We start from the raw sequence: 55,775 nt of genomic DNA on the forward strand, positions 1-55,775 counted from the left end.
CAAGATCAAAGTGATAAAGCGCATGGCATATGGATTTAGGGACTCAGAATACTTTTTTCTGAAAATCAAGGCGGCCTTCCCCGGAAAGCCGCGATGAACCTTTTTTTATGGGCACAAATGCTTAACAAAGCGGTGGTGGCGGCCTAACATGGCGGGATGTTTTTCTAGACGGGACAACAGGATATGTCTGGGTTGAAAAAGGATCTCGGGCTCTGGCAGGGGATGGGGCTGCTCGCCACCTCCCTGCTCGGTACCGGGATCTTCGTGGTACCAGCCACCGCCGCCTCGCTGGCGGGAGGGGCGTCGCTGTGGGCCTGGTTGCTGCTGATTGCTCTGGTGCTGCCCATCGCCTTTACCTTCGCCCGCCTTGGGCGGCGATATCCCCACGCGGGTGGCGCCCCCCATCTGATTGGCCTCGCCTTTGGCAACGGCGCCGAGCGCTTCTCTGCTTTCCTGTTTCTGGCGGTGCTGCCGGTGGGCCTGCCTGCCGCCCTCACCATCGCCGCCGGTTTCTGGCACGCCCTGTTCGACATGGGGGAGTGGACCCTCTGGGGCATCCAGCTGCTCACCCTGCTCGGGGTCTTTCTGCTGGGGCTGCGGGGGGCGCGCTCCTCCGGCAATCTGCAACTGCTCATTGCCCTGGCTATCCTGGGGCTCACCCTGCTCATCTGGTTCAAGGGGGATCTCAGCTGGCGCGATGCCGCCCAGCCTCTGCCAACGGCGAGCGAGTGGCCCGCCATGGGATCGGCGCTGGCGGTGATGTTCTGGTGCTTCGTGGGGCTCGAGGCCTTCGCTCACATGGGGGAGGAGTTCAAGCGGCCAGAGCGGGACTACCCCCTTGCCCTGTTGGGGGGCGTGCTGCTGGCGGGGCTCATCTACTGGGTGCACTCGCTGGTGGTGCTCAAATATGACCTCTACGGGGACGAGGCGACCAATGCCATCGCCATTCCGGCCCTGCTCTCCCTGCTGTTCGGCCCCACCGCCAAGTGGCTGGTGGCGGTGCTGGGCTATCTCTCCTGCTTCGCCAGCATCAACATCTACCTGCAAGGTTTTGCGCGCCTTATCTGGAGCATGGCGCGGGAGGGTAAACTGCCGGTCTCCCTCTCTCGCCTCTCGGCCCGGGGCGCTCCCCTGCATGCCCTTGCCTGGGTGCTCGCCATCTGTTTCGTCTCCATCACCCTGATCCTCTGGCTGCGTCTGCCCCTTGATGCGCTGATCCGCTACGCCAACGGCAACTTCGTGCTGGTCTATCTGCTCTGCATGGCGGCGGGCTGGCGCTTGCTGTCGGGGACCGGCAAGGGGTTGGCGGGCCTCAGCGTGCTGCTCTGCACCCTGGTGCTGCTGGCCCTCGCCACCCAGGTGCTCTATGCCCTTGTGCTGAGCCTGGGGTATGGCGGCTTCTCCCTGTGGCGGCGCAGACGCCGCCGCTCGGCGTCCGATGAGGGTGTCTGTGCCATCAAGTAACTCCCGAAAAAAAGCCCCGCAGCGCGGGGCTTGTTGTTGCGGGTCACAGGCTGGCGGGCAGGTCGCTGCGCAAGATGGCGTAGTGGCGCAGGGAGATGAAGCCATCCCCCTTGCGCTCGCACTCCCGCGCCGTGCCCTCGTAGTGAAAACCGGCCCGCTCCAGCAGGCAGGCGGAGGGGCGGTTGGGCTCCTCCACCACTGCCAGCAGCCGGTGCAGGTCGGTGGTGCGGTAAGTGAGCGGGAGCCAGAGTTGCAGCGCCGCGCTCATCACCCCCTTGCCCCAGTGTTCGGGATAGAGCCAGTAGCCCAGCTCGGCACACCGGTGAGTCGGGTCGGCATCGTTGTAGCCGATGGCCCCCTGCGGCTCGCCCGAGAGTCGGTCGCGAATGAGATGCCAGGCGCCACGGCCGGTGCGGGTCAGCTCGGCATACCAATTCATCTGTGCCCGGCATGCCGCCAGGCTGTCGTAGCTGACGCCGTAGTAGGCGACGATCCGGGGATCGGAGAGGCCGCGGAAGATATGGGGCAGATCGGTGTCGGTGACGGGATCCAGCCTGATGTGGGGTGGTGCTGATGTCATGATGACTCCTTGCGGCCAGCCGTGGCTGGCCGCGTGTGTTGCGTAACAAGAGATGGATGATCCGGGCTGGCGTCAGGCAAACCCGAGCCGCTCGGCCAGGCGCGCCAGCTCGTCACGCCATTGCTGCTGCAGGCGCGGGGTCTGGTGCCTGGGCTTGCGGGCCAAATCGGCGGCGAGCAGGGCATCGAGCTCATACCAGCGCGCCAGCAGCGCCTCTTCGTCATCCCCCGTGGCGGCCGCAGTCTGCGGGTCACCTGATTGAGCCGGGCTGCCCGCCTGCAGCAAGGGGGCATCGCCCAGCAGCTCGGCATAGGCCCGTTCGGCACAGTGGGCCTCCTGGATGCGCCCGTCCTTTATCAGCCAGAAGCGGTTGCAACTGCGCTCGATCAGCTCCCGGTCGTGGGAGACCAGCAGCACACCCCCCGGGAAGGCGGCAATGGCGTCGGCCAGCTCCTCCTTGCCCGCCAGATCCAGGTGATTGGTGGGTTCGTCGAGCCAGATCATGTGGTGGCTGCCGAGGGACAGGGCGAGGAACAGCAACCGTGCCCGCTCGCCCCCGCTCAGGGTGTGCACCTGCTGGCCGTGGCGGACATAGGGGAAGCCCGCCCGGATCAGCGCCTGTCGCCGCGTCACCTCAGGCAGAGGGGCCAGGGGGTACAGCGCGTCGCTCAGGGTGGCGTCGTCAGCCAGCTGCTGCAGGGACTGATCGTAATAGGCGATGCTCGCGCCGGGGTGGCAGTACCAGCCCGCCTGCAGGCTCTGCGCGGCCAGTTCGCGCCAGCACTGGCGCAGCAGGGAGGACTTGCCGGTGCCGTTGGCACCGAGCAGGGCGACCCTGTCTCCCGCCCGCAGCCAGAGCCCCTCGGCACGCAGCAGCGGCGGCAGTGCCGGTGCCGGCGATACGTCGAGGGCCTCCAGCCGCAGCAGGGTGTCGGCGGGCAGGCTCACTCCGCGCAGCTCGAGCCGCCAGGGGGCCAGCGCCGCCACCTGGCTCTGCTCCTCCTGCAGGCGGGCGATGCGTTTTTCCATGGACTTGGCCTGGCGCACCAGCTTCTCGTTGTCATGCTCCCGCCCCCAGATGGCGAGGCGCTTGCTGCTGGCGCTCAGGCGGTCTATCTCCTTTTGCTCGTCCGCCCGGCGCAGGCGGGCCTGCTCATCCTCGGCAGCCAGCGCCGCCCTGGCCTGGCTGCAGGGCAGGGCGAAGCGGTGCAACTGGCCGTCTCGCAGGATCAGGGTCTGATCCGTGACGCTGTCCAGCAGGCGACCGTCGTGGGAGACCAGCACGAAGGCGCCGCGCCAGCCCAGCAGAAACTGCTCGAGCCAGAGCAAGGCGGGCAAGTCCAGGTGGTTGCTGGGCTCATCGAGCAGCAGCAGGTTGGGTTGGCGCAGCAGGGCGCGGCCTATCTGCAGCCGGCTGTGCTGGCCACCGCTCAGTGCACTGACCGGCAACGTGGCCTGGGCCTCCAGCTGCAGTTCGGCCAGCAGCTTGTCCACCTGCCATTCGGCGGCGGGATCGTTGCCCAGGGCATCCAGCAGCACGGCGCGGGTGCTGAGGGTGGAAAGCTCGGCTGGCAGTTGCTGGGCCACGAACTCGCAGCGGCAGGCGGCGGCCTGCACGATCCGGCCGGCCTGGGGCGTGCGCTCGCCCGCCAGCAGCGCGAGCAATGTGCTCTTGCCGCAGCCGTTGGCGCCAATCAGGCCGAGTCGGTCGCCTGCGCGAATGCCGAGTTCGAGGTGATCAAATAAGGGAAGGTGCCCCGCACTCATCTGCAGGGAATGGGTACTCATCAGGGTTGTCATGCTCTTGCTCTCTTAAATCGCGGGATGGGAAATCCCTGTCATCAGGAGCGCTGGCGACAACGGCAGAGTCGAGAAAGGTCTCGGTATGGAAGGGAGTCGGCTTTGCTCGAACCCGCTATCGCAGCGCGATGGTATGCAGGCAAGAGCACTTGAATGTGCCGAACAGGCGAGCCGAGAACATCGGACACGCTTGGATAACCATTTTTTACCTCCTTGTGTTTCGTTATGGCAGGGTGCGGCGATTATAGGCACAGAAAAAAACAGTCGTCCATCCGCCCTGTGGGGGGCCGTGGGCACCGCATCGGGAGGCGCGGGGTAAAAAACGCCCCGTGATTCGGGGCGTGAGGGTTGTCAGTCGCGGGGGGTCTTGAGGGCCTCAATCACATCGTCACTGGGGGCCAGTCCCTCCACGTGGTTGAAGCTCTCCAGCCCCTCCTGGGGATTGATGGTGAGGGCGTCGGCGCTCAGGTAGCTGCCGCTGCCGGCGCTCTCCACCACGACGATGACTTCAGGCTGCTTGTCGCCGTTGAGATCCAGCAACTTGATCTCCTTGATGCTGCCATCGCGCGGCAGCACCTTGCCGTCGATGAACTGATCCAGCGGAAACTGCGGGTTGGCACCGGAGTAGAGGCGCACGTCGTAGCTGCCGGTGGAGGCGGGCTCGCCGCGCCCTTCGCTGACGGTCACCACCTGGCCGGAGGGGAGTGTCAGCTGTTTGAAGAAGCCGTCCGCCGCCTGGCTGGCGAGGGGCAGGGTGAGCAGGCCGAGAGTAAGGAATAAGGCTTTCATGAAGAGGACCCTTGTTGCTGCTTGTGTGTCTGTGACGGGCAGGGGACGCTTCCCTGCCACGTCGGAAGCGGGCAGGGGGCCGCTGGTCGGCCGCCCCCTGCCCGGGTTGTCATCACCATATCTTGACCCGTTTGGCCGGGTCCAGATAGAGCTTGTCGCCGGGCTGGATCTTGAACGCCTCGTAGAAGGCGGGGATGTTCGGTACCACGCCGTTGACCCGGTATTCCGGCGGCGAGTGGGGATCCGAGGCGAGCAGCATCTGCATCAGCTCGGGGCGATACATGCCCTTCCACACTTGGGCCCAGCCGAGGAAGAAGCGCTGCTCGCCGGTAAAACCGTCCAGCACCGGGGCCTCCTTGCCATCCAGGGAGAGCAGGTAGGCCTTGTGGGCGATGGTGAGGCCGCCGAGATCGCCGATGTTCTCCCCCAGGGTGAACTGGCCGTTGACGTACTGCCCCTTGATGGGCTCGAAGCGGTTGTACTGGGCCACCAGCCGGCTGGTGCGAAAGCGAAACTCCTTGAGATCCGCCGGCGTCCACCAGTCGCGCATCACGCCGTCACCGTCGGATTTGGCCCCCTGATCATCAAAACCGTGGCCCATCTCGTGGCCGATCACCCCGCCGATGGCGCCGTAGTTGACCGCATCGTCCGCCGTCATGTCGAAGAAGGGGGGCTGCAAAATGGCGGCCGGGAAGACGATCTCGTTGTTGCTCGGGTTGTAGTAGGCGTTCACCGTCTGGGGCGACATGTGCCACTCGTCCCGATCGACCGGCTTGCCGAGGCGCGCCAGGCTGTCGGCGTATTCGAAGGCGCGGGCCCGCTGCAGGTTGCCCACCAGATCGTCGGGGCGAATGGTGATGGCGCTGTAGTCCTTCCACTTGTCCGGGTAGCCGATCTTGGGTCTGAACTTGGCGAGCTTCTCGAGAGCCTGGGTCTTGGTGGCCGGGGACATCCAGTCCAGCTCTTGGATGCTCTGGCCGTAGGCGGTGCGCAGGTTCTCCACCAGCTGCTCCATACGGGCCTTGGCCGCTGGCGGGAAGTAGCGCTCGACATAGAGCTTGCCCACCGCCTCCCCCAGGTTGTTGTCCAGCACCCCGAGGGCCCGCTCCCAGGGGGCGCGCTGCTTGGGCGTGCCGCTAAGAGCGGTGCCGAAGAAGGCAAAATTCTGGGCATCGGTCTGGCTGTCGAGGTAGGGGGCGTAATCGGTGATGAGCTGCCACTTGAGGTAGGCCTGCCAGTCAGCGACCGGGGTCTGCTGCATCACCTCGTTCAGGGCCGAGAGGTAGGTGGGCTGGCCGATGACCAGGCTCTGTTGCCCCGCAAGGCCGGCCTGGGCCAGGTAGGCGTCCCAGTCAATGGCGGGGGCGAGGCGCCCCAGCTCGCTCACCGGTCCCTTGTTGTAGTTCTTCTCTCTGTCCCGCAGGGCCACGTTGTCCCACTGGATCTGGGCGAGCCTGGTCTCGAGGGCCAGGATGCGTTTCGCCTTGGCCTGGGCATCCGTCTCACCGAAGCGGGCCAGCATGGCGGCGATGTGCTGCTCGTACTTGTGCAGCAGTGCCTGGCTGTTGGGGTCGCGCTTGAGGTAGTAGTCCCGATCCGGCAGGCCGAGGCCGGCCTGGTAGAGGTAGACGGCATAGCTGTCAGGAGCCTTGGCGTCGGCGTCTATCCAGAAACCGAAGGGGGAGCCGCCACCGGTGCGGGCGCTCTGGGCGAAGGTGCGGGCGAGATCCTGCGGCGTGCTGATCTGCTCTATCTCGCTCAGCATCGGCAGCAGGGGCGTGGTGCCCTTGGCGTTGCGGGCGGCCTGATCCAGATAGCTCTGGTAGAGGTCGTGGATCTGCTGGGCAGGGGTGCCGGCGGCGGCCTTGCCATCCAGCCCCTCCACCAGCACCCGCACGTCCGCCAGGGATTTGTCCCGCAGCAGGTAGAAGGCACCGTCGGCGGGCCTGTCATCGGGGATCTTGGCCGTGGCGAGCCAGTGGCCGTTCACGTAGCGGAAGAAGTCGTCACCAGGCTTGACGCTGGTGTCCATGTTGGCCAGCGCAAGGCCGGAGTGTTTGTCCGGTTGGTTCGGTGCCTGACTGCAACCGGCCAGCAGGGCCAGCCCGACGAGGGTGGCCAGGATGTGTTTCTTGTTGTTCATTATGGTTTTATTCCAATTCGGGTTATATGGCTTCCTTGCCCACGCAGGGAGCGATTCACTCTAGCAGCCGGGTTAGCGCTTGATAAGCCCGACTCTGCTAAGATCGGCCTGGTCGTATTGGGGAAGCCTATGATTTCTCGTATTTATTCTCGTTTTTGTCAGACCCTGCCCGCGCCGGAAGGTTCCTGCGGTCTGCTGGTGGCTTTCAGCGGCGGGCTCGACTCCACCGTCTTGCTGGTGCTGGCGGCCCGTTTTGCCCGCGCCCACGGCCTCGCCCTGAACGCCCTGCACGTTCATCACGGCCTGAGCCCACATGCCGACGACTGGGTGACTCACTGCGAAGGGGTGTGCCAGCAACTGGCGGTGCCCCTCATCGTGGAGCGGGTGCAGCTCTGTCGGGGCAACGGGGAGAGCCTGGAGGCCCAGGCGCGGGCGGCGCGTTATGAGCGACTCGCCGCCCACCTGGGGGAAGGGGAGTGGCTGCTCACCGCTCACCATCAGGATGATCAGCTGGAGACCCTGCTGCTGGCGCTCAAGCGGGGTGCCGGTCTGCGCGGACTGGCGGGCATGGTGGCGAGCCAGCCTTTTGCCGCAGGCCATCTGTTGCGCCCCTTGCTCGACATGAGCCGGGCCGAGCTGGCGGAAGCCGCGCAGTCACTTCCTTATGGCTGGGTTGAGGATGAGAGCAACGAGGACCCGAGCTATGACCGCAACTTCCTGCGCCAGCAGATCATCCCCCTGCTCAAGGACCGCTGGCCCGCCATGGCCCGGACGACGGCGCGCACCATGGCCCTGTGCGCCGAGCAGGAGGCGCTCATCAGCGAGCTGGCCGAGGCGGACTGGCAGGCGGTGGGTGAGGGAGAAGGGCTGCGCATTGACGGACTCCTCTCCCTCTCCCCCGTGCGGCGCAACAACCTGCTGCGCCACTGGATCCGCCGCCAGGGGGGAGAGATGCCCTCCCGCGAGCTGCTGGGCCTGCTGTGGCAGGAGGTGGCGCTGGCGCGCGATGACGCCAACCCCAGGCTGAGCCTGCAAGGGTTGGCGTGCCGCCGCTATCAGGGGCGCCTGTACCTGGTGGCGCCGGATCTCGCCCCCCGCGAGGAGGTGCTGCCCATCCGGATGGAAGAGACGCTCACCCTGCCGGACGGGCTCGGGCAGTTCAGGCTCTGGAGAACGGATGGCGAAGGGTTGCGGACACCGAGGGGGGACGAGCCGCTCTCGGTGCGTTTTCAGGTCGCCCCCGGCGTCATGCTGAAACCGGTGGGGCGGGTGGGCAGCCGGCGGCTCAAGAAGCTGCTGCAAGAGTACGGGGTGCCCTCCTGGCAGCGGGGGCGCATTCCCATCCTCTACTACGGTGAACAGGTGGCACTGGTGGCCGGGCTCTTTGTCTGCGACGGATTTCTGGCGCCAGAAGAGGGGGTGGCGTGGGAGTGGCGGCCCCCCGTCACCCCGGATGCAGATTGACATCGCAGAGTGACAGGGGGCCGGGAGGGGAAGGGTGATGCCCTATTCGGGCAGGCCGGAGCCCCCGGCTTTCTTGCGGGCGTAAAGATGAGTATCGGCCGTCTCGTAGAGGCGCTGCACATCCATGCCCGACTGCCAGCTGGCGGCTCCCAGGCTGCACCCCACCGAGAAGGCGCTGAGCTCCTTGTGGCTGTGGAGCACATGTTGCAACCGCAGCCAGACCGGGCGCCAGGCCTCGGGGTCCGCGGGTTGCAGCAGCAGGGCAAACTCGTCCCCGCCGAGGCGAAACGCCTGATCCGTCCCGCGAATGCACCCCTGCAGCAACTGGGCGAAGCGGCTTAGCACCAGGTCGCCCACCGGGTGGCCCCAGGTGTCATTGACCTGCTTGAATCTGTCGAGATCCAGCAGCACCAGCACCAGGCCGTGGGGTTCCCGGCTGTGTTGCTCCACCGCCCGGCCGATGGCCTCGTCGAAGTAGGCGCGATTGCCAAGCCCGGTCAGGTGGTCGAGCCGCACCTGCTGTTCCAGCCGATCCAGCCGCAGATAGAGGGGCAGGGGGAGACTGAACAGCTGATGATATTGCTCAAGCAACCGCCTCTGGCCGTCGCTCAGAGGGTGCTCCAGCTCGTAGTGCAACTGGCCGAGCAACTGCTCGTGTCGTCCCCGTAGCTCGAAGCGATAGGCATGCAGGGTCAGCCTGGCCTGGGGCGGGTGCGAGATGAGGGGATGGGGCTGGCCACAGTCGAACTGGAGCGAGTGGATCCGGACAATGTTTGCCACCCGCTCGGCAAAGATTGCCAGCAGGGCGTCAAGATCCCGTTGCCCCAGCAACTGCTCTATCTGCTGATAGCGGTCCTGCCCGGTCAAGGGCGCAAGCCGCTCCATCTGCTGTACCCACTGCTCTATGCCATGTCCGAAGCCGTTCAATGACGATGTGTTTTCCACGTTACAGCCCTTACACCTCTCCATTCATTGCACAGGCTCCTGCAAGCCCTGTGCCTAAAATATGTCCGATGAAAAACAAGGGGGCTGGCTAGGCTTAACGGGATGAAACGGGAGGGGAAATTCCTGCCGCTGAGCGAGTGGCGTGCCATATGGGGAGCGGGCGCTGTGCTTGCTGTGTCAGGGAAGAGGGCGCCGGGCAGATGAAGGAGAGGGATGGGTGTACGCCGATGTGTTGATCCTGCTGATCTTCGCCGTTGTGCTGGTGGCCATTTTCCGGCGCCTCGGCCAGCCGGTGATCCTTGCCTATCTGTTTGCCGGCATGCTGCTCGGCCCCCACGGCGTGGCCATCGTCACGGGTCAGGCCATGATGCAGACCATAGGGGAGCTTGGCATCGTGTTCCTGATGTTCTCCCTCGGGCTCGAGTTCTCCCTGCCGCGTCTGCTCGCCATGCGCAAGCTGGTGCTGGGGGTCGGCAGCCTGCAGGTGCTGCTCACCTCACTGCTGTTTTTCGGGCTCGGCTGGTGGTGGGGGCTGAGCCTGGCCCAGGCGCTGGTGGTGTCAGGCACCCTGGCGCTCTCCTCCACCGCCGTGGTGATCAAGCAGCTCGGCGAGCTCAAGCAGCTCCATACCCGGCGAGCCCAGCTCGGGGTGAGCGTGCTGCTGTTCCAGGATCTGGCCGTGGTGCCCCTGCTGGTGATGATCCCCATCCTGGCCCAGCCCGAGGTGCAGGGTAGCGCCCTGCTGGCGGAGGTCGCCTGGGCCTCCCTCAAGGGGTTGTTTGCGCTCTCCGTGCTGCTGGCGGTGGGGAAGTGGCTGCTGCCCATGCTGTTTTTCGAGGTGGCGCGCGCACGTTCAGACGAACTCTTCGTACTGAGTGCCCTGCTGGTGGCATTGCTGGCGGCCTCCCTGACCCAGTGGATGGGGCTCTCCATGGCGCTCGGTGCCTTCCTGGCGGGCATGATGCTGGGGGAGTCCCACTATCGTCATCAGCTCGAAGTGGACATCAAGCCGTTTCGCGACGTGTTGATGGGGCTCTTCTTCATTACCATCGGCATGACCATGGACTGGGCGCTGGTGGCGGACGCCTGGTGGCAGGTGCTGGCCTGTGTGACGGGGCTCATCCTGTGCAAGTCGCTGCTCATATTGCTGGCGGGCCGTCTGATGGGGGAGCGCAAGCGCGACGCCATGGCCGCTGGCATCATGTTGAGCCAGGTCGGGGAGTTCGGTTTTGTGCTGCTGGCGCTGGCGAGTCATCACGGCTTGCTGGATCACCAGCTGGTCTCTCTGCTCATCGGCATCGGTGTCATCTCCATCGCCCTCACCCCCTGGCTGGTGTTGCGGGCGCTGGGGCTTGCCCACTCCCTCACCGACAGTGCCCTGCTCTCTCGCGCCGAGGTGGCCCAGTCGGGCCTGAGCAAACACCAGCACGTCATCATCGCCGGGTTCGGACGCACCGGCCAAACCTGTGCCCGCTTTCTCAAGCTCGAAGAGATCCCCTTCCTGGCCCTGGATCTCGATCCCGAGCGTGTGAGCGAGGCGAAGCTCGCGGGGGAGCAGGTGGCGTTCGGCGATGCCAGCCGGCGCGACATCCTGCTGGCGGCCGGTCTGTTGCGGGCGCGGCTGGTGATCATCACCTTCGACGATCAAAAGCGGGTCGATGCCATGCTGACGCTGATCCGGGAGCTGGCGGGGGAGATCAAGGTGCTGGTGCGTACCCGGGATGACAGTTTCCTTGAACACTACAAGCAGGCCGGCGCCTTCGAGGTGATCCCCGAATCCCAGGAGGGAGCCCTGATGCTGGTCTCCCACCTGCTGCTCAACTGCGACATTCCCATCGGCCGGGTGATCCGGCGCATGGAGCACGAGCGCAGCAGCCAGTATCGCTTTCTGCACGGTTTCTACTGGGGCGGCAAGAGTGCGGGCAATTTGGAGACGGATCAACAGCTCGAGCGGCTGCATCCCGTGCTGCTGCACGACCAGGCCTGGGCGGTGGGACACAGGGTACGGGATCTCGCCCTGGGAGAGGTGCGCATCAAGGCGATTCATCGCGGGGAGCGCAGCCTGGATCCCAGGCGCGAGCTGGTGCTGGCGGCGGGAGATACCCTGGTGCTTTTCGGCACGGCCGTGGCCATGGAACAGGCCGAGCAGCGCCTGCTGGAGGGACGCTAGGATCTCCTTGCCATGGGATAAGGCCCCTCAGGCCTCTTCGCGAAACTGCTGTTGCCTCCCGCTGCCCGGCAGGTCGAGGAAGGCCTCGATGCGCTGGCGGTGATCCAGCGCGTCCTGGTATCCCAGCTTGATGAGCCGCTGGCAATAGCCGGGGTCAAACATCAGGAAGCTGGCCAGGCTGCTGCTCTCTTCGCCGTTGACCCCGAGCACTCGCAGCAGACGGCGCAGCTGGGTCGGCAACCGTGGGAGGTATTCGAGGGCGATGAGGTCGAGATCCTGGCTGGGGCGGATCACGCAGGTCTCCACCTGGCGCAGTTTCAGTCGACTGCGCTCCCGTGCCGGAATAAGGGAAAGGGTCTGGTTGATGCGCCCGAGCCGCTCCAGATCCGAATTGAGGGTGTCGGAGAAGACGGTGTTGAGCAGATGGCTCGCGATGTTGGAGCTGGTCAGGTGCCCCTGGCGGGGAGTCGGGTTCTCCCTGTGAGGGGAGTCCAGGGTCACCAGCAGGATCCGCTCCGCCCCCAGGTGGATGGCGGGGCTGAGCGGGCTCAGCTGATGGATGGAGCCATCCCCGTAGACGCGATCGCCGATGGGGGTGGCGGGAAAGACAAAGGGCAGCGCCGACGAGGCCAGCAGATGATCCGAGGTGAGCAGGGTACGCAGGCCACGTCGTCTGGCGCGCTCCCAGGGCTGATGTTCGGCCCGCCCCTGGAAGAAGGTGGTGGAGAGGCCGTCATCGTAGTCGGAGGCCGTGATGGCGATGGCCTCCAGGCTGCCGTAGAGGATGTTGTCATCGATGCGGTGATAGTCGATGAGCTGATCCAGCAGACGGCGCAGGGGGGCGTTGTCAAACAGGTGAAAGGCTCGGTTGCTCTGGGGGGTGATGAGGCCGGCCGAGCCCTGATAGAGGGTGCGCCACAGCAGTTGGCAAGGGTGGAAGTCGAAGATGTGGTGGGTCTCGAATCGTCGCCAGACCCACTCCAGCTTGCGCACCCCCAGATGGAAACAGGAGGCGTAGCACGCCAGCGCCGTGATGTTGAGAGCCCCCGCCGAGGTGCCGCACAAAATGGGGAAGGGGATGCCGATGTTGCGGGGGTAGAGTTCGGCCACCGCCTTGAGTGCGCCGACCTGATAGGCGGCGCGGGCACCACCACCAGTCAGCAGAAGAGCAGTATTGGGTCTGGCCATGAGGGTGTGCCTTATCGTGATCGCCAGGGCGGGTTGCCACCGCGCAATTCAACTATAAGACGTTGTATACCGGATAAAAATGGGCCGCACGCTCAATTTTTGCGGCCCGTTTCATTTTCAGTTTGCCAAGGGCGTCTGGCTCAGTTGATCGAAGGCGGCGAAGGCTGGAGGGCTTGCCAGAATACGGCCATGGCCGAGCCCCCGGGTGCTCACCAGCCGGGTGCGGCCATCCTGGGCCGCGCGCAGGGAGTCCCGGTGGGGGGCGAAGCGGTCTTCCTCATCGTGAACGATGAGGGCGGCGCCGCTGCGCCGGGCGAGCCGGCCAAGGGGGTCAACCGTGCTGAGCGGGTGCTGGTATTCGTGTTCTATCTCCTTGACCACCGCATCGAACAGCCGGATGGAGTAGCCGGAGCGCGCCACCATGCCGTAGAGCTGGGGCACGTAGTCGAGTACCGGGGAGATGAGCAGCAGCGGCAGCGCATCGATTGCCGGGTGACGGCTGCTGAGGGTGACAGCACCCCCCATGCTGTGGGTGATGACGCCCTGGACGGGGCCGACCCGCTCGAGGATCTCGTCGAAAGCGCGCACGAAGCGGGGCAGGTGACCCCTGTTCCCTTCGCTCCGGCCGTGGGCGGGGTGATCGTAGGCGAGCGCCGTATAGCCCTGGGCGGCGATGTGGCTCATCAGCGGATAGAACTGGCTGGCACTGCCTGACCAGCCGTGCATCAGCAGCCAGACCGGCCCCTGCCCGAGCCGGTAGCTCATCAGGGTCCCTTCACTGGTGTGGATGGCCTGCTCGACCAGGCCAGTCGGGGCTGCGACGCCCCGGGTCGCCCGCTGCGGGGTGAGCAGCAGCTTGCTGGCGGTGCGCTTGGCGTGGGTGGGCGCCAACACGTGATGCAGGCGGGTGCCGAGGCCCAGCAGCAACTTGCTCGGGCTGAAGCGGCGTGTGTTGAAGTAGATCTTGCTGCTCATGGTCATCCTGTGTCTTTTGTGTGCGAACGGTCGTGCTTTTTTGCGAGTTTTTAAAAGGAAGAGCCCGTCGGGTCAGCGCCAGCTGGTCAGCAATTGTTCCACCTCGGGCCAGAAGTGGCGGGCCGGATCCTCGCTGAGCGCCAGGGCATGGAACACCTGATCCCCGAGATAGAGGCCATAGAGGCGATAGACGGCGCGCCAGGGATCGAGATCGCTGCGCCACTCCCCTCTGGCCTGCCCCTGCACTACCTGGCGTGCCAAGTAGTCGAGCCAGAAACGGACCAGCTCGCGTGCCGCCTGCTGGACCTCACCCTCCTGGGCGGAGGTCCAGGCATCGAGGAACATGCAGCGGCCGGCAAAACTCTGGTTCCAGGCCAGCCAGGCCTGCAACAGGGCGAGCAGTTTCTCCTGCTGGGTGGCGTACCCCTGTTGGCGCACCGGCTGGATCACCCGCTCCCGAAATACCTCGGCGGAATGGGTGAGCACGGCGATCTGCAGGTTGTCACGGGACTGGAAGTGGGCGAACAGACCGCTTTTTGACATCTCGCAGGCCGTTGCGAGGGAGCCTATGGTGAGGCTCTCCAGCCCCTGCTGGCTCGCCTGCTCGAATGCAGTCTGCAAAATGGTGTCGCGGGTCAGACGTCCCTTGCTCATCCGGCTCTCCTCTCTCTGGGCTGGCAGCATAAAGTACGACCGTGCTAATTGTCGAGCCGCAAATGGTGCAGGGAGGCCGTTTCCGGCTGCCGCGGGGGGCAAGAGAGTCTTCTGGGAGGCGGGTGTGGCTGGCTTGTTACGAGCCAGCCGGGGACGAGCTCAGTCGTCCTTGATGCCCATTTGCTGCAGGGCGATGACCGCCTGGGTGCGGTTCTTGACCCCGAGTTTGCGGAAGGCGGAGTGATATGGGCTCTGATGGTGGCAAGGGGCTCAACTGTCCTTGATATCCATCTGCTGGAGGGCGATGACCGCCTGGGTGGGGTTTTTGACCCCAAGTTTGCGGAAGGCGGAGTGATATGGGCTCTGATGATGGCAAGGGGCTCAACTGTCCTTGATATCCATCTGCTGGAGGGCGATGACTGCCTGGGTGCGGTTCTTGACCCCTAGTTTGCGGAAAATCGCGGTGATATGGGCCTTGATGGTCGCCTCGGAGACGTTGAGCTCCCATGCGATCTGTTTGTTGAGGCTGCCATCCCGCAACATGATGAGCACCTTGTATTGCTGGGGGGTGAGGCTGGCCAGCTTGGTGGCGAAATCGGGCCCTTCGCTGGGCTCGGGATGGAGGGAGATCCCCTCGGGCACCCAGTTGTCCCCCCCGATCACCGTATTGAGGGCGCTGACCAGCTCTTTCATGGGGACGGACTTGGGAATGAAGCCGAGCGCGCCCAGGCGCAGCACCTGCTGGATGATGGCGGGATCCTCGGAGGCCGAGACCACGACGATGGGGAGATCCGGGTGATGTCCGCGCAGATAGGCCAACCCCTCGAAGCCGTTGGCCCCCGGCATCTTGAGATCCAGCAGCAGCAGGTCGACGTCGGGATGTTCATCGAGCAGGTGGCTCAGGCTGTCGATGGAGTCAGCCTCCAGCAATCTGGCGTCGTCGATGGCCATGTGCACCGCTTGATAGAGGGCGCCCCGAAACAGGGGGTGGTCATCTGCGATGACGATGGTAAATTGGCTGTCCATAGCTCACATTGTTGCTAACTGATTGTTTTGAAAAATCAAACTAGCACTGCTACCCAAGTGGGTCAAACCCGCCAGTACGCAAATGTGAGGTGGTCATCGGATGTCGTGCCACGGGGCCGGCGGGATGGCCAGTAAACAACCCATGCAGGAGGCAATCGATGGGATCCCTGGTTTTGACGGTGGGCACGGGCTCCACCTGGGCAATGAGAACGGCGCTGGTGCTGGCCATGAGCGGGCTCAAGTGGCAGGAGCAGGTCTTCGATCTGGAAGATGCCAAGGAGCTGCAACGGCTCAAGCGCACGGCCCCCGCCGGCCTGGTGCCCTGGCTCGACGACGGTGAGCTGCGTATTCACGACTCTCTGGCCATCGCCGAATATCTCCACGAGTGCTGCCCGGAGCGTCACCTTTATCCGGTGGACAAGGCCGAACGGGCCCTGGCCCGCAGCCTGTGCGCCGAGCTGCACGCCGGTTTTCGCCAGATCCGCACCCTGCTGCCCTTCTTCCTGGGGGCGCCCACCCAGAGTGAACCGCCGGTGGAGGTCATTGACGAGCTGGCCCGGTTGCAGACCCTCTGGTCCCAGGCGCGGGGGCCCTTCTATTTCGACGAGGCGAGCATTCTGGATGCCTTCTATGCGGTGATGGCCTATCGACTGGCAAGCTATGGCATTTCGCTGCCCGGTCAGGCTGGCGCCTATCAGCAGGCCTTGCTGGCCTGGCCCCTGTGGCAGGAAACCCTGCTCAGGGCGAGGTTGCAGTGGCCAAAGGCGGCCCGCCAGTCTGATTGATGCGGGCGTCGGCAAGACAAAAAAGGGGAGCCATCGGCTCCCCTTTTTATTCAGGCCAGGTCGCTATTTCTGCCGACCTGCGAAGACCACGACCACTTTGTCTTCTCCTTTCTCCCGCACGAAGCCGTAGGGGGCATCGGAAATCTTCTTGTGGCTGCCCGCCGCGATGGCAGGGTGGGCGGCACGGAACTGGCCGAGCCGTTGCCAGTGCTTGACCAGCTCCGCCTTCTCGCCACTCGCCAGCTCCTGCCAGTTCATGTCCGAGCGCACGCTCTGATCGAACACGCCGCCATCCTTGGCAAGCCCCCGGCCGGACTCGTCGCCATAGTAGATCTGGATGCCCCCCGGCAGCAGCATGAAGCTGTTGGCCACCCGCCGTTGCAGCGCCACGTCCTGGTAGTCGCCGAAGAAGAGCTTGGTGTCGTGGGAGCTGATGTAGCTCAGCACGTTGAACTCGGGATCCTGGTTGATGCGGCTGGCATAGCTCGCATAGGTGGGCTCTGCCCCCGCCATGCACTGGGCCTGGGGCAGGGCGAATTCACGCTGGTAGTCGAAGTTGATCAGGGAATCGAAGCCGTGCTGGTACCAGAAGTCCTTGGCGACCCCGTGATCCCACACCTCGCCCACCATGTAGAAGGGAAGGTCATCGAGGGCCTTGCCCGGGTTGGCGGCCTTCCACTCCTTGAGCGCGTCGGTGCCCGCCTGCTTGAGCCTGGCCCAGACCGCGGGCTCCAGGTGCTTGACGGTGTCGGCACGGAAGCCGTCGATGCCGAAGCGGCGCACCCAGTCGGTGTGCCAGGCAATGAGGTAATCGCTCACGGTGGCGTTGGGCAGGGCCTTGGCCCTGGTGTCTTTTTTGGCAGCGAGCAGCGGTGGCAGCCCCACCGATCTGGTGGATTCGGTCAGGAAGTCCGGCAGTCCCGCCACCGAGCCGGTGACGTCGTCGGTGCCGGGTTGCGGGTAGCCGGGCAGGCCGGCCCGCACCCAGTCAGGGCCCCACCACTTGTCCCAGTGGGATGACTGGTAGTCGATGAACTGGTTGTAGCCATGCCAGTTGAGGCCGCCGCTCGGGCGCCATTCGTTCCAGCGACTCGGCAGTTTGCCGGTGTTCTGGGTGAGATCGGTGAGCCCCAGATCCTGCAAGTCGGCGAGGGTGGCGTAGCCTGCGTGGTTCATCACCACGTCGAGGATGATCCGCATGCCGCGCTTGTGGGCCTCGTCCACCAGGGTTTTCAGGCTCTCTTCGTCGCCGTAGTTGGGATCTATCTTGGTGAAGTCGAGCGCCCAGTAGCCGTGGTAGGCGTAGAAGGGGAAGTTCCCCTGTTCGCCACCGCCGATGAAGCCGTGGACCTGTTCCACCATGGGGGTGATCCAGATGGCGTTGATGCCGAGTTGCTTGATGTAGTCGAGCTTCTCGGTCAGCCCCTTGAAGTCACCGCCATGCCAGGTGGCCACTTCGTCCTGACCATCCTTCTGACGACCGAAGCTGTGATCATTGGCGGGATCGCCGTTGTGGAAGCGGTCGGTCAGCAGAAAATAGACGCTCGCCTGATCCCAGCTAAAGGGAGCAGGCTTGGCGGCCTTGACCGGCTCGAGCAGCAGCAGGCCGCCGCTCTCCTTGCTCGGTGTCAGGGTGATCTTGCCGCCCTTGACCACGGCTTCCTGTCCCGAGTAGGCATCCCGCAACCGGGTGCCGTCGGGCCAGACTCCCTTGAGTGATGTCGTGACCGGGCCGCCATCCCAGCTGATGCAGGGCTCTTCCGGAGGCTGGCGTTTGAACTCGCTCTTTTTGGTTGCCCGCAACACCTTGAGGCTGGGGGTATCGGGGTTGAAGGTGAACTCGTAGTCCCCCGCCAGCATCACCCTCAGATGGAAGTCTGTCCCCTTGTTGCACTTGTCCATGGGCTGGGCGGTGCCGAAGGGAAGGGGCTTGGCCTCGGTTGGCCCGAAGCTGGTGCCGCAGCTGTTGCCCGCATCGCTGATGCGGATCTGGTGGCTCCCCTTGTCCAGTCTGTGGGTCAGGGTGACGGTGCCCTTGTCCAGCGTCAGCGCCTCGGCCACCGGTTTGCCATCCACATGGAGATAGACCTCGGGGGCGGCCATCGCCTGACCGATGAACAGCGGTGTGGCGAGCACGGCCAGCCACAGGGGTGATGGGCGAAGAGCGGGGCGCGAAGAGAGACGCATAAGCCATTCCTTGAGCAGAGTGTGAGGAGCAGGGTCCGTTGAGGCACTCATTCTAGGGCGCGCTGGGGCAGGCTTGGACCGGTAAAATACCGATTTGTGACGTCAGTTCAAATGGTTACGTTTTCAAGAATGGAAAAGTGTGAACCGGGTGTCGCGGCCATGAAAAAGCCGGTCAGTTGACCGGCTTGTAGGCATTCGGGGTGGCGTCACACGGTGAAGAACTTGAAGTTGACGAAGGCCACCGCGATGAAGGAGGCAACCATGCCGCTGATGCAGAGCACCGCAGGGCGGATGGCAGGCCAGCGATGGGCCAGCAGCACGATGGCCAGCAGAGTCGGATAGAGGCCGAACATGTAGCGGGGCATGGCGTTGAGACCGGTCATCAGGGGGATGGTGCAGCAGATGAACATCAGGGTCGCTTCGGCCCAGCGTTTCTGGCTGAACAGGTAGCCATTCAGGCACCAGCCGAAGATCACCATGATGGAGAGATAGGCCTTGCGCCCCCCCAGCTCGAAGCCGCTCAGCCACCAGTCCAGGGGGCTGTCCATATAGCGGCCCCAGGCCACCTGTATGTGCTTGAAGGCCAGGGCATCCCCGGTGAGGTGATAGAGATAGACCATGTAGGAGAAGAGGCCGAGGGGAATGAGCCAGAGGGTGAACACCACCTTGAAGGCGCGCTCGGTGAAGCGGAAGAACTCGCGCCAGCCGTAGGCCTGCAGGGCCAGGATCAGCACCGGGAACACCATCATCACCCCCAGGTTGCGGGTGGCGGAGATGAAGATGCCGAGGAAGGCGACCATGAGCCACTGTTCGCGGTAGGCGAACAGGAACATTCCCAGCATCAAGGCCATGAACATGGGCTCGGTATAGCCGGAGACGAAATAGGCGGAGAAGGGGGAGAAGGCCAGCAGCCAGACCCCGAAGCGGGCGGTGTCGTCCCCCAGCTTGAGCTGGCGCAGCACCAGCAGCATCAGGGGCAGGCTGATGAAGAAGGCGATGTTGGCTACCAGCATCAGGCCGATGAGGCTCTCCATGTCAAACAGGCTGGAGAGACCGCCGGCCAGCATGGGATAGAGTGGCATGAAGGCCCAGTTCGCCGCATTGCCCTTGCTCAACCAGCGTGGATAGAGGTCGTAACCATTCTCGATGATGCGCTGGAACCAGACGCAGTCGAACTGGCAGTAGGCCTGCAGCGGCCCGATGTCGGTGGCGCCATAGAGCTGGACGCCGAAATAGCCCATGCCATAGAGCGCCACCCGGCTCAGCACAAAGGCGGCGACAATCATCAGCCAGTCGCGGCCGCTGATGCGCAGTGACGGGCGATAGGGGAGTGCAGCCCCGGTTGACGGGGCGGTATTGGTCATATCATTCATCAGGCAAAAACCCAGATACGGGAGAGAACGTAGGTGAGCACGGTGACGGTCAGGGTGGCGATCACCACCGGCAACAGGCCGGAGAGACCGGCAAACAGCAAACCGCTCAGGATGAGGTTACGCACCGCCAGAGAGAAGAGGGCAACCAGCAGGAACTTGCTGGCGGCACCTTGTTTCTGAAAGGTGATGTAGCGATGGCCGAAGAACGAGAACCAGAACGCCACGGCAAAGGCCAGGGTCGTGACCAGGTGCTCGGAGATGGCCGGCCAGGTATGAAACAGGGCGATGGAGGTACCCAGATCGACGAGGGTGGCCCCCCCGCCGACAAAACCGAAGCGAACCAGCCGCCAGAATTCCTCGCGGGAGATCATTGAGACGCCTGCTCCTGCTGATCATCAGCGGCTTTCGCGGCGGCCTTCTTGCCAGCGCTCTTCTTGCTGGTGGTGGGCACTTCCTGCTTCTGCTCTTCATCCTGCTTGGCGTACTGGCCGTAGACCCCTTCGATGAGGTAGACGGGGCGCTGTTTCACCTCGACGAACATGCGGCCGATGTACTCGCCGATGATGCCCAGCGACAGCAGCTGGATGCCGCCGAGGAACAGCATAACCGACATCAGGGAGGCGTAACCGGGCACGTCGATGCCGAAGAAGAGCACCTGGGTGATGATCTTGAGGATATAGAGGAAGGCGATGAAGGAGACACCGACCCCGATGTAGCTCCACACCCGCAGCGGCCAGCTGGAGAAGCTCATCAGGCCGTCAAGGGCGAAGTTCCACAGCTTCCAGTAGTTGAACTTGGTTTCGCCGGCATGGCGGGCCGGGCGCTCGTAGGGGACGCCGACGGCGCGAAAACCGGCCCAGGCGAACAGCCCCTTCATGAAGCGGTTGCGCTCCGGCAACTGCTTGATGGCCTCGACCACCTTGCGATCGATGAGGCGGAAGTCACCGGCGTTCTCCGGCAGCTTGGTGCTGGTGGAGAGGGCGTTGAAGAAGCGGTAGAAGCCACCGGCGGTCAGGCGTTTCATCGGGGTATCGGCGCTGCGATCCACCCGGATGCCGTAGACGGTGTCATAGTCGCCGGTCTGCCACAGCTTGACGAACTCCAGAATGAGAGAGGGGGGATCCTGCAGGTCCACGTCCATGGGGACGATGGCGTCGCCCTTGGCCTGGTGCAGGCCGGCGGTCATGGCCGCTTCCTTGCCGAAGTTGCGGGCCAGGTTGACCAGGGTCACACGGGGATCCCGGGCGATGGCCTGCTCGACCACCTCACGGGTGCGGTCACGGCTGCCATCGTTGACGAACACGATTTCAAGCTGGTCTTTGAGCGGGGCCAGTTCGGTATCTATCGCGCTGATGAAGGCGTCTATGCTCTCTTCCTCGTTGTAAACGGGAACGACCAGAGAGAGTCGAAAATCGGCACGGGACATGGGAACTTCCTTATTGAAAGAATTATTTTACGGAACAGATGCTTGGGGCATTCCGCTTCACTGAGCCACGGTCAGTCGCACGGACTGGACGTTGAGCGGTGTCGGGGCGGAGAGCGCCAGGAAGTTGGGACGCTTGGGATCGGCGGTCAGGGAGTCGCCCGGCAGGCTGAGGCGGATCTCGTTGATGCCCGCCTTGGCCAGCTTGACCGTGGTGGTGAAATCATGACCCAGCGCCACCTTGAGCAGGGCACCAGCCTGGGGGCTGTTGATCCTGGCCTGGATGGTGAGCTGCTCCGGCTGGGCTTGCTGCTTGGGCAGCACGAAATAGAGACCGCCCTGACCGCTCAGCTCGGTGCCTTGCTCGCTGGGCTTCTTGGCCCAGCCTTCGCTTGAGAGGAAGCGGCTCGGCTTGGTCAGGTTGAGTTCGTTGCCGGGCTGGTAGGTCATGCTGGAGTTGTGCTCCCAGAAACGGGTCTTGCCTTCCAGGTAATAGAGCTTGTAAGCCAGGCTCACGTTGGGGTGAGCGGCCAGATAGAGGGTATAAAGGTAGAAACCGCTCAGTGCCAGGATGGCAGCCAGAAAACCGAACTTTTTGTAGGTCATATTACTCACTCGACGCCCGACAGATTGATAGGCAGATTTCGCGCATATGCTAATCCAATTGCAAAAAAAGCATAGTGGATCACAAAAATATATTTGCTCACATATTAACCCTCAATCACCCTGCTTACAAAGGGGCTTTGGGGTCGTTTGCTTCCTCTTCTTGATTGTGGCTTTTTCGGCGCCAACCTGTCTGCCGCCACCTGGGGCGCATCAGGCAAACGGCTGATATTGTGCTTTGTTGTGGCAGGATCTGTCGCCATTTCACCCGGGCAGAATTAAGATGGCCTGTCCCGTCGTCAAGGATGACCCATGAGACTCTTCTCTCTGTGTGTGCTCTGCTGTCTGCCCCTCCAACCGTTGTGGGCGCAATCGTTCTGCTCCTCCCCCCTTCGCGTCGGTTTCGATGACTGGCCCCCATACCACTATTACCAGCAAGAGGGCGCACGTCGGGAACTGCGTGGATTTGCGGTCGACTACCTCAATGCCGTGTCGAATCGGCTGGGGTGTCGTCTGGTCTATGTGGAGCGTCCCTGGAAGCGGGGGTTGCACGATCTTGAGCGGGGTCGGCTGGACATCGTGATGGAGGCGTATTTTGCCGATGAGAGGGCGCGTTATGCCTGGTTCTCCATCCCCTACAACCCGGGCCGGACATCGCTCTGGGTACGCAAATCCGGTACCGGTGAGGAGTCGGATCTGGCGAGCTGGCTGGCCCACGGGCATCGCCTCGGTGTGACCAGGGACTACTATTACGGCCCGGAAATCACCAAGGTTCTGCAGCGATACCGCAACCAGGTGAGCGAGGTCAACGATGTGCAAAACTATCGCAAGCTGCTGCTTGGGCGGATAGACGGTTTTCTCGGGGATAGTCTGGCCACGCCCTGGGGTCTGAAGAGAGAGGGGCTGTCGGATGCGGTCGTCCCCCACACCATGGCGATCCATGAGACGCCCACCTTTTTCATGTTGAGCAAGAAGACCCTGTCCGGGGAATTCGTGGAGCGGTTCAACGAGGCGATAGTGGCCGTCGGTGACAGCGGGGAGCAGGAACTCATCTGGCGTCGTTACACCTCCGTCCGCTAGCAAAGTCGCCAGCATTCACGCATCATGGGGACCTGACCGTCGCGCCTGACAGGCCGAAATGAACCGATTTGAGGCAAGCGTGGTAAGAAGCATGGGTAAGAAGTATTGGTTGGCATTGGCGAATCTCATCTGGCTGGGCTGCTGGCCGGCCAGTATGGTTCATGCCAGCACGGAACAGACGGTAGTGGCCAGTCCCAGCATTCAGCATGACTGGTATCAGAACGAGGTGGCCGAGCAGGCTCGTCATGAGCTTGAACAGCAGTTGCAGGAAGCGGTGCTGGCCCAGTTGCATCCGGATTTCTACCGCCTCTGGCAGCAGTTGCAAAAGACCCCGGCGGATCGACGCGGTGCCCTCTACGATGAGGCCTTTGGCAAGCTGGCCCGGTTCCAGCAGGCCTGGCGAGGGATGGATCTGGTCGCGCGCGAACAGATGCAGACCCTCAAGCTGGATCTGAACCGCCCCCTGGCCCATGCCCCCCAGGGAGACAATCTGCTGGAGCAGGTCAGGCAACTCAGGCCACAGGTGGCGGAATACGACGCCGTGCGCGAAGAAGTGCGCAAGCTGCTGGCCATGCCCATGGCCAAGCACTGGCCCACCCTCTCCATGTCGACCCTGCGGGCCGGGGAGAGCTCGACCGAGCTCGGCCAGATCCGCTCCATCCTGAACGAACTGGGGGACAGTGCCCCAACTCACCAGGACAGCCTCTACGATCCCGAGACCGAACAGGCCATCAAGCAGTTCCAGCGCCGCCACGGCCTGACGGCCGACGGCATCATCGGCCGTCAGACCCGCAGCTGGCTCAATACCGGCCCCGAGGTGCGCGCCAGCCTGCTGGTACGCAACCTGTGGCGCCGTGATCTGGTGGATCACCTTGCCGGTCGCTATGTGTTGGTCAACATTCCGGACTACCGCCTGAGCGTGGTGGAGTCTGGCAGCGAGGTCTTCACCAGTCGGGTCATCGTCGGCAAGGAGCAGCGGGCCACCCCCATCCTCGCCAGCGAGATCCGCTCCATCGTGCTGAACCCGGCCTGGCACGTGCCGCGCTCCATCCTGAGCAAGGACATTCTGCCCAAGCTCGGGCGCGATCCTGCCTACCTGGATCGCGAACAGTTCGAGGTGATCGACGGCGAGGGCAATCCGGTGCAGTTCAGCGAAGATGGCTGGCACCATGCGCTGGCCTCCGGTTTCCCTTACCGGTTGCGGCAAAAGCCGGGGGATCACAATGCCCTGGGTCGCTACAAGTTCTATCTGCCCAACAACGATGCCATCTATCTCCATTCCACCCCGCGCAAGGCGCTGTTCGAGCAGGGGGCCCGTGCCTTCAGCTCGGGTTGCATCCGGGTGGAACACGCCGACGATCTGGCAGAGCTGCTGCTGGCGGACTCCCGCTATCAGCCGGACAAGGTGGCCAGTATCCTGAAAGAGACCCAGACCAAGTGGCTGCCCCTGAGCAACCCTATCCCGGTGTTTACCGTCTACTGGAGCAGCTGGATTGATGAAGAGGGACGTCAGCAACTGCGCAACGATATCTACGGATTCGACAGAGTCAGCTATCAAAGCCGCTTGCTGTGATCCTCGCCACAGAGTGAAAAGCCCGGCCCGTGCCGGGCTTTTTCATGGGTGAATGGGGTTTGACAGCGCTTTTTCTGGCAGGTAGTTTCGGCCCTTGTATCAAATTCATTCACCTGTGTGACTTCACCATGAGATGGACGGACAACGGATGCTGGGACAAGAGATAAGCCGACGCCGTCTGCTGCTGGGGGCGGGTTGCCTGATGGGGACCAGCCTGCTGTCGTTCCCTGCGCTGGCGAGCCGCAGCACTTCGGGACGGGAACTGAGTTTCTTCAACCTCAATACCGGCGAGCGGGTACGCGCCAGTTATTGGGAAGATGGCCACTATCTGAGCGACGGGCTGGCGGAGCTCAACCATATTTTCCGTGACTACCGTCGCAACGAAGTGTTCAACATCGACAGAAAGCTGTTCGATCAGCTCTTTCTGCTGCAACACAAGCTGGGACGCCACGGCGAAATCCAGCTCATCTCGGGTTATCGCTCTCCGGCCACCAATCAGCAGAAGCGGCGCAAGAGTCGCGGCGTCGCCAAGCACAGCTACCACACCCTGGGGCAGGCGGTTGACGTGCGCATCCCCGGCGTGCAGCTGGCGCACCTGCGCAAGGCCGCCCTGAACCTCAAGGTGGGCGGTGTGGGTTATTACCCTTCCGACAACTTCGTGCACCTGGACACAGGCCCCGTTCGCAGCTGGTGAGTCGGGATCGTCTCAAAGTTGAGTGCCGATTGTGTCTTTTTGCCGCTGGCATTGAGGGGGACCAAGCTGCTAGGCTCTGGACTCCAGCCAGAGGAGAGAAAGATGAAGCAGATTGTGATCGGGGGGCTCATCGCCCTGTTGTTGACTGGTTGCGGCAAGCTCAACCGCGAGAGCTACGACAAGCTGAAAGTCGGGATGAGCTATGCCGAAGCGAGTGCCATCCTCGGCAAGGCCGAGCGTTGCGACGATGCTCTCGGCACCACGAGCTGTGTCTGGGGAGGGGAAGGCAAGAACATCAAGGTGCGTTTCATCGCCGACAAGGCGACCTTCTTCAGCTCGGAAGGGATCAACTGACCCTTTCCTCTCTTGCCGATGCCCAACAAAAAAGCGCCGTATGGCGCTTTTTTGTTGCTCGTTATCCGTGCGATATGGCCAGGAACTGGCGCGATCAATGGGTGGCGTACTGATAGTTGAAGGTGGGCAGTCCCCACTTGAAGCGTACCGCCAGGAGCCGCAGCACGAAGCCGATGCCGATGGCACCGAAAGCGGCCCAGTCGTTGGGCAGCCCATGGTGCAGCGCAAAGCAGTAGAGCGCGGCGGTGATCAGCGAGACGGCGGCATAGAGCTCGCGCTTGAACACCAGCGGGATGCGCTGGCACAGCAAGTCCCGCAGCACCCCCCCGAACACGCCGGTCACCACGGCCATGATGCAGGCGATGCCGGCCCCGTGGCCCATCTCGAGCGCCCGGGCAGCCCCGAAGATGGAGAAGACCACGAGCCCCAGGGCATCGAGCGCCAGGAACAGCTTGCCAAGGTAGCGCATCAGCGGGGCCGAGATGACCCCGGCCATGGCGGCGCCCGCCACCAGCAGCACGTATTCGGGGTGCTCGACCCAGAGCAGGGGATAGTGGCCCAGCAGCACATCCCGAATGGTACCGCCACCGATGGCCGTCGCCGAGGCGATGATCACGACGCCAAACAGATCCATCCGTCGCCGACCCGCAGCCAGCGCGCCAGTCATCCCTTCGGCCACCAGGCCGAGCAAGAAGAGTGCATGTAACATGAGATATCCCAGGGTGCGAGAAAGGTCCGCATCCTAACAACCCTGCGCTGGGGCGACAAGCTATCTTGGTTATGCATTAGATTAAGTAATGAAAAGGGGGCTTTCGCCCCCTCTTTTGATCATGATGACGCGGTTCAGCGTCCAAGCTGCTCGCTGCGGTATTGGTCCACCCACATGGCGGTGGCGCCACAGATGGCCACCGGCATCACGAAGAGATTCACCACCGGGATGGCGGAGAAGAGGGTCACCAGGGCGCCGAAGCTCAGGCACTTTCCACGACGCTGCTTGAGGGCGTCGCGCATGGTGATGAAGCCGATCTTGTGGTTGTCGAACGGATAATCGACATACTGGATCGCCATCATCCAGGCGCTGAGCAGGAACCAGAGCACGGGTGCCAGGGTCTGGCCCACTACCGGTATCAGGAAGAGGATCAGGCAGCCGATGGCCTTGGGCAGATAGTATTTCAGCTTGGTCCATTCGCGGCCGAAAGTACGGGGCACATCTTTCACCACATCCAGCATGCCGGTGTCATTCATGGCTTCACCGGTGAGGATCTGTTCCACCTTCTCTGCCAGCAGGCCGTTGAAAGGGGCAGCTATCCAGTTGGCCACCGAGCTGAAGATGAAGGAGAAGACCACCAGTATGGTGATGAGGGCGATGGGCCAGAGCAGGTAATCAAGCCAGGAGAGCCAGCTCGGGATCTGCTGGTGCAGCCAGGCGAACAGGCCGTCCAGTTGTAGCAACAGGGCGTAGAAGGCACCGGCAAAGAGCACGAAGTTGACCAGCAGGGGGATCAGCACGAAGGTGCGGATGCCGGGTTGGCGGATGAGTGAGAACCCGCGCAGGAAGTAGTCTGCACCGCTGACCGAATCTTTGACCATGTGGGGTGATTGGCTCATGTGAGCTCCATCAGTGAATGGGGAAAGTGCCAGCATATTACAAACAAGCCTTTGATTTGGTAAAGTCGCCTGCCCGCCTCCTCTTTATTTCGTTACCCACATAGGCCGCCATGCGTCTGAAATTGATCAAACTCGCCGGTTTCAAGTCGTTTGTCGAGCCGACCCGCATCGAACTCAACGCCGACATGACCGCCGTGGTGGGCCCCAATGGCTGCGGCAAATCCAACGTCATCGACGCCGTGCGCTGGGTGCTGGGGGAGAGCTCCGCCCGCCATCTGCGCGGCGAGAACATGACCGACGTCATCTTCAACGGCTCCATCAACCGCAGCGCCCATGGCCGCGCCTCGGTGGAGCTGGTGTTCGACAATCCCCACAACCGGGTACCCGGCGAGTTCGGCCGCTTTACCGAGATCTCGGTGCGCCGCGAAGTGCTGCGCGACGGCTCCAATCACTACCAGATCAACGGCCAGAAATGCCGCCGCAAGGACGTGACCGACCTCTTCCTCGGCACCGGCCTTGGGCCCCGCAGTTACGCCATCATCGAACAGGGCACCGTCAGCCGGCTGGTGGAGTCCCGCCCCGCCGATCTCAAGCTGTTCATGGAAGAGGCCGCCGGGGTCTCCCGCTACAAGGAGCGGCGCCGGGAGACCGAGCAGCGTATCCGCCATACCCAGGAGAACCTGGAACGCCTTGGCGACATCCGTGGCGAACTGGGCTCGCGCCTCGAACATCTCAAGGCCCAGGCCGAAACCGCCGAGCGCTACAAGCAGCTCAAGAGTCGATCACGTGCCGCTCGTGCGGAGCTGATCGGCTCGGAACTGTGGGCGCTGGAGACGCGACTCGGCGAGGCTAAGACCGAACTGGCCCAGACCGAGCAGGCGCTGGCGGCACTCGATGCCAAGCGCACCGCAGACGAGGGGCGTCACGTCACCCTGTCGGTGGCCCGCCAGGAGGCGCAGGCCGAGCAGGCGAGCCGCCAGCAACAGATTTTCCTCGGCGGGCAAGCCATCGCCCGCCTCGAGCAGCAGCAATTGCACCAGAGCGAGCTTGGTCGCGACTGGCAGGCGAGGCGGCAGTCCCTCGGCGAGCGTATCGACGGTCTCAAGGCCCAGCTGGCCGGCCAGCTGGAGCAACTGGGCGACAGCACGTTGCAGGGGGAGGTGGCGTCGGCGCGCCTCGAGCAGTGTGAGCAGTTGCTTACCGACCAGCAGAGCGTGCGGGCGGCAGCGGGCGATCGGCTCGAGCAGGCGCGCCAGCGTCAGCAGCAGTGGCAGCAGCAATTGGGGCAGTTGCAGGGGCGGCTCAACCAGACCCGCGCCGAGGTGAATGGCCTGCAGGAGCTGCAGGCCAAGACCCGGCTTGCCCGCCTCAAGCTGGAAGACGAACAGGCCGGGCCCCTTGGCGGGGAGGGGGAGAACCTGCAACCGGCCCTCGATGCCCTGGCGGCGGAACTCTCGCTCTCCCGCGCCCGCCATGAGGAAGCCGATGTGGCGTGGCAGGCCGGTGTGTCGCGTCATGAAGCACTCAAGGCAGAGCAGGGTCGCCAGCAGGGCCTGCTGCGCGAGCTGGAGGCGCGCCTCGCCACCCTGGATCAGATCCTGGGGGAGCAGATGGCGGGCGCGACCCTGGCGGATCGGTTGCAGGTGCCCCCCGAGTGGGCCCGGGGGCTGGACAAGGTGCTCGGCCGCTGGCTCACCGCAATCCCGGCGGACGAGTGCAACCTGGCGCAACCTGGACTCTGGATTGGCCCGGCCCAGCCAGCCAGGGCCGATACCCTGGCGGCGCAACTGGGGGGCGAGTACATTCCGGCTTTCCTCAATGCCATCTGGCTGGCAGAGAGCAGGGAGGAGGCGCTGTCCCGCCTGCACAGTCTCTCTGCCGGTGAGTCGCTGCTCACTCCCGCCGGCGACTGGTTCGGCCCCAACTGGGCGGATCTGGGGGAGGGCATGGCCCTGGGTACCCTGGCGCTGCTCGGTGAGCGTGAACGGCTGCACACCGAGCTGGCCGCGGGCCGGGAGGCGCTGCACAGACTCGACGAGCAGCTTGTCGCCGCCGATGCAGCGCGGGCCCAGCTGCACAGCGCCCATGAGCTGGCTCAGCGCACCCTGCGCGAGCAGGAGCTGCGGTGGCAGCAACTGCGCGAAGCCTGGAGTCTGCGCGAGGGGCAGCGCCAGGAGCGCTTGCAGCGCCTGGGCCAGCTGGGGGAAGAGCTGGCCCGGCTCGATAAAGAGCAGGCTGAGGAGGCGCAGCGGCTGGCGTCGGCCGGGGAGCGGCTTGAGCAGGATGAAGCGGCCCTTGGCGAGCTGCAGGAGCAGGGGGAGGTACTCGCCGAGGCGCTGCTGCTTGCTCAGGAGCAGGTAAGCGGGGCGGAGCGGGCGCTGGAAGAGGCGCGCCTTCGCCGGGAGCAGCAGCAGGCGGCCTGCCAGCGGTTGCAACTGGAGCAGCAGAACCAGCGCCAGCTCATCACGCTGCGCGAGCAGGAGCTGGCCCGTCTCGGCCTGGAGCTGGCGGAACTCAAGGAGCCAGGGGCTGCTCCGAGTCAGGATCTGTCGCCCCTGCTGGTCGAGCAGCGCAATCTTGAGGCGCAGCAACTGGCCTGTCACCAACGGCTCGCAGAGCTGGAGCGTCAGCTGACCGAGCTGGAGCAGGCCAGAAGCGCCGATCACAAGCAACTGGTGAAAATTCAGGAGAAGCTGGCGACCCTGCGGCTCGAGCGCGAGCGCAACCTGACGCGCAGGCAGGGACTGCACGAGCAGTTCGAAGAGCTGGGCGTGCGCCTGGTGGACCTCGATCAGGCGGTGCTGATTGCCGCTGATCGCGGCAAGCTGCGCCAGGAGATCCAGACGCTGGAGGCGCAGGTGGAGGCGCTTGGCGCCATCAACCTGGCGGCGCTGGAGGAGTACGAAGAGGCGAAAACCCGTTCAAGCTACCTGGAAAATCAGTGCCAGGATCTGGAGCAGGCCCTCGACACCTTGAGCCAAGCCATTAAAAGAATTGATAAAGAAACACAAATACGCTTCCGTGACACTTTCGATAAGGTCAATGAAGATTTAAAATCCCTGTTCCCAAAAGTGTTCGGGGGGGGCAGTGCCTGGCTTGAGCTGACCTCGGATGATCTTTTGGAGGCCGGAGTGAGCATCATGGCAAGACCTCCGGGCAAGAAGAATGCTACCATTGCCCTGCTTTCCGGGGGGGAGAAGGCGCTAACCGCCCTTGCGCTGGTTTTTGCCATCTTCAGACTCAATCCAGCACCATTTTGTCTGCTGGATGAGGTGGATGCACCGCTCGATGAAGTGAACGTCGGTCGCTTCTGTTCTCTTGTCAAAGAGATGTCGAGCACAGTACAGTTCGTTTACATCAGTCATAATAAGGTCTCCATGGAGATGGCCGAGCAGCTGGTTGGCGTCACGATGCAAGAGCCCGGGGTTTCGCGCATAGTGTCGGTCGATATCGGTGAAGCCGTCGCTTTGGCTGAGCAAAACTAGAAAGAGAAGCAGCTAATGCAGGAATTGCGTTACATCTTGGTTGCCCTGGGCGGTATTGCCATCGCGGCATTGCTCATTCACGGGTTGTGGAGCAACAGAAAGAATCGTCAGGCACCGATCAAGGAGAAACCCCTGGGTCGGATGGAGTCCAAGTCCCGTGAGCGTGACAACGACGCCTTCGACAGCGATGGCATCGGTCAGGTGCGTGTGGTGAGCGGTGGCCGTCGTGCCGAGCCCAAACTGCGCAGCGACGAGGCCCGTCAGCACGAACCCCGCCGTGTCGCCCCCGTTCCCGCCTTCGATGATGAAGATGACGACGCCGATCTGCCGCCTCCCGTGGTGCGCAAGCCTGCCGCTCGCCCTGTCCCCCCTCAGCCTGTGTATGAGGAAGAAGAGGACTATGACGAGCCGGTTGCCGCCCCTGTTGAAGAGGCCCCTGCCGCGCCGGTGCGCAAACCTGCCCAGGTGATCCGCCGTACCCCGGTACACCGTTCCCGTCCGCAGCGCGAGCCCATGATGCAGCCGCTGGACGAAGAGCCGCTGGTGGAGCCGGCCTATGCCCAGGCGCCGACCTTCGGTGCACGCGAGCCGGCACCGGTTGCCCAGCAGGCTCCCCGCTACGCCCAGCCGGCTTATGAAGAACCCGCTTACGATGACGAGCCAGCCTATGAAGAGCCGGTTCACGCAGCCGAGCCAGAACCCGCTCCGGCCCCGGTCGAGAAGATCTGGCAGGATGTCTATGTCATCAACCTGATGGCCCGTCCCGGCCACGATCTGCAAGGTGCGACTCTGCTCTCTTCCCTGCTGGCGCTGGGCTTCAAGTTTGGCGAGATGGACATCTTCCACCGTCACGAAGATCTGGGCGGCAAGGGGGAGGTGCTCTTCTCCATGATCAACATGGTCAAGCCGGGTACCTTCAACCCCTATCGCATGGAGCAGTTCAGCACCCCGGGTGTGTCCCTCTTCATGCAACTGCCCCTTCGCAGCAATGCCGCCTTCGCCTTCGAGCACATGTTGCAGGCCGCGGATCAGCTCGCGAGCGATCTCGATGCCATGCTGACCGACGCCTCGCGCAGTCCCCTCAGCGACGACGACATCGCCCGCTACCGTCACGAGCTGGCGGCCTACGAGGCCAGCCGCGACTGATGCGCCATGGGGCTTGAACAATGAAAAGTGCGGTACCCCGGTGCCGCATTTTTGTTTCTGCCCCAGACTGAATGTTCCATCACACTTCGAGACTTTTTCATGAGCGATATCCTCTCCCGCCACCGTCAACTGTGTGAGCTGCTGACCGAGTACGGCCATCAGTACTATGTGCTGGACAACCCCACGGTGCCGGACGCCGAATACGATCGCCTGATGCGCGAGCTGATTGCGCTGGAGGCCGAGCATCCCGAGCTGAAAACCCCGGCCTCGCCGAGCGTGCGGGTGGGAGGCCAGCCGCTGACCGCCTTCAAGCAGGTACGCCACGAGATCCCCATGCTGAGTCTGGACAACGTCTTCAGCAGCGAGGAGTTGCAGGCGTTCGAGCAACGCATTAGTGATCGCCTCAAGCGGGAGGTGAATTTCACCTTCTGTTGCGAACCCAAGCTCGACGGTCTGGCGGTGAGCCTGCTCTACGTGGCTGGCCAGCTGGTACAGGCCGCCACTCGCGGGGACGGCACCACGGGGGAGGAGATCACGGAGAACGTGCGCACCATCAAGGCCATTCCCCTGACCCTGCGCGGCCAGGGGTGGCCTGCGCGGCTGGAGGTGCGTGGGGAGGTCTTCATGCCCAAGGCGGGGTTCGAGGCGATGAACCGCGATGCGCTGGCGGCGGGGGAGAAGGTGTTCGTCAACCCGCGCAACGCCGCTGCCGGCAGCCTACGCCAGCTCGATTCACGCATCACCGCCAGCCGCCCCCTCAGCTTCTATGCCTACGGCGTGGGAGTCGGTGGCGACGAGCTGGGGGAGTCCCACTTCGGTCGCCTCAATCAGCTCAAGGCCTGGGGTCTGCCGCTCAGCCCGGAAGTGAAGCTCAAGGAGGGGGCCGCCGGTTGCCAGGCGTTCCACGACGACATCCTGGCCCGCCGTGGGGATCTCCCTTACGAGATCGATGGCGTGGTCTACAAGGTCGACGACATCGCGCTGCAACAGGAGCTCGGCTTCGTGGCGCGGGCCCCGCGCTGGGCCACCGCCCACAAGTTCCCGGCAGAAGAGGAGATGACGGCGCTTGAGAACGTCGAGTTCCAGGTGGGCCGCACCGGCGCCGTGACCCCGGTGGCCAAGCTCAAACCCGTGTTCGTCGGCGGCGTCACCGTCTCCAATGCCACCCTGCACAATGCCGACGAGATTGAACGGCTCGGCGTGATGATCGGCGACACCGTGATCGTGCGCCGGGCGGGGGACGTGATCCCGCAGATAGTGGCCGTGGTGGAGGCCCAGCGCCCCGCGGATGCCCGCGCGATCCTCTTCCCCACCCAGTGCCCGGTGTGCGGCTCGGCGGTGGAGCGGCTGGAGGGGGAGGCGGTGACCCGCTGCTCCGGTGGCCTGTTCTGCGAGGCCCAGCGCAAGGAGGCGATCAAGCATTTCGCCGCCCGCCGCGCCATGGACGTGGACGGTCTGGGTGACAAGATAGTGGAGCAGCTGGTGGACAAGGGGCTGGTGAAGACCCCGGCGGATCTGTTCAGCCTCAACGCCATCCAGTTGGCCGGCCTCGAGCGGATGGGGCAAAAATCCGCCCTCAATCTGGTGGCGGCCATCGATGCGGCCCGCAGCACCACCCTGCCGCGCTTCCTGTTTGCCCTGGGCATTCGCGAGGTGGGGGAGGCGACGGCGCTGAATCTGGCAAACCACTTCCTCACCCTGGAGGCCCTGCGCGCGGCGACCGTGGAGCAGTTGCTCGAGGTGGCCGACGTGGGGGACATAGTGGCCAAGCACGTCTACTACTTCCTGCGCCAGCCCCACAACATCGAGGTGCTGGATGCCCTGCTGGCCGCCGGCATCCACTGGCCGCCCATCGAGAAGAAGGAGGCGGCCGATCAGCCTTTCGCCGGCAAGACCTTCGTGCTGACCGGCACCCTCACCACCTTGTCGCGCAACGACGCCAAGGCGGCGCTGCAGGCGCTGGGGGCCAAGGTGGCAGGCTCGGTGTCCGCCAAGACCGACGTGCTGGTGGCAGGTGAAGCCGCTGGCTCCAAGCTTGCCAAGGCCCAGGAGCTGGGGATCACCATCTGGACCGAAGCCGAGTTGCAGGCGGCCATTCAGCCCTGAGAATGCACGTTTGAGCAGACAAACCCGGCCCACTGGCCGGGTTTGTCGTTGGTGGGCTCACTCGATGTAGCTCACCTTGTCCTGCCAGGCATCGGGAGCCGTCAGGTGCCAGCGTGCCAGTTCGCTCTTGCTGAACAGGTATTCCCCGCGGGATGCGGCGCGGGGGGAGAGGGCGCCGGGCGCCGTGCCCGAGAGGATGGCATTGGCCAGTTCGGCGGCTCTCTCTCCCTGGCTGTGGCCATCGAGCACCAGACCGCCGATGGCGGCTCCCCTGCCCACCGCAAAGGCCCAGAAACAGAACAGTGGCACCGTGCTGTTGGCGCTGGTCCATGCCAGCACCTGTTGCTCGCTCACATGCTGGCCCTGCGCGTCGATGAGGGTGTGATAGAGGCCGAGGAAGAGAGCCTGATAGCCGTTCTGCTGGCTGGTGAGCACCGCCTCCTGCCAGCGCCGGTAGTCGGTGAATTGCCGGCTGCTCACCCGGGTCTGGCCGACCCGCAGCTCGCTGCGGGCCTTGAACTCGTCCTCGACGGCGGTGTGCGACACCTCGCTCTCGTCAAACAGCACCAGCGCCTTGCTGATGCCGCCCATCAGCTAGCTCATCTCGCTGATGTTGCGCTTGAGCAGGGGGCGCTCCAGCACGCCGGTGATCAGGGGGTGGCCGACCAGCCCCTTGGGGCGCGGGTTCTCGTTCATGCCGAGAAACACCACAGGGGTGCCCAGGGCGGCGATGGGACGGGCGAGGGCGCTGATGGCGTTGTCATCGCCGAGCACTACCAGCGCCGGCTTGCGCGCCTGATAGGCCGCCATTCCCTGGCTGACGAGCCGCTCTGGATCCTGATGGGGTTGACGCTTGGTATCCAGATAGAGGTGGCTGATGTGGTGCTCCCCCTTGAGGTATTGCTGCAGGCCGGCGCTGTAGCTCTGATCCCACAGATTGGTCTGGTGGTAGCTGCTGATCACCAGGATCTCGGCGGCCAGCAGCTGGAGCGGGAAAAGGGCCAACAGGGGCAACACCTTGGTCACGTTCATCTTCCATGGGCAGAACACTACACCCATTATGTGCGTTCCGGCTGCTGGTTGCCTCGGTCAATTGTTGTCAGATGGTGCTATCCTCCCCTGCGGCCTGCCATCGGGCGCCAGCCCGCCCCCCGTCTGGGATGCACAGAGATAGCCTCTTTGGGCGCTGGTTGTGAACTGCCCCACTCCTTCCAAAACCTGTTCTGGATCAAGAAACAGGGTACCGCTTTGGTGCCTAATAGACCCCACATATAGGGGTAAGCATAAAAAAAACACCCATATATAGTGTCATAAAGCTGTGCATAAGTGGTCGCCCTCTCAGTGTCAGCCCAGGTGTTTCAAGCCTTGGCTGACCTTGTTTGCGCCGGGGACGGGCGTGGAGAAGGGGACTCAACGAGGGTGAGCCGAGGGTGGCCACCAGGTCTTTCAATACGGGGAAAATCGATGAAACCGGTAGTGATCAAACGCGATGGATGTCGTGCACCATTCAATGGCCAACTGATCCGCGATGCGGTCAGCCGAGCGGCGGCAGCGGTCAATCAGGCCAGTCCGGCGCTGGCAGAGCGCATTGCCGCCGCTGTCAGCCAGGAGCTGGAGGGGCGAGGGGAGGTAGACATCCACGAGATCCAGAACCGGGTCGAGAACCACCTGATGGCCTCCGACGACAAGGCCATCGCCCGTGCCTACATCGAATACCGTCACGACCGGGATCAGGCCCGCGAGGCCAGGGGTCGTCTGGCCCAGGAGATCCGCGGCCTGGTGGAGCAGACCAACGCGGCCCTGCTCAACGAGAACGCCAACAAGGACTCCAAGGTGATCCCGACCCAGCGTGACCTGCTGGCGGGCATCGTCGCCAAGCATTACGCCATCAGTCACATGCTGCCCCGTGACGTGGTGCAGGCCCACGAGAGCGGCGACCTGCACTTCCACGATCTTGACTACTCCCCCTTCTTCCCGATGTTCAACTGCATGCTGATCGATCTGCAGGGGATGCTGACCCACGGCTTCAAGATGGGCAACGCGGAGATAGACACTCCCAAATCCATCAGCACCGCCACTGCGGTGACCGCCCAGATCATCGCCCAGGTGGCGAGCCATATCTATGGCGGCACCACCATCAACCGCATCGACGAAGTGCTGGCACCCTATGTGGCCATCAGCTGGCACAAGCACCGGGAGGTGGCCGAGGAGTGGGGGATCAGGGACGTGGATGCCTATGCCATGGCCCGCACCGAGAAGGAGTGCCACGACGCCTTCCAGTCCCTCGAATACGAGGTCAATACCCTGCACACCGCCAACGGTCAGACGCCGTTTGTCACCTTCGGCTTTGGCCTGGGGGACAGTTGGGAATCGCGCCTCATCCAGCGCGCCATCCTTGGCAACCGCATCGCCGGCCTTGGCAAGAACAGGAAGACCGCCGTCTTCCCGAAACTGGTGTTCGCCATCAAGGATGGCCTGAACCACAAGCAGGGGGATCCCAACTACGACATCAAGCAGCTGGCGCTGGAGTGCGCCTCCAAGCGGATGTACCCGGACATCCTCAACCACGACCAGGTGGTCAAGGTCACCGGCTCCTTCAAGACCCCCATGGGGTGCCGTTCCTTCCTCGGTGCCTACGAGGAGAATGGCGAGCTGGTCCACGAAGGGCGCAACAACTTAGGTGTCGTGAGCCTCAACCTGCCGCGCATTGCCCTGAAATCCCGCGATGAAGCGGACTTCTGGGACAAGCTGGATGCCGCCCTGCGGGTGGCCAAGACAGCGCTCATGTACCGCATCAAGCGCCTGGACGGGGTCAAGGCCCGGGTCGCCCCCATCCTCTACATGGAGGGGGCCTGCGGGGTGCGCCTCAAGGCCGATGACAACATCAGCGAGATCTTCAAACATGGCCGCGCCTCCATTTCGCTGGGTTACATCGGGGTACACGAGACCATCAACGCCCTCTATGGCACAGACGTCCACCTGTTCGACAGCGAGACCCTGCGCCAGAAGGCCATCGCCATCATCGCGCGGCTCAAGGCGGCCACCGACGAGTGGAAGGAGGAGACCGGCTACGGCTTCAGTCTCTACTCCACCCCGAGCGAGAACCTCTGCACCCGTTTCTGCCGCATCGACGCCAAGGAGTTTGGCGTGGTGGCCGGGGTGACCGACAAGGGCTACTACACCAACAGCTTCCACCTGGACGTGGAGAAGCAGGTGAACCCCTACGACAAGCTGGACTTCGAGGCGCCCTATCCGCCCATCGCCAGCGGCGGCTTCATCTGCTACGGCGAGTACCCCAACATCCAGCACAACCTGGAGGCGCTGGAGAATGTCTGGGACTACAGCTATGACAAGGTGCCCTACTACGGCACCAACACCCCCATCGACGAGTGCTACGACTGCGGCTTCACCGGCGAGTTCGAGTGCACCTCCAAGGGCTTCACCTGCCCGCGCTGCGGCAACCACGACCCGGCCAAGGTGTCGGTGACCCGCCGGGTGTGCGGCTATCTCGGCAGCCCGGATGCGCGCCCCTTCAACGCGGGCAAGCAGGAAGAGGTGAAGCGCCGCGTCAAGCATATGTAAGCGGGCAGACCCCACCCCAGCCCTCCCCTTGGCAGGGGAGGGGGCAAAGAAGCTCCTCCCCCTTTCGAAGGGGGAGGTTGGGAGGGGGTTGGCCGTTAACCCGGAGAACTCGAATGCACTACCACCAGTACTACCCGGTCGATGTGATCAACGGCCCCGGCACCCGCGCCACCCTGTTCGTGTCGGGTTGCGAGCACCAGTGCCCCGGTTGCTACAACCAGAGCACCTGGCGGCTCGATGGGGGCAAGCCGTTCGATGAGGCGATGAGCGATCGCATCATTCACGATCTCAACGACAGCCGCATCAAGCGGCGCGGACTGTCGCTCTCCGGCGGCGATCCGCTCCACCCCGCCAACGTGCCGCATGTGCTGGCGCTGGTGAAGCGGGTGCGGGCCGAGTGCCCCGGCAAGGACATCTGGTGCTGGACCGGTTATCTGCTGGCCGATCTCAGCCCGGCCCAGCGGGAGCTGGTGGCCTTGCTGGACGTGCTGGTGGATGGCAGGTTCGAGAAGGCCCTGGCGGATCCCGGTCTGCTCTGGCGTGGCAGCCGCAATCAGATGGTTCACGACCTCAACGCCTGGCGGAAAGGAGGAGAGCGGATCCCCTGTCTGGTTTGCAGTTGAGGCTTTGGGTGTTTATGGTTAGGCCAACCCCAAGCGCTGTTTACACGAGGAATCCCGATGAACAATCTGCTCAAGATCCTGCTGGCCATCTTTCTCCCCCCGGTCTGCGCCTTTATCCAGGTAGGCTTCAGCCTCCATTTCCTCATCAACATAGTGCTGACCCTGCTGGGCGGTCTGCCCGGCATGGTCCATGCCCTCTGGCTGGTGGTAAGCGACAAGCGCGCCTGAGTCGTGAGAGATCACAAGGCCAGCCCTCCGGGGTTGGCTTTTTTTTGCCTGCCAGATGGGGGCTTCCAGGATGAGCCCCTTTGCCTGACACTGGCGCGTCGCTCATGGAGTCGAGCGATACAACGAAGAGGGAATGTCGAGTGCGAGTGAAAGGGTTGTTGCTGTGGGCCGCCCTGGCCCTGCTCGGGGGCTGTGCCAGCCCCACCGCCAAGCTGAATCAGCCTCCGGTGGATGTCACCTGGGAAACGCTGCCCGAATACTGGGTGCTGGTGGGGGATGCCATCAGGTTTAACCCGGTCGGGGGGCTGCCGGCGAAGAGGCCGGTCAAGGGGTATGTGACCCTTCGCTACCTCATCGATTCCAATGGCACGCTGTTCAGCCCAGAGGTACTGGAGTCCCAGCCCCCCGGCGTGCTGGATCTCATCGCCATCTCCGGGCTGGCGCAGCTGCGCTACCGGCCATCGGAGCAGAATCAGCAAGCCATTCCGGCTCGGGTTGTGGCCCGATTCGAAGTGGAAGTGAAATGACAAACACCCCGGCCAGGCCGCAATGCTGTTCACTTAAGAGAATTTGAGTTCCAGTCCACGTAGTATCAGGACAAAAAATCGAGGGAGGCATGATGCCTCCCTCTTTCTATTGCAAGCCCCGCTGGATAAAGGCTGGAGGAAGATCGACTGGACACAGCCTTGCCCCCTCAACTCAAATCTAATTTATGAATAATCAGTCAAAAAAGTGCTTATCTGAACAGCATTGCGGCCAGGCCGGGGTGTTTCGTGTGGGCGGTGTGCCATGACGGCGCGGATCACTGCTCCTTGCAGTCGTTGTAGCGGCTCTGCCACTCCCCGGCGTCATCACGCATCTCGACGAACCCCTCCTTGCCCTTGTTCCACCAGACCACCTCGTGATCGTCGGTATAGCGGGCGCCGGAGGCGGAAACCGCCTGAGGCAGGGTGTAATCCTTGCCATCGGGGAGGGAGAGCTTGACGAAGTTCAGGCTCTCGTCCGAGAGGGAGAAGTAGCGAACCTGCACTTTCTGGTTCTGTTCACACAGATAGGTGACGGGATCGCCGCCGGTCACTCCCAGCTTGCCGCTGCCCAGATCGCAGCCGCCGAGCAGGGTGATGGCGCCCGCCCCCAGTAGAAAGAGCTTGGCGTGTTTCATGTTTGATCCTCACAACGGTGTCATATGGCCTTGAGCCTAACAGGATGAGGCACAACTGCAACCTCATGGCAGGAGCCCTGCGTCGGGATGCGTCCGTCTCCCTCTGGTCCGTGGGGCAGGCAAAAAAACGCCCCGGCAGGCAAGCGGGGCGAAAGGGAGCCGTCCAATGGCTGCAGAAAAGGGTCAGTGGCCGAACCGTGTCGCCTCGAAGCGATTGAGCAGCCGGTGGATGAGGTAGCAGGCGAGCAGGGTGACCACGATGGTAAAGAGGATGCTGCTCACCCGATAGAGGGCGCTGAACACCAGGTCGTTGCCCGGGGTCAGGTACTGGCCGAACAGGATGCCGAGGGTGGTGAGGGCACCGAAGCCGACTCCGGACCCGCTCGCCTCCTTCACATGGGCATAGCTGAACAGCATGGCGCCGAGCCAGAGCACCGGGGTCACCAGCAGCAGCAAGCCGGACCAGTCATAGAGCACCAGCTGCCCCAGGATGCCGAAACTCACCCCCAGCAGGGTGCCCATGGCCCGCTTGCGGGCATAGTCCAGGGCGCCGTTCCAGTGCATGGGGAAGAGCAGCAGCAGGGTGGTGGCCTGGGCGGACATGGAGTCGCGCAGATCGAAGATCTGGAACACCAGGAACGAGAGGGTCGCGATGGACGCCCCCAGCAGGGCTTCGTGGCGCATCCGGTGCGGCGCCTTGGGGGAGGGGGCCGGCCTGGGGCGCTCCTCCACGTCCGGAATGAGGGCCGTCATCAGATAGGCGATGAGCACCGACAGGACGCTGGCCCAGAGGTTGCTGAAGATGAGGTCGTTCAGATCAATCCCGGGGTAGCTGGCAAAGTGCAGCATGATGCTGAGGCTGAGCACCCCGTTGGCACCGAACAGGAACAGGCTGCCCCGGGACATGGCGGCGAAACGGTAGAGGAAGAGCAAAAAGACCAGGGGGGTCATGAGCCCCGGGTGGCCGCCGAACAGGCCGCCGAGCAGCCCCACTTCCAGACCGCACATGGCGGCGGAGGCGATGAGCTGGCGGGCGGCGTGACCGTTCATCACCGGCACCAGGCCGAGCAGCAGCACCGGGGTGACGGTGAAGAAGACCCCGTTGCTCCAGCCGAAGATCTTGCACAGCACAAACCCCAGGGTACAGCCAAAGGCGATGCGCAGACACTGGCGCAGTTCGTTGGGGGTGAGGGGTCTGTGCCACAGGTTCATGGTCGTCATCTCAATAGATGTAGTGCAGCAGGCTGAGCAGACGGATCTGGCCGCGGGCCAGCAGCCCGGTCAGGGCGTTGTCCGGCAGCAGCTGCACCGTGGCGCGGGCCCCGGCCGGCAGGTGGGCGGGCAGTTGCTCCAGGGTCAGGTGCAGGCGCAGGCGCTGGGCATCCCGTACCCAGCGATCGGACTCGACAGGGTTCGCAAGCTGGCCGTTGGCGTCAAACTGGCCGGCGCTGACCCCGGCATCCAGGCTGGCGACGCGGGCAGGATAGAGGCGACCGGGCTCGCCGTCGAAGGCGACGAGGGCCTGACTGCCGGCGCTGACGTGGCGCAGGCTCTTCTCGCGAAAATCGGCGATCACGTCCACCTGCTCGGAGACCAGGGCCAGCAGAGGGGAACCCGCATTGGCCACGCTGCCAGGCTTGAGCTGCAAGTTGGTGATGATGCCGTCCTGGCTCGCATGAACCCGGCTGTAGGCGAGGTTGAGCTCGGCCTGGGCGAGGCGGTTGCGGGCCTGGCGCAGCAGCAGGTTGTCTTCCCCTGGCAAGCCGCGGTTGACGCGGGCCTGCTCTACCCGGGCCTGGCTGCCGAGCAGGTTGGCACGGGCGGTACGGGCGGCGCTGTCGGCGTCATCTTTCTGCTGTTCAGAGACCATGTGACGGCGGTAGAGGGCGTCGATGCGCGCCGCTTCCCGCTGTTTCTGGTCGGCCTGGGTGCGCAGCGAGCTGTACTCCGCCTCGTAGGCGGTCAGGGTCGCGTCCAGCTGGCGGTTCTGCTGCCTGGCCTGATCCAGGGCGAGCCTGGCCTGATCCACGGCGAGCTGGAAGGGTTCCGGGTCGAGGGCGAACAGCAGATCCCCCTGCTTGACGTGCTGGTTGTTGGCGACGGCGACTTCGACCACCTTGCCGCTGACCTGGGGGGCCATCCGGGTGACGACCCGGGTGGCCATGGCCTGGGGGGTCAGGGGCATCTTGATGTCGGCCAGCAGAAAGTAGCCAAACACCAGGACGAAGCAGATGATGGCCCACTTTATCCAGCGCTTGAATTGTTGATCCGGTGTCATCTTATTCTCTCTCTTCGTGCTGTGCGGCTATCTTGCCGAGGGCGTTGGCGGAGATGCGGTGCACAATGTCTTCAAACTGGGCCAGCTCCTGCTGGCTGATGCCGGTGAGCAGCTCCCGGCGCACGGCGATGATGCGGCCCTCGATCTGATCGAGCAGCGCCTTGCCCGCCGGGGTCAGGGTGACGATGCGGGCCCGCTTGTCCTGGCTGCAGCAATGGCGCTCGATCAGCCCCTGCTCCTCGAGCTGACCCAGGGTCCGCATCAGGGAGGGGAGCTCTATCTCCAGGGCCTCGGCCAGGGTCTTCTGGCTGAGGTGGCCGCCGAGGCGGCTGAGTTTCCACAGGGCGGTCCAGCGGGGATGGGTGAGCCCTAGAGGTGCCAGCTCGAGATCGGCCACGGTGCGCCAGAGCCGGTGCAATCGCCCCAGCTGCTCGGCGAGGGAGAGTTCTCGCAACATCTCCAGATCCTTTTTCATGACGGGCACCTCAATTACTTAGCTTGCGAAGCATTATATTTATTTCGCAGGCTAAGTAAATAGTGTGATACAGCTCACGTTCAGGTTTTTTGCCCGGGCCGTGGTGTTTAAGTTTTTATATGGCTTTGCGGGCCAGCTAACCGACAACGGCCGGGGGAGGCGCTAGAGTGGCCACCTTTGAGGTGCGCCAGGCTGGCCACTGACCCGGCCGGGGGACACCCTCACCCTGGGCTTTCCTGTCCGCTGCAAGGTTGAACGATGAAACTGCGCCACCAGCTAGTCACCCTCTCGCTTGGCTTGTCACTGCTGCTGATCCTGATCCTGGGCTGTCTGCTCGCCCTCTTCATGCGCCACCTGCTGGAGAACAACCTGAAGGAGAAGGGGAGCGATCTGGCCCGGGTGCTGGCGGCGGACAGCCGGGTGGTCCGGGCCCTGGAGAAGGGGAGCGATCCCGGGCTGCGGGATTATGTGCAGGGGATCTGCAGCCGCACCGACGCCGCCTACATGGTGGTGACCGACGAACATGCCAGGCGCCTGAGCCACCCCTCGCCCGAGCTGGTGGGCCAGACCTTCCGGGGGGAGGACATCTGGCCTGCACTCCAGTCGCGCGAGAGCTACTGCTCCCGGGACGTGGGCACCCTGGGTCCCGCCATCCGCTGCTTCGCTCCCGTAGTGGGGCCCGATGGCCAGGCCATCGGTGCAGTGGCGGTGGGTTATCTGATGCGCACCGTGGAGGGCACCTATCAGGAGCGGATCGCCCTGCTGGTCGGCGCCATCGCAGCGGTGCTGGGGTGCGGCCTGCTGCTGGCGCTCTGGGTGCAGCACCTGCTGCGCCGCACCCTGCTGGATCTGGAGCCGGAGACCATCGCCAATCGCTTCGCCCAGCAGGATCTGGTGCTGGAGGGGATCTCGGAGGGGATAGTGGCCCTGGACAACCAGCACAGGATCACCATGCTCAACAGCGCCGCCTTCTATCAGTTGCGACTGCCCGGCACCGGGCGCCACGCCCTGCTGGGCCGCTCCCTGGCGGAGCTGGCCCCCGGCCTCGTGCCCACGTTGCAGCAAGGGGGGGCGGTCAGGTTCACCGTGCAGGGGGATGACTTCGTCGGCCACTGGCAGGAGCTCAGCGGTCGCGAGCCGGGGCGCATGCTCATCTTCAGCCGGCCAGACGGCACCGGCAGCCTGGGCATGCAGGTGACCCACCTGCGCCAGTACGGCGAGATGCTGCGCATCCAGACCCATGAATTCGCCAACAAGCTCAGCAGCCTCTCCGGTCTGCTCCAGCTCGGCCACGTGGATCAGGCGGTAGACCTCATCCAGCAGGAGAACGAAGCCTGCCAGAACATGTTGCAGGATCTGCTGCGGGTCATCGAGAACAAGCCGGTGGCCGGGCTCATCCTCGGCAAGTTCAGCCGGGCGCGGGAGCTGGGGGTGGAGCTGGTGCTGGATGCGGGGTCGGCCCTCGGGGAGTATCCGGCCGAGGTGTCGGCGGATCTCATCACCTGCATCGGCAACCTGCTGGACAACGGCATTCGCGCCGCCTGGGGGAACCGCGAGCACGCCGCGCCCAGGGTGCTGCTCTCCCTCGATGATCTGGGGCGGCGGCTGGTGATCGAGGTGGAGGACAGTGGCGAGGGGGTGGACGAGGCGCTGGCGGATCACCTGTTCGACTACGGTGTCAGCCGCCAGACCGGGGATCACGGGGTCGGCCTCTTCCTGGTCAAGAAGACGGTGGCCAGGCGGGGGGGCGTGATAGAATGGCGTCGCACCGCCGAGCAGACGACCCTGTTTGGTATCTATTTGAATAAAAACCAATTGGTGTAAGTCATGAAGCCAATTTTCACGCTGATTATCGAGGATGACGAGCGGATAGGCGCCATGTTGGGGGAGCTGGTCTCCTCCACGGCCGGGTTCTCCCTGATGGGGCGGGCCGGCACCCTGGCCGAGGCGGATCGCCTGATGGCGGGGAGCGAGCCCCGCTTGCTGATGGTCGACATCTCCCTGCCCGATGGCTCGGGCCTGGAGTGGGTGAGCCGGCTGCGCAGCTACAACCGGGAGGTGATGGTGATGATGGTGACCGCCTCCTGCGACGTGGAGACCATACAGCAGGCCCTCAACCTGGGCGTGCAGGACTACGTCATCAAGCCGCTGCGGCTGTTTCGCATCCAGCAGAGCCTGGAGGAGATCCTGGTCCTGCATCGCCGCCTGTGCGAGCCGGGGGAGCTGGCCCAGAGCGACCTGGACCGCCTGATGGGCAAGGCGCGCAACCAGGGTCGGGAGGCGCGGGAGACCCCCAAGGGGATCGACGCCATCACCCTGCGACAGGTGCTGGATCTGCTGGCGGGGGAGCCGGACAACACCTTCTCCACCGACACCGTGGCCCTGCGCCTCTCCCTGAGTCGCACCACGGCCCGCCGCTACCTGGAGTTTCTGGAGTCAGAAGATCGGCTGGACGTGGAGCTCAACTACGGCCAGCGTGGCCGCCCGGAGCGGCGCTACCACTGGCGCCGGGAGTCGTGACCCCGCCGCGGGCACAACGCCGAAGAGGCCGCGCACACCATGCTGCGCAGGCCGCGCAGATAAAAGGGAGCCTTTGAGCTCCCTTTTGTTTTGCCCCGATGCGACCCGGCCCTTCTATCTGGGATCGCCCGAGAAGGGGTGCAGGGCGGTGCGGGCGCGCTCGAACAGGGCGATGAGATGATCCGCCACGGCTCTCACCCGCCGGGAGTGGGCGAGATCGCTGTGGAGCACCAGCCAGATGGGCTGATCCACTCCGAGCTCCGGCAGCAGGCAGACCAGATCCGTCTGGCGGGCCAGGTAGTGGGGCAGCACCGCGAGCCCCAGACCGGCCTGGGCGGCGGCGAGCTGGGCCGCCAGGGTGCTGGTCTCCACCCGGCAGGGGCGGCCGCGCAGCATGCGGGTCATCCATCTGGCGGCGGGCAGGTGGCTCTGGGTTTCGTTCCATCCGATGAAGTCATCCTGATCGAAGCTGGCGGCATCCAGCCCGGGGCTGCGGGCATCCAGGTAGGCGCCGGTCCCGTAGAGGCCAAAGCCCAGGGTGCCCAGGCGCCGCAGGGTGAGGTGGCCGGCATCGGGCTTGACCATGCGCACCGCGAGATCGGCATCGCGCCGGTGCAGGTTCACCGTCTGCACCCCGGTGACCAGCTCCACCCTCAGCTCGGGGTGCTGGGCAAAGAGCGTCGGCAGGGAGGGGATGATGAGGGGATTGGCCAGGTTCTCGGCAGTGGCGAGGCGCACGGTGCCGGCCACCTGTCCCTGCAACTGCCCCGCCTCGCCAAAGGCCAGTCCCGCATGTTCCAGCGCCTCGGCTCGCTCAAGCAGGGCCTCCCCGTCGTCGGTCAGGCGATAGCCCTGCTGGTGGCGGCTGAACAGGGGGAGGCCGAGGGCCGCCTCCAGCCTGTCCAGGCGCCGGGAGACGGTGGCCACCCCCATGCGAAGGGCGTGGGCGGCACCGCTCAGGGTGCCGCTGCGGGCGATGGCCAGGAAGACGCGGGCGTCGTCCCAGAGCAGGGGATCGTGCATAGTGTTTCCATAATCGGAAAATGGGTTGCCAGTTATCTCTATATCTCATTAATTTTCGGAAGACCATACTCCCCTGCAACTTGTCAGGGAGAAAATGCGATGCAACGACGAACACTGGGAGCCAACCTGCAGGTCTCTGCCCTGGTGCTGGGCTGCATGGGGATGAGCGAATTCTACGGGCCGCGGGACGATGAGATGTCCTTGCGAGTGCTGGCGGAGGCGGTGGAGCGGGGCATCGACCTGCTCGACACCGCCGACATGTACGGCCCCCACCACAACGAGGCGCTGATCGGGCGTTTTCTCGCGACCCGGCGGGGGCAGGTGAAGGTCGCCACCAAGTTTGGCATCGTGCGCCAGCACGGGGAGTACAGGCGTACCCTCGACAACAGCGCCCGCTATGCGCGCCAGAGCTGCGAGGGCTCCCTGCGCCGCCTCGGCATCGAGCAGATCGATCTCTACTATGTGCACCGCCTCGATCCGGCCCATCCCGTCGATGAGACCATGGCCGGGCTGGCGCAGCTGGTACAGGAGGGCAAGATAGCCCGCATCGGTCTGTGCGAGGTGAGCGAGGCCACCCTGAGGCGCGCCCATGCCGTGCACCCGGTGGCGGCGGTGCAGACCGAATACTCCCTCTGGACCCGGGAGGTGGAGGCGGCGGTGCTGCCCGTCTGCCGGGAGCTGGGGATTGGTCTGGTGGCCTACTCCCCCCTGGGGCGCGGGTTTCTGACCGGGCGTTACCAGCAGGAGGCGGTGTTCGAGGAAGGGGATTTTCGGGCCAGTCTGCCGCGCTTTCAGGGGGAGAACCTCGCCACCAACCGCACCCTGGTGCAGGCGGTCATGGCCCTGACCCGGCAGAAGGGGTGCACGGCGGCGCAGATAGCCCTGGCCTGGCTGCTGGCGCAATGGGAGGGGATAGTGCCCATCCCCGGCACCCGGCGCCTGACCCACCTTGAGGATAACCTCGGCGCCCTCTCGGTGCGCCTCTCCCCAGCGGAGCTCGGGGCCCTGGGCCAGGCCATCCGGACCCTGCCGGTGGCGGGGGAGCGCTATACTGCCGAGGGGATGAAGGGGGTGAACGCATGAGCGGCTCGCACACGGATCGCCATGAACGGGCGTTCGCGCTGCTGGCCCGGCTCGATCCCCAGGCACCCACGCGAGTCGCCGCCAGCCTGGATGCCCTGCCACCGGAACTTGCCGAGCTGGTGCTGGGGTTTGCCTTTGCCGATGTGCTCGCCCGTCCCGGCATCGATCTCTGCACCCGCGAGATACTCACGGTGGCGACCCTGATGGGAATGGGCACGGCGCCCGGACAGCTCGAGTTCCATATCCGGGCCGCCCTCAATGTGGGGGTCAGCCGGGAGACCATCATCGAGATCCTGCTCCAGGTCGCCGTCTATGCCGGAGTGCCCGCCTGCATGAATGGCATCCGTGCGGCCCGCAGCGCCTTCGCCGCCCATGACAAGGGGCGGGGGGGCAGGGATTAAGGTGGAGACGTCACCCTGGCGAAAAGGTCAGGTGTGCCCTGACGAGGGCAGCAAGAAGGGAGCCGAGGCTCCCTTCTTTCATGGTGCTGGCCGGCTCAAGCCCCTTCTGGCAGAGGACGGCGTACCCTCGGCTTGAGCTGGGAGAGCATGACCCCGGTCAGGATGAGGCCGCCCCCCAGCAGGTGATAGCCGTGAATGGGCTCCCCCAGGGTGATGACGGCGATGAGGGCCGTGCACAGGGGCATCAGGTTCATGAAGACCGAGGTGCGCTCCGCCCCCAGGGTGGCGAGGCCGCGCATCCAGCAGTAGGCGGCGAAGATGGAGGAGGCGAGGCTGGCGAACAGCACCATGCTCCAGCCCTGGGCGGGAATGGCCAGGGAGTCGGCAGAGAGGGCCACCGGGATGAGCAGCAGCACCGCCAGCAGGATCTGCAGGTAGAGGTTGAGCCAGGGGCCGAACGGCAGTTGCCAGCGGCGGATCAGCAGGCCATAGAGGGCATAGCTGGCCGCCCCCAGCAGCATCATGCCGTCGCCGGGGTTGATGCCGCTGTGCAGCAGTGCCAGGGGGTTGCCCTGACCCAGCAGCCAGAGCACCCCGAACAGGGAGAGGCTCATGCCGAGCAGCGCCTGCTTGCCCGGCTTCTGGCCAAAGCAGCAGGCCCCGATGAGCAGGGTGAGCAGGGGCAGCAGGGAGCCGATGACCCCCATGTTGGTGGCCGAGGTGCTGTGGGCGGCGTAGTAGGCGAGGCACTGGTAGAGCACCATGCCGAGCAGGGAGAGCACCAGCAGCTTGCCGAGCCAGGGGCGGATGTCGGCCCGGCGGCGCCAGAGCTGCGGCAGGCAGAAGGGGGAGAGCGCGAGGGCGGCGATCACCCAGCGATAGAAGGAGATGGCGGCGGGATCCAGCACGCCGGCGGCGGCCTTGGAGACCACGGTATTGGCGGCCCAGATCAGGATGGCGAGCAGGGGGAAGAGAAAAGGCATAGGCACTCCTTGGTACGATGGGGAGAGTCTAGCCTTGTCTTGAACGAGGTAAGTAGCGTAAATAAGACATGTCATAACCGCTTTGGGACAATCTGCATGGGCACCCTCACCCTGGCCGAGCAGGATCGCCTGCTGGCCGACCCCGACCCCCTCTACTTTCGCTACAGCCAGATCCAGGGGGGCAACGCCTGCGCCGAGCACGCCCACCCCTGGGGTCAGCTCAGCCTCATCAGCCTGGGGGTCATGGTGGTGGAGGTGGGGGGAGAGCGGCTGGTGGCGCCCCCGGACTACCTCATCTGGGTGCCGGCGGACCTTCCCCACACCGCCTTCAACGAGCAGACCCTGGATTACACCTCCATCTACGTGAGCCACGCCCTGGCCCCGCGCCTGCCACGGGAACCCCAGCTGCTGGCGCTCACCCCCTTGCTGCGGGCCCTGCTGGAGGACTTCACCCAGCGCCGGGTCGGGCACATGGAGGATGAGTGGGATGCCCGTCAAGGTGAACTCTTCATCGAGAAGCTGGCCCGCACCCGTTGCCAGCCGAGCTACCTGCCCCAGAGCCGGGATCGCCTGCTGGCCCCCTTGCTGGCGGCATTGCAGGCGGCGCCGGAGGACAACCGCACGCTGGTGGAGTGGGCCAGGGCGCTGCACACCACGGAGCGCACCCTGGCGCGGCGCTGCCAGAAGGAGCTTGGCATGAGCCTCGGCCAGTGGCGCACCCGGCTGCGGCTGGTGAAGGCGCTGGACTGGCTGCGGGGCGAGATGCCGGTGCAGGAGATCGCCTGGCGCCTCGGTTACGCTTCCACCTCGGCTTTCATCGCCATGTTCCAGCGCGAACAGGGCTGCGCCCCCCAGCGCTATCGCCAGCAACTGGGCCAACCCGTGGCCTGAACCGCATGAAAAAGGGCGCCCGCAGGCGCCCTTGTGGATCATGGGATGGGCTTAGAAGAAGCCGAGGGGGTTGATGTCGTGGCTCACCAGCAGGTTCTTGGTGTTCTGGTAGTGGTCCAGCATCATCTTGTGGGTCTCTCGACCGATCCCCGACTTCTTGTAGCCGCCAAAGGCCGCGTGGGCCGGGTAGGCGTGGTAGCAGTTGACCCAGACCCGGCCGGCCTGGATGCCGCGCCCCATGCGCCAGGCCAGGTTGCTGTCCCGGGTCCACAGGCCCGCCCCGAGCCCGTACTGGGTGTCGTTGGCAATGGCCAGGGCATCCGCCTCGTCCTTGAAGGTGGTGACCCCGAGCGCCGGCCCGAAGATCTCCTCCTGGAACACCCGCATCTTGTTCAGGCCCGAGAAGATGGTGGGCTGGATGTAGAAGCCCCCCTCCAGCCCGCTCACCTTGGCCGGGCCGCCGCCCAGCAGCATCTTGGCCCCTTCGCCGCGGCCGATTTCCATGTAGCTCAGGATCTTGTCGAACTGCTCGCGGGACGCCTGGGCCCCCACCTGGGTCGTGGTGTCGAGGGGGTTGCCCTGCACTATGGTGCGGGCGCGGGCCAGCACCCGGTCCATGAAGTCGTCATAGATGCTGGCCTGCACCAGGGCGCGGGAGGGGCAGGTACATACCTCTCCCTGGTTGAAGAAGGTCATCAGCATCCCTTCCACCGCCTTGTCGATGTAGCTGCTCTCGTGCTGCATCACGTCGGCGAAGTAGATGTTGGGGGACTTGCCACCGAGCTCCACGGTGGAAGGGATCAGCTTGTCGGCGGCGCAGCGCAGGATATGGGCGCCCACCTCGGTGGAGCCGGTAAACGCCAGCTTCTGGATCCGGTTGCTGGTGGCGAGCGCCTGGCCCGCCTCGGCGCCGAAGCCGTTGACCACGTTGACCACGCCAGGGGGCAGGATGTCCTTGATGAGATCCATCATCAGCATGATGGTGACCGGGGTCTGCTCGGCGGGCTTGAGCACGCTGCAGCAGCCGGCCGCCAGTACCGGGGCCAGCTTCCAGGCGGCCATCAGCAGGGGGAAGTTCCACGGGATGATCTGGCCGACCACGCCGATGGGCTCCTTGAAGTGGTAGCTGACGGTGTTCTGGTCCAGCTCGGCGGCGGAGCCCTCCTGGGCGCGGATGCAGCCGGCAAAGTAGCGGAAGTGATCCACCACCAGGGGCAGGTCGGCGGCCAGGGTCTCGCGCACCGCCTTGCCGTTCTCCCAGGTCTCGGCGACGGCAAGCCGCTCAATGTTCTGTTCGATGCGATCGGCGATGCGCAGCAGCAGGTTGCTGCGCTCGGTGACGCTGGTCTTGCTCCAGCTGGCGAACGCCTTGTGGGCCGCGTCCAGGGCGAGCTCGATGTCGGCGGCGTCGGAGCGGGCCACCTCGCAGAACACCCGGCCATCCACCGGCGAGATGTTCTCGAAATAGCGGCCGGCGCGCGGCGCCACCCAGTCGCCACCGATGAAGTTGTCATAACGGGATTTGAAGCTGACCAGGGCACCTGCCTGACCGGGAGCGGTATAAATCATCTCATCATCCTTATGTGTGTGGTCCTGACCGGCCTGGCGGGCAGTCCGGTTGCTTCCTGTCATCGCAAGGGGCGTGCCAGCGGGCGGCGCTCTACACAAAAAGGTTGCAAAAACGTTATAAAACGGGGTGCCAAGGGGTATCTTGGTTAACCAGTGCCCCCCAGAGCGGCCCCCGAACTGTGCCGTTTCTGAACATCGGGTGTGACACTGTGCCGTTTGTGAACAGGAGACGTGATGAAGGCGCTCCCTCAAGGCGGCCCTATTCGCGAGTGTGTAGAAGGAGGTGTGATGAGCGAGTTGCCTCAATCCGGTGCCAGCCCAATCCAGCGCTCCTGGGAGCGCTGCCTGCATCAGGGGCTGAGCCGCCAGCAGAGCGCCGAGCTGGACTTGCTGCCCCAGGGGGAGCTGTCGGCTCGCCAGGAGCAGCACAGGACGCTCATCGCCTGCTTCCAGCGCTTCGTGCTGCCGCTCTTTGGCCAGTTGCTGGCAGGCAGACCCTGTCGTCTGCTGCTGTGTGACGGCGAGGGGGCCATCCTCGCGGTGAGCGGAGACGACCGGTTTGCCCGCCATGCCGAGCGCATTTTTTTGCGCAGCGGCGCCCGCTGGGGGGAGGCGAGCAAGGGCACCAACGCCATCGGCACCGCGCTGGCCGAGCAGAGCGAGGTGCAGGTGCTGGGGGCGCAGCACTTCTTCGCCCAGCACAGCTTTCTCAGTTGCAGCGCCTGCCCCCTGCTCGGGCCGGACGGGCAACTGCTCGGCGTGCTCGACATCTCCACCGATGCGGCCCACCACGGCGGCGACATGCTGGGCACCGTGCGCCTCCTGGCCATGACCCTGGAAAACGCCCTGCTGGCCCGCCAGCCGGGCTGGCTGGTGGATCTCGATCCCCAGAGCCTCTGGTCTGCCCGCCTGCTGCTGGGGGAGGGGGGCGAGCTGCTCGGGGCCAACCGGGCCGGTCGGCTCTGGCTCGGCCAGCACCCCTTCGACGGTCAGCAGTTGCTGCGCGAGCGCCGCGGCCTGCGGCTGGTGCCGGAGGCGGGGGAGCGCGCCGCCAGGCTCCCCCTGCCGAGCGCGGTTGAGGAGGGGGGATCGCAGGCGCAGCAGGTGCCGCTCAAGATGCTGGAGCGGGGCATCTCATTGCTCATCGAGGGGGAGACCGGCAGCGGCAAGGAGCACCTGGTGCGCACCCTGCACGCCAGTTCGAGCCGTCGGGAGCGGCCTCTGGTGTGCGTCAACTGCGGCGCCCTGCCGGCGGAGCTGGTGGAGGCCGAGCTGTTCGGCTACGTGGGGGGGGCCTTCAGCGGTGCCCGCAGCCAGGGCAGCCAGGGCTATCTGCGCGCCGCCCACGGCGGCATCCTGATGCTGGATGAAATTGGCGAGCTGCCGCTCCAGGCCCAGACCCGGCTGCTGCGGGTGTTGCAGGAGCGCGTCGTCACCCCGGTAGGCAGCCACAGACCCGAGGCGGTGGATTTCTGGCTGGTCAGCGCCAGCCATCGGGATCTGGCGGCCATGGTGGCGGCCGGCACCTTTCGCGAAGATCTCTACTACCGCATCTGCGGCTGGCGCCAGCAACTGGCACCCCTGCGGGCCTGGTCGGTGCCCGAGCGTCAGGGGTTGATCCTGAACCTGCTCGCCCAGATGGACCCGGCGCTACAACTGAGCCGGGAGGCGGAGCAGCGGCTGCTGGCTCACCCTCTGCCCGGCAACGTGCGCCAGCTCAAACAGGCGCTGGAGGTGGCCTGTGTACTGGCAGAGGGGCAGGGCTGGATTGAACCTGCCCATCTGCATCTGCCCGCCGTGGAAGGGGGAGCGAGCTCACCTTTGGGAGGGAGTACCCTGCGCGAGCAGAGTCGGCAGCGGGTGCAACAGACCCTGGCAGAGTGCGGCGGCAACGTGAGCGAGGCGGCGCGCCGTCTTGGCATCAGTCGCACCACCCTCTATCGGGCGCTGCGGGAGGAGGGGTGAAGGGTGTCGCGCCGTCCAGCGCTTGTGTAGACTGCGAAGGCAAGGACGTTTTTTCGTTATGTTTCCATCGCAGGGAGTGCGCAATGACCCATCTCACCACCGACGAGGCCCCCCGCCTCTCTCCCGGCTGCTGGCCGATGCCGCTTGCGCCCCATGGGGCCCGTGCCGGTTAGTCGGCACCCGTCTGCGCCCGGTGCGGCGCGTGTAATAACCTTGGATCTGGATCAGCGCGGTTCGGCGCTTCAAGGTGTAGGGTAAAAGCCCTTTTTCAGGTGTGATGCCGATGATCCCTTCCTATTCCCGCATGACGACGCTGTTGTTCTGGTGCCTGCTGGCGGCGAGCCTGCTGGCCATGGTGTTATTCGAATTCGGACCCGAGCGGCGGCTCGACATCCTGAGCCAGGCCGGTTTGTCCGTGCGTGCCCAGGATGACAGGGCCCACAAGGGCTCCTCCGTCGCCACCCTGAGTCAGGGGGGCGACAGACCCGCCATCCAGTGCACCCTGCGAAGCCAATATGCCTATCCTTTCTGCGAGCTGGTTCTGACCCTGACCGATCCCGAGCAGGGGCTGGATCTCTCCGGCTTCACCGGGGTGCGGGTGAGGCTGGATGTAGAAGGGCAGGGGGTACAGGCCTGGCGCCTTTATCTGCGCAACTACGATCCCGTCTACTCGACGCGGGAAGACGAGAGTTCCCACAAGTTCAACGAAGTGCTCTTCACCGCCAGGGATTTTGGTCGTGAGCAGGATGTCCCCCTGAATGTCTTTGCCCCCAGCTCCTGGTGGGTGCAGCAGTACGACATTCCGCTGGTCCAGCAGGGGCCGGATCTGCACCATGTTTACGCCATCGAGATCGCCTCCGATGACAAGATGTTGCCGGGGGAGCACCGGTTGCGGCTCGAGCGGCTGGAGTTCTATGGCCGCTGGTGCAAGCCGGGGGACTTCTATCGCTATCTGCTGCTGGGGTGGCTTGTCTACGGCGTGCTGCTCTTCCTGGTCCAGAACCTGATGTTCGGGGATCGGCTGCGCAAGGCCAGGGAGGCGCGCCTCGCGGCTGAAGCCCTGAGTGCGAGCCTGTGCGAGCAGAACCGGCGCACCGAGGAGGAGGCCCGTTACGATCCCCTGACCGGGGCCCTCAATCGGCTCGGCGGCGAAAAGCTGCTCGGGGAGCTCGGCGAGATGCCGCTCTCCTTCATCTACATCGACATCGATCACTTCAAGGGGGTCAACGACGGTCACGGCCACCCGGTGGGGGACGAGGTGCTCAAGCACATGGTGAGCGAGCTGCTGCGCCATTGCGACAGCCTGTGCCGACTGGTGCGCTGGGGCGGGGAGGAGTTCGTGCTGGTCTGCCTCCATTACGACGAGGGACGGGCCGCCGCCCTGGCGGAGCGGCTGAGAGGGGCGCTGGAGGGGTACAGGCACTGGCCGCTGGGGCTCGGGATCACCGCCTCCTTCGGGGTGGCCGAGCGGCGCAAGGATAGCCTGGAGCAGGCGCTCAAGCGGGCCGACGAGGCGCTCTATCAGGCCAAGCAGAATGGTCGCAACCGGGTGGAGGTGGCACCCGACTGAACCGGCGCTGGAGCCCATGGCCGGGCGGGGCTATCATGCGCCCCATCATCCATCCGAGGAGAGATGCCATGGCACAACACATTGGCGCCCTGACGCTGCTGGTGGCGGATTACGACGAGGCCATCACCTTCTTCACCCGGGGAGTGGGCTTCGAGCTATTGGAAGACACCCCCCTCGACGAGCCGGGCAAACCGGGCAAACGCTGGGTGCGGATCGCACCCAAGGGGGCTCCCGGCTCCGCCCTGCTGCTGGCCCGCGCGGCCAACGAGGAGCAGCGCGCCGCCATCGGTCGCCAGGGGGGCGGTCGGGTCTTCCTGTTCCTCGAGACCGACGACTTCTGGGGCGATTACGAGCGGATGCAGGCCTATGGCGTTCATTTTTGTGAACAGCCGCGCCTCGAGGCTTACGGCACCGTGGTGGTGTTCGAGGACATCAGTGGCAATCGCTGGGACCTGCTGCAACTCGCTGCTGCCAACTGAATCTGAAAACGTTTATCATCCCGCCCGTCATAAAGTCATAAAAGTGTCACAGAAAGTTCTAATAATTGGCGCACCCATCTTCACAGAGGAGAGAGAAGGGATATGGCTAAGCGAATTCTGGTGGTCGAGGACGAGGCACCGATCCGCGAAATGCTCTGCTTCGTGCTTGAGCAGAAGGGATATGAAACAGTAGAAGCAGAAGATTACGCCGATGGACTGGCAAAGGTGCGCGAACCCTACCCCGAACTCATCGTGCTGGACTGGATGATGCCAGGTGGCAGCGGTATCCAGTTCCTCAAGCAGCTCAAGCAGGATGAGATGACTCGCCAGATCCCGGTGGTGATGCTGACCGCCCGGGGCGAGGAAGAGGACAAGGTGCGCGGGCTCGAGGCCGGTGCCGACGACTACATCACCAAACCCTTCTCCCCCAAGGAGCTCACCGCCCGCCTGCACGCCGTGATGCGCCGCGTCTCTCCCACCTCGGTGGACGAGGTGATCGAGGTGCAGGGGCTAAAGCTGGATCCCGTTTCCCACCGGGTCAGTGCCGAGGAGAAGGCCCTCGACATGGGGCCGACCGAATTCAAGCTGCTGCACTTCTTCATGACCCACCCCGAGCGGGTCTACAGCCGCGAACAGTTGCTCAACAACGTCTGGGGTACCAACGTGTATGTCGAGGACAGGACGGTGGACGTGCACATTCGCCGCCTGCGCAAGGCCATCGAAGAGACGGGGCACGACAGATTGATCCAGACGGTGCGCGGGGCCGGCTACCGCTTCTCGACCCGTCTCTAGGTCAGGGCCAGTGCCGCCAGCACCTGCCGGCGGGCATTGGACCCGGCTCTTTGCTGTCTCTAGGAGATCTTAATGTTGCAACCTTACGCCTGGCGGCGACAGTTGTGGCGAATGGCGTTCTTCTACAGCCCCTTCGTCTTGGTAGGTTGGTTAATCGATCATCTCGTTCTCTGCCTGCTGGTGGCCACTGTGCTGCACCTGGTCTGGCACTACCGCTTCCAGAAGCGGCTGTCGGACTGGCTGTGGCACGATCGCAGCCTAGTGCCGCCCCACGGCAGCGGCAGCTGGGAGCACATCTTCAACGGCATCTACAAGTTGCAGCAGCGTCACCGGGCCCGGCGCCGGGAGCTGGCAGGCCTCATCCGCCGCTTTCGGGAAGGGGCGGAGGCGCTGCCCGATGCGGCCGTGGTGTTTCGCACCGACGGCAGCATCCTCTGGTGCAATCGGCTGGCGGAGCAACTGCTCGGCTTTCGCTGGCCCGAGGATGCCGGCCAGCACATCGGCAATCTGATCCGTCACCCCGCCTTCGTCGCCTA

Annotated in this window: 49 protein-coding genes and 3 pseudogenes (1 of these 52 running past the window's edge); 26 read left to right on the top strand and 26 right to left on the bottom strand. The window is 64.4% G+C overall.

The features are described from left to right. Together PG883_RS08060 and yjeH are read left to right on the top strand one after the other, a co-directional pair. Positions 1–97, top strand: a 97-nt coding sequence (locus PG883_RS08060) for a transposase (protein ID WP_160171047.1), incomplete at its 5' end; no start/stop codon positions are given. An 86-nt stretch (positions 98–183) separates the two neighbouring features. Next, positions 184–1,464 carry an L-methionine/branched-chain amino acid transporter gene (yjeH, locus tag PG883_RS08065; RefSeq protein ID WP_029313946.1) on the top strand — a complete coding sequence of 427 codons (1,281 nt, stop codon included), beginning with the start codon at positions 184–186 and terminating at the stop codon, positions 1,462–1,464. Between the two features lie 43 nt (positions 1,465–1,507). Here yjeH and PG883_RS08070 read toward each other — a convergent pair whose 3' ends face one another. The 4 genes from PG883_RS08070 to PG883_RS08085 all read right to left on the bottom strand — a co-directional run bounded on the left by PG883_RS08070 (position 1,508) and on the right by PG883_RS08085 (position 6,776). Then, entirely contained in the window at positions 1,508–2,044 is a 537-nt protein-coding gene (locus tag PG883_RS08070; protein ID WP_010673425.1) for a GNAT family N-acetyltransferase, read from the bottom strand. A 72-nt stretch (positions 2,045–2,116) separates the two neighbouring features. Further along, positions 2,117–3,844, bottom strand: a complete 1,728-nt coding sequence (locus PG883_RS08075; RefSeq protein ID WP_010673426.1) for an ABC-F family ATP-binding cassette domain-containing protein — start codon at positions 3,842–3,844, stop codon at positions 2,117–2,119. 351 nt (positions 3,845–4,195) lie between these two features. After that, positions 4,196–4,633, bottom strand: coding sequence for a PliI family lysozyme inhibitor of I-type lysozyme (locus tag PG883_RS08080; protein WP_010673427.1), 438 nt, complete (start codon positions 4,631–4,633; stop codon positions 4,196–4,198). 112 nt (positions 4,634–4,745) lie between these two features. Then, on the bottom strand, positions 4,746–6,776 hold the full coding sequence (locus PG883_RS08085) for a M13 family metallopeptidase (protein ID WP_010673428.1): 2,031 nt from the start codon (positions 6,774–6,776) through the stop codon (positions 4,746–4,748). 129 nt (positions 6,777–6,905) lie between these two features. Between PG883_RS08085 and tilS the strand changes: the two genes are divergently transcribed. Next, complete coding sequence (gene tilS, locus PG883_RS08090) at positions 6,906–8,240, top strand: tRNA lysidine(34) synthetase TilS (RefSeq protein WP_010673429.1); 1,335 nt, start codon at positions 6,906–6,908, stop codon at positions 8,238–8,240. A 42-nt stretch (positions 8,241–8,282) separates the two neighbouring features. Here the strand turns inward: tilS and PG883_RS08095 are convergent, their stop codons facing one another. Beyond that, positions 8,283–9,209: a GGDEF domain-containing protein gene (locus tag PG883_RS08095; RefSeq protein ID WP_039039444.1), complete on the bottom strand. Its 927-nt coding sequence runs from the start codon at positions 9,207–9,209 to the stop codon at positions 8,283–8,285. A 193-nt stretch (positions 9,210–9,402) separates the two neighbouring features. On the opposite strand from PG883_RS08095, the gene PG883_RS08100 reads away from it, so the two are divergent. Continuing rightward, a complete protein-coding gene (locus PG883_RS08100; protein ID WP_010673431.1) occupies positions 9,403–11,355 on the top strand; it encodes a monovalent cation:proton antiporter family protein in 1,953 nt (650 codons plus the stop codon). Between the two features lie 27 nt (positions 11,356–11,382). Here PG883_RS08100 and PG883_RS08105 read toward each other — a convergent pair whose 3' ends face one another. The 6 genes and pseudogenes from PG883_RS08105 to PG883_RS08120 all read right to left on the bottom strand — a co-directional run bounded on the left by PG883_RS08105 (position 11,383) and on the right by PG883_RS08120 (position 15,198). Beyond that, the gene (locus PG883_RS08105) at positions 11,383–12,543 is read right to left on the bottom strand and encodes a patatin-like phospholipase family protein (RefSeq protein WP_010673432.1); all 1,161 of its coding nucleotides are present in this window, start codon (positions 12,541–12,543) and stop codon (positions 11,383–11,385) included. Positions 12,544–12,660: 117 nt separating this feature from the next. Continuing rightward, the gene (locus PG883_RS08110) at positions 12,661–13,518 is read right to left on the bottom strand and encodes an alpha/beta hydrolase (protein ID WP_010673433.1); all 858 of its coding nucleotides are present in this window, start codon (positions 13,516–13,518) and stop codon (positions 12,661–12,663) included. A gap of 72 nt (positions 13,519–13,590) precedes the next feature. Then, complete coding sequence (locus tag PG883_RS08115; protein WP_010673434.1) at positions 13,591–14,172, bottom strand: TetR/AcrR family transcriptional regulator; 582 nt, start codon at positions 14,170–14,172, stop codon at positions 13,591–13,593. Between the two features lie 159 nt (positions 14,173–14,331). Beyond that, a pseudogene (locus PG883_RS23855) lies at positions 14,332–14,435 on the bottom strand (LuxR C-terminal-related transcriptional regulator); the annotation flags it as partial. Positions 14,436–14,442: 7 nt separating this feature from the next. Further along, a pseudogene (locus PG883_RS23860) lies at positions 14,443–14,546 on the bottom strand (DNA-binding response regulator); the annotation flags it as partial. 7 nt (positions 14,547–14,553) lie between these two features. After that, positions 14,554–15,198: a response regulator transcription factor gene (locus PG883_RS08120; protein ID WP_010673435.1), complete on the bottom strand. Its 645-nt coding sequence runs from the start codon at positions 15,196–15,198 to the stop codon at positions 14,554–14,556. A 158-nt stretch (positions 15,199–15,356) separates the two neighbouring features. Here PG883_RS08120 and PG883_RS08125 point away from each other — a divergent pair, with 158 nt between their 5' ends. Further along, the gene (locus PG883_RS08125; protein WP_010673436.1) at positions 15,357–15,983 is read left to right on the top strand and encodes a glutathione S-transferase; all 627 of its coding nucleotides are present in this window, start codon (positions 15,357–15,359) and stop codon (positions 15,981–15,983) included. A 63-nt stretch (positions 15,984–16,046) separates the two neighbouring features. Here the strand turns inward: PG883_RS08125 and PG883_RS08130 are convergent, their stop codons facing one another. The 5 genes from PG883_RS08130 to PG883_RS08150 form a co-directional block, all read right to left on the bottom strand. After that, on the bottom strand, positions 16,047–18,170 hold the full coding sequence (locus PG883_RS08130; protein ID WP_010673437.1) for an alpha-amylase: 2,124 nt from the start codon (positions 18,168–18,170) through the stop codon (positions 16,047–16,049). A gap of 206 nt (positions 18,171–18,376) precedes the next feature. Next, entirely contained in the window at positions 18,377–19,543 is a 1,167-nt protein-coding gene (locus PG883_RS08135) for a membrane protein (RefSeq protein ID WP_029313951.1), read from the bottom strand. Continuing rightward, on the bottom strand, positions 19,543–19,914 hold the full coding sequence (locus PG883_RS08140; protein WP_010673439.1) for a GtrA family protein: 372 nt from the start codon (positions 19,912–19,914) through the stop codon (positions 19,543–19,545). The genes PG883_RS08135 and PG883_RS08140 overlap by 1 nt, the downstream gene beginning before the upstream one ends. Then, on the bottom strand, positions 19,911–20,969 hold the full coding sequence (locus tag PG883_RS08145) for a glycosyltransferase family 2 protein (protein WP_010673440.1): 1,059 nt from the start codon (positions 20,967–20,969) through the stop codon (positions 19,911–19,913). The genes PG883_RS08140 and PG883_RS08145 overlap by 4 nt, the downstream gene beginning before the upstream one ends. Before the next feature lie 57 nt (positions 20,970–21,026). Beyond that, a complete protein-coding gene (locus PG883_RS08150; protein ID WP_010673441.1) occupies positions 21,027–21,572 on the bottom strand; it encodes a hypothetical protein in 546 nt (181 codons plus the stop codon). 309 nt (positions 21,573–21,881) lie between these two features. Here PG883_RS08150 and PG883_RS08155 point away from each other — a divergent pair, with 309 nt between their 5' ends. From PG883_RS08155 to PG883_RS08170, 4 genes are all read left to right on the top strand, one after another. Then, positions 21,882–22,649 carry a substrate-binding periplasmic protein gene (locus PG883_RS08155; RefSeq protein ID WP_010673442.1) on the top strand — a complete coding sequence of 256 codons (768 nt, stop codon included), beginning with the start codon at positions 21,882–21,884 and terminating at the stop codon, positions 22,647–22,649. A 91-nt stretch (positions 22,650–22,740) separates the two neighbouring features. After that, on the top strand, positions 22,741–24,222 hold the full coding sequence (locus PG883_RS08160; protein ID WP_029313953.1) for a L,D-transpeptidase family protein: 1,482 nt from the start codon (positions 22,741–22,743) through the stop codon (positions 24,220–24,222). Positions 24,223–24,370: 148 nt separating this feature from the next. After that, positions 24,371–24,916: a DUF882 domain-containing protein gene (locus PG883_RS08165; RefSeq protein WP_039039271.1), complete on the top strand. Its 546-nt coding sequence runs from the start codon at positions 24,371–24,373 to the stop codon at positions 24,914–24,916. A 102-nt stretch (positions 24,917–25,018) separates the two neighbouring features. Continuing rightward, positions 25,019–25,270, top strand: coding sequence for a hypothetical protein (locus PG883_RS08170; RefSeq protein ID WP_010673445.1), 252 nt, complete (start codon positions 25,019–25,021; stop codon positions 25,268–25,270). A gap of 94 nt (positions 25,271–25,364) precedes the next feature. Here the strand turns inward: PG883_RS08170 and PG883_RS08175 are convergent, their stop codons facing one another. Then, positions 25,365–25,979 (bottom strand): trimeric intracellular cation channel family protein, encoded by a 615-nt coding sequence (locus PG883_RS08175; protein ID WP_010673446.1) that lies wholly within the window; start codon positions 25,977–25,979, stop codon positions 25,365–25,367. 134 nt (positions 25,980–26,113) lie between these two features. Continuing rightward, positions 26,114–26,878 carry a sulfate transporter CysZ gene (gene cysZ, locus PG883_RS08180; protein ID WP_010673447.1) on the bottom strand — a complete coding sequence of 255 codons (765 nt, stop codon included), beginning with the start codon at positions 26,876–26,878 and terminating at the stop codon, positions 26,114–26,116. Between the two features lie 110 nt (positions 26,879–26,988). On the opposite strand from cysZ, the gene PG883_RS08185 reads away from it, so the two are divergent. The 3 genes from PG883_RS08185 to ligA all read left to right on the top strand — a co-directional run bounded on the left by PG883_RS08185 (position 26,989) and on the right by ligA (position 33,615). After that, entirely contained in the window at positions 26,989–30,363 is a 3,375-nt protein-coding gene (locus tag PG883_RS08185; RefSeq protein WP_128296885.1) for an AAA family ATPase, read from the top strand. A 15-nt stretch (positions 30,364–30,378) separates the two neighbouring features. Continuing rightward, positions 30,379–31,509 (top strand): cell division protein ZipA, encoded by a 1,131-nt coding sequence (gene zipA / locus PG883_RS08190; RefSeq protein WP_270807061.1) that lies wholly within the window; start codon positions 30,379–30,381, stop codon positions 31,507–31,509. Positions 31,510–31,608: 99 nt separating this feature from the next. Beyond that, positions 31,609–33,615, top strand: coding sequence for an NAD-dependent DNA ligase LigA (ligA, locus tag PG883_RS08195; protein ID WP_270807062.1), 2,007 nt, complete (start codon positions 31,609–31,611; stop codon positions 33,613–33,615). Between the two features lie 57 nt (positions 33,616–33,672). Here ligA and PG883_RS08200 read toward each other — a convergent pair. After that, positions 33,673–34,647 (bottom strand): annotated as a pseudogene (locus tag PG883_RS08200) (ABC transporter substrate-binding protein). Between the two features lie 432 nt (positions 34,648–35,079). On the opposite strand from PG883_RS08200, the gene nrdD reads away from it, so the two are divergent. From nrdD to PG883_RS08220, 4 genes are all read left to right on the top strand, one after another. Continuing rightward, on the top strand, positions 35,080–37,197 hold the full coding sequence (gene nrdD, locus PG883_RS08205; protein ID WP_052814900.1) for an anaerobic ribonucleoside-triphosphate reductase: 2,118 nt from the start codon (positions 35,080–35,082) through the stop codon (positions 37,195–37,197). Between the two features lie 113 nt (positions 37,198–37,310). Then, the gene (gene nrdG / locus PG883_RS08210; protein WP_052815464.1) at positions 37,311–37,820 is read left to right on the top strand and encodes an anaerobic ribonucleoside-triphosphate reductase-activating protein; all 510 of its coding nucleotides are present in this window, start codon (positions 37,311–37,313) and stop codon (positions 37,818–37,820) included. A 57-nt stretch (positions 37,821–37,877) separates the two neighbouring features. Further along, positions 37,878–38,048, top strand: a complete 171-nt coding sequence (locus PG883_RS08215; protein ID WP_010673454.1) for a YqaE/Pmp3 family membrane protein — start codon at positions 37,878–37,880, stop codon at positions 38,046–38,048. 146 nt (positions 38,049–38,194) lie between these two features. Then, positions 38,195–38,575 (top strand): energy transducer TonB, encoded by a 381-nt coding sequence (locus PG883_RS08220; RefSeq protein ID WP_223920298.1) that lies wholly within the window; start codon positions 38,195–38,197, stop codon positions 38,573–38,575. 275 nt (positions 38,576–38,850) lie between these two features. Here the strand turns inward: PG883_RS08220 and PG883_RS08225 are convergent, their stop codons facing one another. From PG883_RS08225 to slyA, 4 genes are all read right to left on the bottom strand, one after another. After that, positions 38,851–39,210, bottom strand: coding sequence for an MliC family protein (locus tag PG883_RS08225; protein WP_010673456.1), 360 nt, complete (start codon positions 39,208–39,210; stop codon positions 38,851–38,853). 183 nt (positions 39,211–39,393) lie between these two features. Continuing rightward, positions 39,394–40,422 carry a DUF2955 domain-containing protein gene (locus PG883_RS08230; protein ID WP_052815465.1) on the bottom strand — a complete coding sequence of 343 codons (1,029 nt, stop codon included), beginning with the start codon at positions 40,420–40,422 and terminating at the stop codon, positions 39,394–39,396. A 10-nt stretch (positions 40,423–40,432) separates the two neighbouring features. After that, on the bottom strand, positions 40,433–41,488 hold the full coding sequence (locus PG883_RS08235) for an HlyD family secretion protein (protein ID WP_201872218.1): 1,056 nt from the start codon (positions 41,486–41,488) through the stop codon (positions 40,433–40,435). Position 41,489: 1 nt separating this feature from the next. Further along, positions 41,490–41,963 (bottom strand): transcriptional regulator SlyA, encoded by a 474-nt coding sequence (gene slyA / locus PG883_RS08240; protein ID WP_010673459.1) that lies wholly within the window; start codon positions 41,961–41,963, stop codon positions 41,490–41,492. Positions 41,964–42,221: 258 nt separating this feature from the next. Between slyA and PG883_RS08245 the strand changes: the two genes are divergently transcribed. Next, entirely contained in the window at positions 42,222–43,787 is a 1,566-nt protein-coding gene (locus PG883_RS08245) for an ATP-binding protein (RefSeq protein WP_010673460.1), read from the top strand. 3 nt (positions 43,788–43,790) lie between these two features. Next, positions 43,791–44,483 (top strand): response regulator, encoded by a 693-nt coding sequence (locus PG883_RS08250; protein WP_010673461.1) that lies wholly within the window; start codon positions 43,791–43,793, stop codon positions 44,481–44,483. Positions 44,484–44,597: 114 nt separating this feature from the next. On the opposite strand, the gene PG883_RS08255 is transcribed toward PG883_RS08250, so the two are convergent. After that, complete coding sequence (locus PG883_RS08255) at positions 44,598–45,506, bottom strand: LysR family transcriptional regulator (protein ID WP_069785606.1); 909 nt, start codon at positions 45,504–45,506, stop codon at positions 44,598–44,600. 99 nt (positions 45,507–45,605) lie between these two features. On the opposite strand from PG883_RS08255, the gene PG883_RS08260 reads away from it, so the two are divergent. Both PG883_RS08260 and PG883_RS08265 read left to right on the top strand, forming a co-directional pair. Beyond that, entirely contained in the window at positions 45,606–46,589 is a 984-nt protein-coding gene (locus PG883_RS08260) for an aldo/keto reductase (protein WP_161470780.1), read from the top strand. Next, entirely contained in the window at positions 46,586–46,990 is a 405-nt protein-coding gene (locus PG883_RS08265) for a carboxymuconolactone decarboxylase family protein (protein WP_161470781.1), read from the top strand. Before PG883_RS08260 ends, PG883_RS08265 begins: the two co-directional genes overlap by 4 nt. A gap of 95 nt (positions 46,991–47,085) precedes the next feature. Here PG883_RS08265 and PG883_RS08270 read toward each other — a convergent pair whose 3' ends face one another. Further along, the gene (locus tag PG883_RS08270) at positions 47,086–47,973 is read right to left on the bottom strand and encodes a DMT family transporter (RefSeq protein WP_161470782.1); all 888 of its coding nucleotides are present in this window, start codon (positions 47,971–47,973) and stop codon (positions 47,086–47,088) included. 96 nt (positions 47,974–48,069) lie between these two features. Between PG883_RS08270 and PG883_RS08275 the strand changes: the two genes are divergently transcribed. Continuing rightward, the gene (locus tag PG883_RS08275) at positions 48,070–48,864 is read left to right on the top strand and encodes an AraC family transcriptional regulator (protein ID WP_103244450.1); all 795 of its coding nucleotides are present in this window, start codon (positions 48,070–48,072) and stop codon (positions 48,862–48,864) included. Between the two features lie 51 nt (positions 48,865–48,915). On the opposite strand, the gene exaC is transcribed toward PG883_RS08275, so the two are convergent. Beyond that, positions 48,916–50,433 carry an acetaldehyde dehydrogenase ExaC gene (gene exaC / locus PG883_RS08280; RefSeq protein ID WP_041213364.1) on the bottom strand — a complete coding sequence of 506 codons (1,518 nt, stop codon included), beginning with the start codon at positions 50,431–50,433 and terminating at the stop codon, positions 48,916–48,918. Between the two features lie 288 nt (positions 50,434–50,721). Here exaC and PG883_RS08285 point away from each other — a divergent pair, with 288 nt between their 5' ends. The 5 genes from PG883_RS08285 to phoR form a co-directional block, all read left to right on the top strand. Further along, positions 50,722–52,398 carry a sigma-54-dependent Fis family transcriptional regulator gene (locus PG883_RS08285; RefSeq protein ID WP_128272612.1) on the top strand — a complete coding sequence of 559 codons (1,677 nt, stop codon included), beginning with the start codon at positions 50,722–50,724 and terminating at the stop codon, positions 52,396–52,398. A gap of 283 nt (positions 52,399–52,681) precedes the next feature. Continuing rightward, positions 52,682–53,968, top strand: coding sequence for a GGDEF domain-containing protein (locus PG883_RS08290; RefSeq protein ID WP_053288159.1), 1,287 nt, complete (start codon positions 52,682–52,684; stop codon positions 53,966–53,968). Between the two features lie 68 nt (positions 53,969–54,036). Beyond that, positions 54,037–54,447 (top strand): VOC family protein, encoded by a 411-nt coding sequence (locus tag PG883_RS08295; protein ID WP_164882912.1) that lies wholly within the window; start codon positions 54,037–54,039, stop codon positions 54,445–54,447. Positions 54,448–54,549: 102 nt separating this feature from the next. Further along, a complete protein-coding gene (gene phoB, locus PG883_RS08300; RefSeq protein ID WP_010673471.1) occupies positions 54,550–55,239 on the top strand; it encodes a phosphate regulon transcriptional regulator PhoB in 690 nt (229 codons plus the stop codon). Positions 55,240–55,311: 72 nt separating this feature from the next. Continuing rightward, on the top strand, positions 55,312–55,775 hold the start of the coding sequence (gene phoR / locus PG883_RS08305; protein WP_042014623.1) for a phosphate regulon sensor histidine kinase PhoR. It continues 832 nt past the right edge of the window; the window shows 464 of its 1,296 coding nt (coding positions 1–464); the start codon lies at positions 55,312–55,314; its stop codon lies beyond the right edge, outside the window.

Source organism: Aeromonas sp. QDB25, assembly GCF_027707725.1.
GTDB lineage: Bacteria > Pseudomonadota > Gammaproteobacteria > Enterobacterales > Aeromonadaceae > Aeromonas > Aeromonas caviae.

What these genes read in the sequence shown, in the direction of transcription:
- yjeH (WP_029313946.1), top strand. Translation starts at nt 184, where the DNA reads ATGTCTGGGTTGAAAAAGGATCTCGGGCTCTGGCAGGGGATGGGGCTG.
- PG883_RS08070 (WP_010673425.1), bottom strand. Translation starts at nt 2,044, where the DNA reads ATGACATCAGCACCACCCCACATCAGGCTGGATCCCGTCACCGACACC.
- PG883_RS08075 (WP_010673426.1), bottom strand. Translation starts at nt 3,844, where the DNA reads ATGACAACCCTGATGAGTACCCATTCCCTGCAGATGAGTGCGGGGCAC.
- PG883_RS08080 (WP_010673427.1), bottom strand. Translation starts at nt 4,633, where the DNA reads ATGAAAGCCTTATTCCTTACTCTCGGCCTGCTCACCCTGCCCCTCGCC.
- PG883_RS08085 (WP_010673428.1), bottom strand. Translation starts at nt 6,776, where the DNA reads ATGAACAACAAGAAACACATCCTGGCCACCCTCGTCGGGCTGGCCCTG.
- tilS (WP_010673429.1), top strand. Translation starts at nt 6,906, where the DNA reads ATGATTTCTCGTATTTATTCTCGTTTTTGTCAGACCCTGCCCGCGCCG.
- PG883_RS08095 (WP_039039444.1), bottom strand. Translation starts at nt 9,209, where the DNA reads ATGGAGAGGTGTAAGGGCTGTAACGTGGAAAACACATCGTCATTGAAC.
- PG883_RS08105 (WP_010673432.1), bottom strand. Translation starts at nt 12,543, where the DNA reads ATGGCCAGACCCAATACTGCTCTTCTGCTGACTGGTGGTGGTGCCCGC.
- PG883_RS08110 (WP_010673433.1), bottom strand. Translation starts at nt 13,518, where the DNA reads ATGAGCAGCAAGATCTACTTCAACACACGCCGCTTCAGCCCGAGCAAG.
- PG883_RS08115 (WP_010673434.1), bottom strand. Translation starts at nt 14,172, where the DNA reads ATGAGCAAGGGACGTCTGACCCGCGACACCATTTTGCAGACTGCATTC.
- PG883_RS08120 (WP_010673435.1), bottom strand. Translation starts at nt 15,198, where the DNA reads ATGGACAGCCAATTTACCATCGTCATCGCAGATGACCACCCCCTGTTT.
- PG883_RS08125 (WP_010673436.1), top strand. Translation starts at nt 15,357, where the DNA reads ATGGGATCCCTGGTTTTGACGGTGGGCACGGGCTCCACCTGGGCAATG.
- PG883_RS08130 (WP_010673437.1), bottom strand. Translation starts at nt 18,170, where the DNA reads ATGCGTCTCTCTTCGCGCCCCGCTCTTCGCCCATCACCCCTGTGGCTG.
- PG883_RS08135 (WP_029313951.1), bottom strand. Translation starts at nt 19,543, where the DNA reads ATGAATGATATGACCAATACCGCCCCGTCAACCGGGGCTGCACTCCCC.
- PG883_RS08140 (WP_010673439.1), bottom strand. Translation starts at nt 19,914, where the DNA reads ATGATCTCCCGCGAGGAATTCTGGCGGCTGGTTCGCTTCGGTTTTGTC.
- PG883_RS08145 (WP_010673440.1), bottom strand. Translation starts at nt 20,969, where the DNA reads ATGTCCCGTGCCGATTTTCGACTCTCTCTGGTCGTTCCCGTTTACAAC.
- PG883_RS08150 (WP_010673441.1), bottom strand. Translation starts at nt 21,572, where the DNA reads ATGACCTACAAAAAGTTCGGTTTTCTGGCTGCCATCCTGGCACTGAGC.
- PG883_RS08155 (WP_010673442.1), top strand. Translation starts at nt 21,882, where the DNA reads ATGAGACTCTTCTCTCTGTGTGTGCTCTGCTGTCTGCCCCTCCAACCG.
- PG883_RS08160 (WP_029313953.1), top strand. Translation starts at nt 22,741, where the DNA reads ATGGGTAAGAAGTATTGGTTGGCATTGGCGAATCTCATCTGGCTGGGC.
- PG883_RS08165 (WP_039039271.1), top strand. Translation starts at nt 24,371, where the DNA reads ATGCTGGGACAAGAGATAAGCCGACGCCGTCTGCTGCTGGGGGCGGGT.
- PG883_RS08170 (WP_010673445.1), top strand. Translation starts at nt 25,019, where the DNA reads ATGAAGCAGATTGTGATCGGGGGGCTCATCGCCCTGTTGTTGACTGGT.
- PG883_RS08175 (WP_010673446.1), bottom strand. Translation starts at nt 25,979, where the DNA reads ATGTTACATGCACTCTTCTTGCTCGGCCTGGTGGCCGAAGGGATGACT.
- cysZ (WP_010673447.1), bottom strand. Translation starts at nt 26,878, where the DNA reads ATGAGCCAATCACCCCACATGGTCAAAGATTCGGTCAGCGGTGCAGAC.
- PG883_RS08185 (WP_128296885.1), top strand. Translation starts at nt 26,989, where the DNA reads ATGCGTCTGAAATTGATCAAACTCGCCGGTTTCAAGTCGTTTGTCGAG.
- zipA (WP_270807061.1), top strand. Translation starts at nt 30,379, where the DNA reads ATGCAGGAATTGCGTTACATCTTGGTTGCCCTGGGCGGTATTGCCATC.
- ligA (WP_270807062.1), top strand. Translation starts at nt 31,609, where the DNA reads ATGAGCGATATCCTCTCCCGCCACCGTCAACTGTGTGAGCTGCTGACC.
- nrdD (WP_052814900.1), top strand. Translation starts at nt 35,080, where the DNA reads ATGAAACCGGTAGTGATCAAACGCGATGGATGTCGTGCACCATTCAAT.
- nrdG (WP_052815464.1), top strand. Translation starts at nt 37,311, where the DNA reads ATGCACTACCACCAGTACTACCCGGTCGATGTGATCAACGGCCCCGGC.
- PG883_RS08215 (WP_010673454.1), top strand. Translation starts at nt 37,878, where the DNA reads ATGAACAATCTGCTCAAGATCCTGCTGGCCATCTTTCTCCCCCCGGTC.
- PG883_RS08225 (WP_010673456.1), bottom strand. Translation starts at nt 39,210, where the DNA reads ATGAAACACGCCAAGCTCTTTCTACTGGGGGCGGGCGCCATCACCCTG.
- PG883_RS08230 (WP_052815465.1), bottom strand. Translation starts at nt 40,422, where the DNA reads ATGAACCTGTGGCACAGACCCCTCACCCCCAACGAACTGCGCCAGTGT.
- PG883_RS08235 (WP_201872218.1), bottom strand. Translation starts at nt 41,488, where the DNA reads ATGACACCGGATCAACAATTCAAGCGCTGGATAAAGTGGGCCATCATC.
- slyA (WP_010673459.1), bottom strand. Translation starts at nt 41,963, where the DNA reads ATGAAAAAGGATCTGGAGATGTTGCGAGAACTCTCCCTCGCCGAGCAG.
- PG883_RS08245 (WP_010673460.1), top strand. Translation starts at nt 42,222, where the DNA reads ATGAAACTGCGCCACCAGCTAGTCACCCTCTCGCTTGGCTTGTCACTG.
- PG883_RS08250 (WP_010673461.1), top strand. Translation starts at nt 43,791, where the DNA reads ATGAAGCCAATTTTCACGCTGATTATCGAGGATGACGAGCGGATAGGC.
- PG883_RS08255 (WP_069785606.1), bottom strand. Translation starts at nt 45,506, where the DNA reads ATGCACGATCCCCTGCTCTGGGACGACGCCCGCGTCTTCCTGGCCATC.
- PG883_RS08260 (WP_161470780.1), top strand. Translation starts at nt 45,606, where the DNA reads ATGCAACGACGAACACTGGGAGCCAACCTGCAGGTCTCTGCCCTGGTG.
- PG883_RS08265 (WP_161470781.1), top strand. Translation starts at nt 46,586, where the DNA reads ATGAGCGGCTCGCACACGGATCGCCATGAACGGGCGTTCGCGCTGCTG.
- PG883_RS08270 (WP_161470782.1), bottom strand. Translation starts at nt 47,973, where the DNA reads ATGCCTTTTCTCTTCCCCCTGCTCGCCATCCTGATCTGGGCCGCCAAT.
- PG883_RS08275 (WP_103244450.1), top strand. Translation starts at nt 48,070, where the DNA reads ATGGGCACCCTCACCCTGGCCGAGCAGGATCGCCTGCTGGCCGACCCC.
- exaC (WP_041213364.1), bottom strand. Translation starts at nt 50,433, where the DNA reads ATGATTTATACCGCTCCCGGTCAGGCAGGTGCCCTGGTCAGCTTCAAA.
- PG883_RS08285 (WP_128272612.1), top strand. Translation starts at nt 50,722, where the DNA reads ATGAGCGAGTTGCCTCAATCCGGTGCCAGCCCAATCCAGCGCTCCTGG.
- PG883_RS08290 (WP_053288159.1), top strand. Translation starts at nt 52,682, where the DNA reads ATGATCCCTTCCTATTCCCGCATGACGACGCTGTTGTTCTGGTGCCTG.
- PG883_RS08295 (WP_164882912.1), top strand. Translation starts at nt 54,037, where the DNA reads ATGGCACAACACATTGGCGCCCTGACGCTGCTGGTGGCGGATTACGAC.
- phoB (WP_010673471.1), top strand. Translation starts at nt 54,550, where the DNA reads ATGGCTAAGCGAATTCTGGTGGTCGAGGACGAGGCACCGATCCGCGAA.